We start from the raw sequence: 55156 nt of genomic DNA, 5'->3' as shown, positions 1-55156 counted from the left end.
TCGAAGAGGACTACCGGCTTGCCCTGCTGAAAGCCGAGTACGGCTTTATCAGCGAACTCGCCGAGTCGCTCAACCGCGCCGACTATCTCGAAACCTGGCAAACCTGGAAGGCTTCGCTGGGCCAGGGCCAGGACCCGTAGCGCGCATGAAACCGCCGAAATATTCGCTGCCGGAAATCGAACGGCGCTGGCTGGTGGAACCCTCGCGCCTGCCCGAGCTCACCCGCCTGCCCTGCCGACGCATCGAAGACTGCTACATCGAGCAAAGCCTGCTGCGCCTGCGCCGCATCGAGGCGCCGGATGGCGAGGTGGTCTACAAGCTGTGCAAGAAATACGGCCGCGGCGATACGCTGGCCAATCCGATCACCAACCTCTACCTGTCGCCGGACGAATATCTGGCGCTCCGCGACCTGCCAGGCCTGCGCGTGCACAAGCAACGCTACGCCCTGGAGGGCGGCGCCATCGACATCTACCTTTCATCACCCGCGCTGGCGATCTTCGAGATCGATTTCGACAGCGAACAGGCGGCGGCGGACTACGTTCCTCCACACTTCGCCGGCAGGGAGATCACCCACGACAGCGCGTATTCGGGCGCTGCACTGGCAGCGCGTTTCACATCGGATCCAAGGGACGAAACGCGTGGCCCGTAAAGCTACATCGATCCACTGGCCCGGCACGCCGCTGCCGCGCGCATTCTTCGACCGCCCTTCCATCAGCGTGGCACCGCTGCTGCTCAACAAGATCTTCGCCGCCGCCGATGGCCGCGCCGGCCGCATCGTGGAAGTGGAAGCCTATGCCGGCGCCGTCGATCCCGCTGCGCACACCTATCGCGGCAAGACCCCGCGCAACGCGACCATGTTCGGCCCGCCCGGACATCTGTATGTGTACTTCACCTATGGCATGCACTGGTGCGCCAATTGCGTATGCGGTCCGGAAGGCGCCGGCGGCGCCGTGCTGATCCGCGCGCTGGAACCGCTGCACGGCCTGGCCCGGATGCGTGCGGCGCGTCCGCGTTGCGCACTCGATCGCGACTTGTGCCGCGGCCCGGCGCGCCTCACACAGGCACTGGGCATCGACGGCGAACAGGACGGTGTCGACCTGGTGAGCGCCAAGGACGGCTACACCGTCGTCGACGATGGCGTCGCGCCGCCAGCCGGCATCGTCGGCGGCCCGCGCATCGGCATCAGCGTCGCCAAGGATTTCCCGTGGCGCTGGTACGTGCCCGGCAATCGCTACGTCTCCGGCACGGCAGCGCAGCGCGCCTGAAGACCTTCGCCCGCCGGCGCGCTTCGTTCAAAACGTTCGAAACGCGAGAACTTGCAGAATCACGGCCTGCTCACGCCGCCCCCGCAGTTGCGGCACCTTGCGTGCGTGACATGTCGCTGCAACGAAGATAGCCGCACCGCTTCACAGAATCCGTGGCGATCCGCCGGCTAGATTCCCCGCGCTCAGCCCTACGTCCGCATGGAAGCCGGCACCAGGCATCGCCGCCATCGCTCTCCATGCGCGCCCGGCTCGCAGGCGCGCCGTTCCCGACGACACCGCTCGTCCCGCACGGACGCCATACCCGCGCATGGCTGCACGCCATGCGCCCACTCAAGGAGGGAACTGACGTGCGACGTTCGATCGGAACTTTGATGGGAATCCTGCTGCTCGGCCTGGCCTGCGCCACGGCCCATGCAGCCACCGGCGTAGCCCTGGTGCACGGCACCGGCAAGCAGACCGACGCGGCCAACGACTACTGGCAATCGGCCATGGTCGAAGGCGTGCGCAACGGGCTCACCGACAAGCAGAACCTGCTCGTCGTCAACTGCGACTTCGAACAATACATGTGGGACAACCGCGCCGCCGGCTGCCTGGCGCAGCAGCTCACCGACTTCATCAACGCCCGCAATATCGACCGCCTGATCGTGATCACGCATTCCAACGGCGGCAACGTGATGCGCTGGATCCTGTCCAATCCCACCTACGACGCACGCTATCCGAACATCATCCGCCGCATCGTGCGGGTGAATGCGATCGCACCGTCCAGCGCCGGCACGCCGCTGGCCGATGCGGTGATCAACGGCAACGTATTCGAGTCGGCGCTGGGCTGGCTGCTCGGCTACCAGAACGACGCCGTGCGCATGCAGCAGGTGAGCTGGATGGCCACCTACAACCAGCAGAACCTGCTGGGTACCGCCGGCCGCCCTGCGCTGCCGGTGGCTTTCCGCGCGGTGGTCGGCACCGACGTGACTTCGGCCGTGTGGAACGGCGACAGCTACTGCGGCGGCTATGCGCAGAGCGTGGGCCTGGAGATCACGCAGAACTGGCTGGACAGCTGCTCGGACGGCTTCATCAACTGCAGCAGCTCCTCCGCCGCCGGCAGCGTGTGGTTCCGCGATACGCAGCGAACCAGCGGTGGCGCGGTGCTGAACCACAACCAGAGCCGCCGCGCCTGCTTCGGCCTGGAATCCATCCTCGCCAACGACATCAAGGGATAAGCCGCCATGCGCATTCGACCGATGATGCTGGCGCTGCTCGCCGGCGCCCTGCCCCTGTCCGCCTTCGCCGCCACGCAGAACCTGCTGCCCGCGCAGGCCGGCGACCTGGTGCCCGCCCTGGTGCATGCCCGCATGGCCAGCCCCACCGCCGCGGTATCGAGCCGGCTCGCGCCGGCCGCGCCGCAGGTGCATGAAGAGCGGCAGCCGATCCAGGTGAGCTGGGCACTGAACGCCACCGAATCGCTGCAGGCCACGCCGCAGGCGGTGCGCCGCGAAAGCCGCGAATACTGGCGCGAAGTGAGCGACACCGAACTGCAGCGCGGCGTCGATCTTGCCACCACCGCACCCGGCGCGATCATCCGCCTCAGCCCCGGCCAGGGCGGCACGCGCCTGCAGCCGGCCGACCTGCGCCTGCAGGTGGGCGGCAAACGCTTCGACGGCAATGCGGCCACGCGCCACGTCGCCGACACCGCGCAGTTGCAGGCCGCCGGCATGGAGGCCACCGATGCTTCGATGGCGCTGCAGCTGCGCACGGAACTGGGCGCCGGACGCACCACGCTGCAGGCACCGAAGGCGCACGGGCGCTACGTCGTCTATGTCTACGAACCGCAGAGTCCTCTGGTAGTGGAAGCGCAGGCCGATCGTCCCGAGCTGCTGCTCGGCGGCAACCTGCAGGTGGCGCTGAACTTGCGCGACGGCGCGCAGCAGCGCGCACTGAGCGCCGCCACCGGCGTGCTGCGCTCGCCCGACGGTGAAACCACGCCGTTGAGCTTTCAACGCCGCAGCGACGGCAGCTTCGTCGCCATGGCCACCCCGGCGAAGCAGGCTTCCATGCCCGGCCTGTGGGAAGTGCAGAGCACCCTGACCGGCACCGATGCCAACGGCCGCGAGGTGCGCCGCAACGTCAACACCGCGGTGGCGGTGGCGGTGCCCGATGCGCGCTTCATCGGCAATGCCGAACCGCGGCGCGCCGGCGATGGCGGCGTGGATATCGCACTCGGTGTCGACATCCGCAGTAGCAGCCGTTATGCGGTGTCCGGCGTGCTGTACGCACGCGGCGGCGACGGCCAGCAGATTCCTGTGGCCTATGCGCAGTCGGCTGCGTGGCTGGAAGCAGGTGCCGGCGAGCTGCGCCTGCACTTCGATCCGGCGAGCCTGCACGGCGTGGCACCGCCGTACGAGCTGCGCGACCTGCGCCTGCAGGACCAGCCCGCCATGGGCCTGGTCGAGCGGCGCGCCAGCGCCTTGCGTTTCTCGCTGTAAATGCACAAGGCCGGGAATGGCTCGTCCATTCCCGGCAAAGTTCCATCCACTGCCCTGAAATATCCAAGCAAGATCATGACGCCGGAATAATCCAGTTAAGCGCGCCAAGCTCGTCGGCCATCCTGTGGAAATCGGGGAACTCCTATCCCCGCCAACCGCTATTCCACAGGATTGCCCGTCGTGCTGCCTCCGTCCCCAGCCTGGATATCGACCCTGTCCGGTGGGCTGACCGCGCAGCTCCCTGGCTTTGCCGCGCACGGTGCCGCCGCAAGCTCTGCGGCAATCGTGGCACCCGCATCCGCGGACAAGCTGGGGCTGTTTCTCTGCGTCGCCCTGCTGGCACTGATGGCCAACCTGCTTGTACGCAGCATCAGGCGCTCGCTCGCCCAGGGCCACGCCCCGCGTCGCGTCATCGTGGCCGGCGATATCGCGCATCTGTCGCGCTGGTCGGCACAGCATCCCACGCTGCTGCAGCGCTACCGCCCGGTGGCGGTGATCGGCGTGGACGAATCACGCGGACCCAGCGAGCCATTGCAGGGCATTCCCGTCCTGCATGGCATGGAGATGCTGCAGGACTTGGCCGCATGCCGGCAGTTCGACGAGTTATGGCTCGCCCTGCCCATCCTCGCCACGGATGCAGTGCGCGACTACCTCAAGGCGATGCAGCACTATTTCGTCAATGTGCGCCTGCTGATCGACGCGCGCGACATTCCGGTATTCAACCCCACCGGCATCACGCTGGGCGACTACGCCTTCATCGACCTGGTGGCCTCTCCCCGGCGCCGCGCGATGCACTGGTTGAAACCCGTGTTCGACCGCGCCTTCGCCGCATCGGTACTGGTGCTGCTGTCGCCGCTGCTGCTGGTGCTGGCCGCGGCGGTGAAGGCGACTTCACCGGGGCCGGCCATCTTCAGGCAGCGGCGTCAGGGACTGGATGGCCGCGAATTCACCATCCTGAAGTTCCGCTCCATGGCCGCCCATGCCGAAAGCGGCGGCAGCCTGACGCAGGCCGGCAGGAACGACATGCGCGTCACCGCGCTGGGCCGCTTCCTGCGCAGGACCAGCCTTGACGAGCTGCCCCAGTTCTTCAATGTGCTGCGCGGCGAGATGTCGCTGGTGGGACCGCGGCCGCATGCGCTCGAACACGACCATTTCTATCGCAGCCTGATCGACGGCTACATGTATCGCTACCGCATCCGTCCCGGCATGACCGGCTGGGCGCAAGTGCATGGACTGCGCGGCGAAACCGCCAAGGTGGAAAGCATGGCCCAGCGCATCGCCCTGGATCTTTTCTATATCCAGCATTGGTCGTTCTGGCTCGACCTGAAGATCGTCGCGATGACGATCGCCAAGGGCTTTACCGACAAGAACGCTTATTGAGCGGACGGCCGCCGCGTCCACCACGGAAACCACGCTATGTTTCGCTGCAGATATCTCGTTCGCGCGGCCGCTGTTGCCGCCGTGGCCATGGCCGGCGGCTGCGCCTTCGCGCCGGGCATGCAGGCGGATGCCGGCATGCCGCCCGTCGTCACCATCACGGCCCGGATCGACGAACTGCAGCAGCATGCCGCCGATGCCGGCCCGGCCGAGCAGGTGCTTGCCCTGACCGCCGCACCGGCCAGCACCGGCTACGCGATCGGACCGGGCGATGTCCTCGCCATTAGCGTGCTCCATCATCCCGAACTCGCCTCGCCGGCCATGCGCGGCGACGCTGTGGCGGCCAAGGCGGAAGGCTTCGTGGTCGATGGCCAAGGGCGGCTGTCGTTCCCCTATGCGGACTCCCTGCCCGTCGCCGGAAAAACCGTGGAGCAGGCGCGCGATGCCCTGGCGGCGGCGCTGTCCCGCTTCTTCCACGCACCCCGAGTGAATCTGCGCGTGCTGGAGTACCGAAGCCGGAAGATCTACGTCGCGGGAGCCGTGCGTTCGCCGGGCAAGCAGGCGATCACCGATGTGCCGATGACGCTCGCCCAGGCGCTGTCCGACGCGGGCGGCCTGTCGCCGAGTGGCGATTCCAGCTGGATCTGGCTCTATCGCGACGGCCAGGCTTACCGCCTCGATCTCCCTGCGCTGGGCCGCCACGGCATCGGCTCGGAACGCATCCATCTGCGCGACCAGGACCGCATCCGTATCGACGAACGCATGGATCATCCGGTCTTCGTCGCCGGCGAGGTGGGCGCGCCGCGCCCCCTGCCCTTGCATGGTGGTTCGCTCAGTCTCGGCGAAGCGCTCGCCGAGGCCGGCTCGATCAGCCAGGTGTCGGCCGACTCGCGCAATGTCTATGTGGTGAGGCTGGAGAACGCCGCGTCGACGCCCACGGTATATCGCCTCGACGCCAGGACCCCGGTCGGCCTGGCCCTGGCGGCGCGCTTTCCGCTGCGACCCAACGATCTGGTCTATGTGCAGCCATCCGGCCTGGTGCGCTGGAACCGGGTGATGAACCTGCTGCTGTCCAGCAGCATGGTGCTCTACAACAGCCGGCGCGCGGGGGACGACCGATGATCCGCAGCGTGCTGTTCGTCTGCGTGGGCAATCTGTGCCGCAGCCCCATGGCCGCGTGCATGGCGCGCCACGCCATGCCATGGCTGCATATCGATTCGGCTGGCCTGCGTGCGCCGCCGGCACAGCCGGCGCATCCGCTGGCGATATCCGCCATGGACGACTGGGGCGTCGATCTTTCCGCGCATCGCACCAAGCGTCTGACCCGCGAACTGGCCAGCCGCCACGACCTGATCCTGACCATGGACGAGATGCTGCGCGAGCTCATTCACCAGCAGCATCCGTCGCTGCGCGGGCGCGTACAGCTGATGGAGAGTGCACCGATCGCCGATCCTTATGGCCAACCCCGCACCGCCTTCGATGCATGCCGGCGCCAGCTTGCCGGCGCAGTCGAGGCCTGGACGGCGCGCCTGGCGTCGTTGACCGCGCCGCCGGCGGGAGCGGCGCGATGAGCGCGTCGACGCGCGACACGGCCGGCGCACCCGCCGAGGCGGTCGACCTGATCGCCCTGCTCGACATGCTCTGGCGCGCGCGGGCACTGATCGGCAAGACCGTGCTGGGCGCGTTCGCGCTCGGCCTCGCCTATGCCTTGCTCGCCACGCCCATTTACCGCTCGGAGCTGATGATCCAGATCGACAGCAATGCCGGCAGCGTGAGCAACCAGCTGCTCGGCTCGCTCAGCGATTTTCTCGGCGTGAAATCCTCGGACGACGCGGAGATGCAGATTCTGCGCTCGCGCCGCGTGATCGGAGCGGCGATCGACGACGCCCGCTACGACATCGTCGTCCGGCCCCTGCGCCTGCCGCTGCTCGGCCACCTGTTCGCCGGCCGTGCGGGCGTGGCAGCGCCGCGGCCCGCGCTGGGCGGCTACGTGTGGGGCGAGGCATCGTTGCGGGTTGATCGCTTCGATCTCCCGCGCGCCCTGTATGGACGGACGTTTACCGTCACCGCACTCGCGCAAGGGCGTTACCGTGTCGCCGTACCGGGCATGGCGAAGCAAGCCGCCGGCGTGGCGGGGGCGCCGCTGCGGCTGGACACTCCGCTGGGCGTGGCGATCCTGCAGATCGGCTCGATCGATGCCGCGGAGAATTCGCGTTTCGAGCTGCAGCGCCAGCCGCGCCTGAAGGCCATTGCCGACGTGCAGGAACGCATCGGCGTCATCGCCAAGGCCAAGGACGCCGGCGTGATCACGGTGACCCTGGACGGTGCCGACCCGGCGCGCACGGCGCGCTATCTGAATGCGCTCGGCGACGCCTACGTGCATTTCAACAGCGCGCAGAAGGCCGAGCAGGCGCAGAAATCGCTGGATTTTCTGCAGCAGCAATTGCCTGCGCTCAAGCGCGAACTGGAAACCGCGGAAGATGCCTTGCTGGCCTTCCGCGACCGGCACGAAGTCATCGACCTCGGCGAAAGCGCCAAGTTGAAACTCGGCCAGATGGTGGCGCTGCAGACCCGCCTGAGCCTGCTCGGGCAGGAACGCCGCGCACGATTGCAGGACCTTCAGCCCGGACACGAAGCGATCCAGGCCATCGACAGCCAGGCCGGCGGGTTGACGCAGGAGCTGCAGATGCTGGAAACCCAGGTGAAGACCCTGCCGGATACCGAACAGGCGCTGATGCGCCTGACCCGCGAAGCCAGGGTCAGCGCCGAACTCTATACGGCCATGCTCAACAGCGCGCAGCAGCTGCGCCTGCTCAAGGCCGGGAAAGTCGGCAACGTGCACGTCGTCGATGCCGCCGACGTGGAAGAGAAGCCGGTCAGGCCGCGCCGCGCGCTGGTCGTGCTCGGGTCCCTCGTGCTCGGCCTGATCGCGGGCATCGCGGCAGCGTTCGGCCGCGCGCTATGGCGTGGGCCCGTCACCGATCCGCGCGAACTGGAGCGCCGCAGCGGGAACGCCGTCGTGTCGCTGCTGCCGCTGCGCCGGCAGCCTGGGCGCCATCGCTGGAGCTGGCGCGGACCTTCCACACCGGAACGGCCGCTCGCGCTTACGCATGCGCACGACCCGGTGGTGGAAAGCCTGCGTGGCCTGGCCATCGAGCTGCAGCTCAAATTGCTGGAGGCACGCAACAACGTGGTGATCGTCACCGGCGCCACGGCCGGCATCGGCAAGTCCTTCGTCGCCGCGAATCTCGCCATCGTCCTCGCACAGGCCGGCCGGCGGGTGCTGCTGCTGGATGGCGACCTGCGCCGCGGCGCGCTGGCGGAGGCCTTCGGCCTGCGCACGGCGCCGGGCATGACGCAGCAGCTGCGCGGCGATCTTCTGCTGCCGCCGGGCGTCATCCAGCACAGCGGCATCCAGGGCCTGGACGTGATCGGTGCGGGCGCCAAGGTCAAGGATCCGATCGAACTGCTGCACCGGCCGCGCCTGCCGTCGTGGCTGGCGGCCACCGCGGCCGCGTACGACATCGTGCTGGTCGATACCGCCCCGGTCCTGCCGGTCGCCGATGCCGTCCTGCTGGCCCGGCAGGCCGGCCTGGTCTATGCGGTGGCGCGCTATGGCGTCAGCAGCGAAGCCGAGCTCGCCGAAATGCAGGCGCGCCTCGATCGCGCGGGCGTGCCGCTGGCGGGGATCATCCTCAATGGCATCCAGGCCGACCTGCGCAATGCGGCCTATGGCAGCTATCGCTACAGCTACGAACCGCAAGCGGGCGAGGCGACGGCATGACGTCGGCCGCCATCGATCCGCGCCACGCGCCCGTGCACCGCCGACGCTCCGGCAGCTTCGATACGCCATGAAGCTGCTACGTTTCCTGCGCCGGGAAGGCGCGCAATCCGTCATCGGGGCGACGGACCAGGCGGTCCTCGCCGCCACGCATTTCATTCTCGGCGCGCTGATCGCCCGCCTCGGCGGCAGCGTCGCGCTGGGCAACTTCGCGTTCGCCTATGCGCTGATCGTGATGCTGTGCATCGTGCATTCGGCCTTGATCGGCGAAACCTTCAGCCTCGGCGGCATCGTGCGGCGAGGCCTGCGCCGCTACGGTTCGCTGCCGATCGCGCTGAGCGCGCTGCTGCTCGCCGCCGGCGCGGCTACGCTGCTGGCCCTGGCGGGCTTGTGGCTGCCGCCGCTGCGCACCGCGTGCACGCCAGCGTTTTTCCTGGCGCTGATCGCCAGCAGTTGCTACTGGTCGGTCAAGCCGTATTGCTACCGCCAGTCGCGGCCCTGGCCGGTGCTGCTGTCCACGCTGATCTATGCCGGCGCCACCCTGGCGAGCATGGCAATCGGCTACGCATGGCGCGGTGATGGCTGGCAGCCGATGCAGTCCATCGCGCTGGGCGCGACGCTGGCCTCGTGGCCTTTGTGGTGTTCGCTGCGGCGGCCCGACCGGTATTTCTCCGGCCTGTTCCGCGCCAGCCTGCGCGGCATCGGCCGCTACGCGGTCTGGGCGCTGCCCGCGGCGCTGCTGATCTGGGCCTCGGGCAATGGCTATCTGTTCGTCATGCCGCTGTGGGGCGATGCTGCCCAGAACGGTGGCTTGCGCACGGTGCTCAACCTTGTGGCGCCAGTCAATACCTTGCTCGCCGGCGCCTGCACCGCCTGGCTGCCCATGCTCGCCGCGGCGTATCGCGATGGCGACCATGCCGCGCAGCGGCGGCGCATCCATCTGGCCAGCAGCCTGCTGTTCGGCGTCAGTGCGCTCGGCAGCCTGCTCGTCGCGGGACTCAGCGACAGCCTGATCCGGCTGGTTTACGGCGACAGCTATGCCGGCTTCGCCAAGACCTTGTGCATCGCCGCGCTGTTGCCGCCGCTATGGGTAGCGGTGGCGGTGTATCGCGCCGCGCTGCGCGCCCAGGCCGACCCGCGCCGGCTGTTCCGCGTCTATGCGTGCTCGATGCTGCCGCTGGGCCTGGGCTTGATGTTCGTGCTCGCGCCGCGCGGTGCGGAGGCATCCGCATGGGGCATGGTCGCAACGCAGGCGCTGGTCCTGGCGGGCTTCATCGGCGCCTTCAACCAAAGGCCTTCGATAGCCGCACCCGATCGCGCGCATCGCCCACCGCTCCATGGTCCTGTCGACGTCATCCATGTCACCGGCTGCCTCGGCGGCGTCGAAACCTATCTGCGCCTGCTGGCCGCCCACGGCGATCCACGGCGGACAAGGCTGGCCTTCGTGCTGCCCCGAACCTGCGCGCTCGCAAAGTTCGCCCGCGCGTCAGGCATGCCGGTGACCTTGTTGCCGATGAAGCGCGCCGTCGCCCCCTTGAGCGACCTACGCTGTTTATGGCGTCTGCGCCGCCTCATCCGTGAGCGCAGGCCCGACATCGTCCACCTGCACAGTTCGAAAGCCGGCCTGCTGGGCCGGCTCGCCTGCCTGGGGCTGGACAGTAAAGTCGTCTATACGCCGCACGCCTATTACTACCTCGGACAGCAGGGCTCCCGGCGGCGCCTCTACCTGATGGCCGAACGCGCGCTCGACCGCCTGTCGCGCAGCGGGGTGCTGGCGACATCGCCGTCCGAGTACCAGCGCGCCATCGCTGACATCGGCTGCACGCCGGCGCGCGTGACCTGCGTGCCCAATGCAGTGGACGCCACGACTTTGATGGTCGGGCGCAGGGTATGCACGGATCGCCGCGAGGTGCTTCTGCCCGGCCGCATCAGCGATCAGAAGAACCTGCCGATGTTCCTGCAGGTCGTGCGCGAACTGCGCCGCGACACCAAGGCCAGATGTCATCTGATCGGCGCCGGGCACTATCCCGGCGACCGCGCCAGGCTCGCCGCGATGATGCGCGATGCCGGCCTGCAGCCGTCCGACCTTCAGGTCACCGACTGGCTGCCTTACGAGACGATCCTAGCGCGCATGGCCGAAGCAGCCGTGGTCGTGCTCACCTCGACCTACGAAGGCTTCGGCTATGTGCTGGCCGAAGCCAACTGTCTGGGCATTCCGGTGGTAGGCACCGACGTCGATGGGATCCGCGACGTGATCGAGCATGGCCGCAACGGTTTCCTGGTGGCGCTGGACGACGCGCCGGCCATGGCCGCGCGCATCCGGCAGCTGCTGGAAGCTCCAGATACGTGGCACGACATGTCGCGCCATGCCCTGGACGCCGCCGCCGGACGCTTCGACATCGCACAGGCGATACCACGCTTCGATCGCTTCTACGCAAGGATCGCCCATGGCGCATGACGATCTGAACCGCCTGGTCGGACGCCTGAACCTGCTGCTGTTCTGCTTTCTCGCCGCGGCGACGCTGTCGGCGCTGATTCCCCTGGTGTGGCACGACAAGCTGTACTTCGACGGACTGACCATCATCCGCGAGCGGCCCAGGCTCGAGTGGCTCGGCAACTCCTACGGGGCGGCCGCTTATGTGCTGCATCCGCTGCTGCGCGGCCTGGCTGCGCTGGGCATCCGCCTCGACGACTACGGCCTGCGCTACAGCGACGATCTGCTGCTGACCAACCTGGTCTTCGGCGCCTCGTTCTTCGCCGGCATCGCCACGTTCACCATGCGCTGGCGCCTGCGCGCCACGCCGGCGAACATGACGGTGTTCTTCGCACTGGTCGTACTGCTATCGCCGTTCTTCTTCTGCATTTCCAAGGAACTGATCCCGTTTGCGGTGATGGCGGCCTCCCTCGGCGCCTATCGTGCCGACGTGCTCGGCCTGCGCGGCTGCGCATGGGCGTATGCGGCCGCCATGGCGGTCTGCGGGCTGTACTTCCGCATCTACTACCTCGCGTATGCGGTGATCTTCCTCTACAACTTCGCGCTATGGCGGCGCCAGCGCTGGTGGATCGCCGGCCTGATCGGCATGGGCGGCGCGCTGCTGCTGTGCTATCACCGGCTGCCGCTGGCCCTGCTCGACCAGGGCCGCGCCGGCTATCTCGAAGGCGTGTCGGCCAGCCGCATCGAGTATTACTTCGACGATGGCCAGGCCTGGGGTTTCCTCGGCAATCGCATCGTCACTTTCGGCACGATGCTGCTGCCACTCAATCTGCTGCCTGTCTCGCTCGCATACACACCGTTCGTCGTGCTGCAGGCGTATCTGACGGCATGCCTGTGGCGTGCGTGGCGGCGGCCGCAGTGCGCCGTCCGTTCGCTCGCGGCGAGCGCGGTGCTGGGTTTCACCATGGTGTCGGCACTGTTCGAGCCGGATTTCGGTTCCTACTTCCGGCACAAGGTGGGCATCATGCTGTTCCTTCTGCTGCTCGCGGTCGAATTCGACTGGCGGCGGGAACGGCAGCCATGAAGTATCTGTTCTTCGCGTTGCTGCTGATCGGCGCGATGAACCGCGCGCATGCCTCCGAAACGATGGAGATCGGCGTGCAGACGCATCGCTGGCATCGCGGCCTGGCCCCGCATACCGTCGAGCGCATGATCAGGGAAGCCGGCGCCACTTCCTGGCGCGACGACGTCTATTGGTCGGCCGTGGAGCGGAAGAAAGGCATCTACGACGTACCAGCCGATCTCGATGCCGTCATTCGCGCAGCCGACGATGCACCCGCGCAGGGCCTCTGCCCGTTGATCATCGTCGACTACGGCAATCCGCTGTACGAGACCGGCGGTCTGGTGACCACGCCCGAAGCACGAAAAGGCTTTGCGGCGTATGCACGCTGGCTCGCCGGCCGGCTCAAGGGCAAGGCGTGCTACTACGAGATCTGGAACGAATGGAATATCGGCGCCGGCTCTACCGCGCAACCCCGGAGCGTGGGCAGCGTCGGCGACTATGCGGCGCTGGTCCGCGCCGCGGCGGCCGCCATCCGAGCGGCGGATCCGCGGGCCAAGGTGATCGCCGGCGGCGCGACCGACAACGATACGGCCTGGTTCGAGGCGTTCGGCCGCAGCGGCGTGCTGGACGTCATCGACGGCGTGAGCATCCATCCTTACAACTACGGCCGTCCGCTGTTTGCGCATACGCCGGAAGCCGCCATCGGCTGGGTCCAGGACATCCAGGCCCGCCTCAGCAGACAGCGGGGACGGCCGGTGACCATGTACGTCACGGAAATCGGCTGGCCTGCGCACGACGCCGGCTACGCGCCGGAGCTGGTCGCCGATTATCTGGAACGCTTCATGCGGCTGGCCCGGCGCGATCCGCACATCGGCGGCGTCTGGTGGTACGACCTGGTCAACGATGGCGATTCGGCCAGCGATCCGGAACATCGCTTCGGCCTGTTCGACCGGCAGTATCGGCCCTTGCCAGCGCTGCGCGCGTTGCGCGCCTGCTGCGGCAGGCCGCAGCCGCCGCCAATGCAGCGCGACGAACGCCAGGTCCGTTGAGTGCCGCCCGGAAAAAAGGCGCCGGCATGCGGCGCCTTCGGTCAATCATTTTCAAGCCGGCATCGGATTCGCCGGATCGCAGGCCGGTCTATCGCCCCTGCTGGGCCTGCGCCTGCTGGTTCTGCAGACCCTGCTGCTGATGCTGGCCCTGCTGCTCCGGCTGCGCGGCGCGGTGCTGCTGCCACTGCTGGCTGCTCTGCGCGACCGAGGTATTGACCGCCTGCGCCGTGCCCACCTCGGTGATCTGCTTGGTGGGCGAATGCAGGTCGCCCTGCACGCCGAAGGCCTTGCTCTTGTCCTCGCTCAGCACCACGTGGTTGATCTCGTTGAGGCCGTCGCGGCGCGCCTGCACCGCCACCGCCGCGGCGAGGTTGTTGCTGCTGACGTCGGGCTGGCGGCCGACCTGCGCGTCCAGGCGGTGCACGGCGTCCAGGGTCTGTCGATACAGGCCGTTGTCGGGATGCGAGGCCTGGTCGAGGCGCGTCACGCCGGGTTCCGCGCCGGAAGGCAGAGGAGCGATCGGCTGGTAGGTATGCGTGGTGGCGCTGTGCCGGAACGTGGCATCCACCGACGTGCCGGAACTGCGGTCGACATAAGGCACGGGCGTGGTGTTGCTGCCCAGGTCGATGCCGTTCTGCGCCACGATGTTCGGGCTCAGACGCAGATTCGCCATGTCCACCCGCAGCTCGTGCGCGGGCACGCCCGGCTGCGGCGGATTGTAGTGCCGCTCGAAGCGGATCGCGTCGCTGATGGCGTTGGCGCCGTAATAGTTGGCGTAGCTGGAATTGCCGTTGTGGCCCAGGCCGCCGGCACGGTCGAAGTAATTCTGCCCCATGCCTTCGAGGTTCTTCGCCGACGTCGCCATGTGCAGGTTGGCGTCGACCTCGAGGTTGGGCTTCATCGAATAGGTCGGCGGCACGTGGCTGCGGTCCACGTCGATGAAGTCATTCATACGGAACGGCTGCTGCTTGTAGATGTCCTGCAGCGTGGGCGCCGGGCGATGGTGGTCCGCCGCATCCTTCTGCGCGGCGCTGACGATCGCATTCCAGCCGGAGATCTCCGCGCCCGCCTCGTCGCGCCGGCTGGCGGCAATGAGGTTGCCGATCGGCGCGGTGTAGTCGTGCTGGTGGCCGGGCGACTGCGCCACCGCGGTGAGCTCCTGGCCGAACCTGGCGCTGGCCTGGGCCTTCTCGGCGGCATTGAAGCCGTGCTGCAGCTCGTGGCCCAGCACGAAGGTGGCTTCGCCAGCCTGGTAGCTGCCGTGCGCTGGCGAGGTGAGCATCGTCAGCGGCAGCCGCATTTCCTTGTCCTGCGGGCTGTATTCGCCGCCCGCGTGCGGATTGTTCAGCGGCACGATGCGCTGCAGGTGTCCCGCCGCCACCGCGTCGTTGACCTCCTGGGTCAGCGCGGGCGAACCGTTGAGGGTGTTCTGCAGGTTCTGCAGCTGTTGCGCGGTGACGCCGGGCTGGTGCCCGAACGCATCCACCACCGCCTGGGCTTGTGTAGTCAAAGGCATGACGGTCTCCTTACCGTACCAGCACCATCTTCACGCAGGTCGGGCCGGAGGGCTCGCCGTTGTCGGCGTGTTCCACCTCCGGATACACCTCCACGCGCATGCCCGGACGCTCGAACGCGTCGTAGGTCCAGCGATTGTGTTCGCCGTGCGCGGAATGGCGGGCGAAGCCCATCGATTCGAGCTCCGCGGTGAAGCGGGCGAAATCCGGCTCGCAGATATCCTTGAGCGCCGCCTGGGTACCCGGCAGCGGATCGAAGTTCAGGTCCACGCGCCCTTCGCCGTCCACTTCCTGGCGCATGATGCTGAAGGCCCAGTTGCCCGGCAGGCGCTGGCCGTAGCCGAACTCCTCCGAGTCGACCTTCTTCACCGGCACGCCGAACGCGCCTTGCATGGACTCCGGAGTGATGTCCGCGACGCTCTTGCTGCCGCGGATCAGTTCCAGCGTCCGCTGCAGCGCCTGGCTCGCGCTGAGAGAGTCGGTAGCTGCCGACGTGGTCATCGCATGTTTCTCCTTGACGTGATCGTGTGGCTGGCCGGACGCGGCCAGGAGCGGGCCGGCGCCCAGCATACCGATGGCGGCGAACAGCATGAACCGGCCCGCGGCCGGTGTGCGCGAAGCTGCATGATGCATGCGAGATCCTTGTCCGCTTCGTGTCTTTGGCACATCCAGTCCCTGTGCTGCCCCGTGCTTCGTCGTGGTCGCCCGCGTGGCCGCGGCGCGCCTGTCCCTGACGTTCGATGAATCAGTTTGCCAACCCGAATGTGCGCGTCAGGTTAAGGCGCCGCGCCGGCGAAAACTGCGGACCAGCGCACTGTTGCTTCCCCGCCGCGAGGCCGGGGGAAAGTACTCGCGGCCCTGGTGGCCTTCAAGTAGACCGAATGGCCAGGGGTGCAGGCGCCTGGCGCCCCGCCTACTCCGCCCTTGCCCTGGCCGGCGTCCACTGCGCCAGGAAATCCGCGAGCCGCTCCGGCCGGCCCAGGTAGAAGCCCTGCGCGCCATCGCAGCCATGGCGATAAAGCCATTGGTATTGCGCCGGCCGCTCGATGCCTTCGGCGATCACGCGGATGCCCAGGCTTTTGCCCAGCGCGATGATGGCATCGCAGATCGTCGCCGAGCGCGCGTCGCTGTCGACGCCGCGGATAAAGGCCTGATCGATCTTGAGCATGTCGATCGGCAGGTCGTGCAGATAGGAAAGGCTGGAAAAGCCCGTGCCGAAATCGTCCAGCGCCACCGCCACGCCATCGGCGCGCAGCTGCCGCATCACTTCGATGGCCTTGTCGCGGTGCTCGATCAGGCAGCTCTCGGTAAGCTCGATATGGATGGCGTGGTCGGCCAGCTCGTAGGCCGCGCGCACCGCGCGCAGGTTGGCGACCAGATCGCTGCCGCGCAGCTCCGCGGGCGAGATGTTCACGCCGATCGGCAGGTCGTCGAAACCGGCCTCCTTCAATTGCAGGCTGGCCTTGGCCACCTGGCTGAGCACCCAGCGTCCGAGCGGCACGATCAGGCCGGACTCCTCGCACACCGGAATGAAGGTGGACGGCGGTATCAGCGAACCGTCGGCCTGCGGCCAGCGCATCAGCGCTTCCAGGCCGATCAGGCGCTGGTCGGGAAAGCCGGTGATCGGCTGGAAATACATTTCGAACTCGTGGCGCCGCACCGCACGCCGCAGGCTGGCCGAGAATTGCATGCGCTCCTTCGACTGCTGCGCCAGCGCCGGCTCGAAGTAATGCACCGAACGGTGGCTGCGCACATGCGCATGCGCGGCCAGCGCGGCGCGCGCGAACAGCACGTCGCCCTGGCTGCCGTCCTTGGGGTAGCTGGCGACGCCGAGCACGATCTCCATCTGGTGCTGGGTTTCCTCGAAGTACAGCGGATCCGCGGCGCACTGCACCACCGCCTGCAGCGCGGCCTCGCTCATGCGCTCGCGCGGCGCGACCCAGGCGAATGCTTCGTCGTTCACCGCCGCCAGGAAACCATCGCCGCCCACCCGCTGCACCAGCCGCGCGGTCATCGCGCGCAGCACACCGGCGGCGACGTTGATGCCGAAGGTATCGGCCACCGCATCCATGCCCAGCAATTGAACGTAGGTGACACCGAACGGCTGGCCTTCGGCGGCCAGCTCGTCCAGCTTCGCCAGCAAGGCATGCTGGTTCGGCAGTTTCGTCACCGGATCGTGCGAAGCGCGATACGCCAGCTCGCGTTCGCCCGCCAGCTGCTGGCCGACGTCTTCGGCCAGCACCAGCCGCGCAGGCACGCCGTTGAAGACGATGTCGGCGGCATGGATGCGCACTTCGATCGCCCGGCCCTGCCTGGTTCGATGCGTCCACACTTTCGGCGCGCCGCGCGCGTCACTGGACGCCAGGTACGCCACCAGACCGGGGCTCTCGCCAGGATCGCGCAGATCGAAAATGGTCATCGCGAGAAACTCCTCGCGCGTATAGCCATAAACCTGCACCGCCGCGGCGTTCACCTCGAGAATGCGCAGCGACTCGGCATCGAATACCCAGAACGGCAACGGATTGCGGTCGAACAGCGAATGGAAGCGCTGCTCGCTCTCGGCCTGGCGCCGGTGCGCTTGCGCCTGTTCGGTGACGTCGACCACGGTGCCGGTCATGAACCGTGCGCCGTCCTGGCCGACCACCACCTTGCCGCCCGCGGAGAGGCTGCGCTCGCTGCCGTCGGCGGTACGGATGCGGAATTCGGCGCGCAGGTTGTCCTGGTTCCTCCATGCGGCGCCGGCCTGGGCGATCAGCGGCGCACGATCTTGCGGATGCACCATGGCCAGGAATGCCCGCACGCTCGCCGCCTTGCTCCCGCCGGGCAGGCCGAAGATCTCGCCCTCTTCGTCGGTGCAGGCCAGCCGGCCCTGCTGGAACGTCCAGATCGCCGTGCGGCCCACGCGCTGCGCGGTGTGCAGTTCCTGCGTCTTGGCCTGCAGGTGTTCGATGTAATAGCGCTGCACCTTGCCGGAGCGATAGATCACGCCCAGCAGGCTGGCGAAGGCGAACAGATAGAACAGATAGAAGGCGGTGGCCGCGATTACCTGCCGGCGCCACGGCGCCAGCGCCTTCTGGTAGGTGATGCCGGCGACGACCTTGAATGGATACGGCTCGATGGCCGTGGTGGCCCGCAACGGCAACGGCCCTTGCCAGCCGAACAGATGGCGCACCCACCATGGCGCCACCAATGCGTTGGCATCCGCGGCGGCGGCCCTGGCATCGCCGCCCTGCACGATCGCGCGGCCCTGCGCATCTTCGAGCGCGAAGAAGATGTCGTTCGCATGCGGCACGTTCACCACCGCGCGCTCCAGCGCGGCGACCTGCATGTCCGCCACGATCCGCCGATGCTCGTCGAACGGGGCCGCGACGTACATCACTTCGCCGCCAGCCGTCTTCTCCACGGGGCCGAAGCATGGCGCGCCCACGGTGCGCAGCTCGCCCATGCCACAGGAGGCCCATACGGTGCCGGTCGATACCTCCGGCACCGTGCCCGACGAGGCCGAGGCCGCCGCATCCACCACGTCGATGTGCAGTATCTGCGGCTGCCGCCGCATGATCTCCGCCACCATGCCCTTGAGCAGCACCTCGCTCTGCTCCGGCGCCACGCTGTGCAGCCGGTTCGATTCCTCGGCGATGAAGGTCAGCGAATTGGCGCTGAAGCGCAGCGGCATGCGTACCGCCTGCGACACGTGCGCAGCCACTTCGTGCGTGCGGTGGCTGCTCTCGCCCAGCTGGGCGCGCAGGTCCGAACGCAGGCCGCTCATCAGCACGGCGAACAGCAGCACGGCCGTGAGGCTGCCGAACACGAAGATGCTCAACAGGGATGGCCCTTTCGGCGGACCGCTCGTCGTCGCCATGACCTGCCTGCTTCCTCCCCCTGACGCCGTATGCGCGGATCGGCCCGGTGGCCAGGGACCGCGGCGCGCATCCTGCGCACGCGCAAGCCCCATGGCATGAGGCGACGATAACGCGAGCGCTGCGCTCAGGCCATAGGGCAGCCCCGCCCGGCGTGCTTGTGCAGCATCTTCCGTGACGCGACGCTCACATGGTTGCGCAGCGCGTGGCGCTGGCGTTGCAGGTCCCGTTGGCGGCAGCAGGGTTCGATGGCGCGCGGACGGCAGGGGCCGCCGATGCGCTCGCCAAGCTCGTCCAGCTGCATCGGCATCAGCGCCGCGCCGCCGGATAGAGCCGCAGAAAATCCGCGGCGGCCTGGCCGCCCCGCTGTTCGCATTCCTTCGCCTTGGGCGCCTCGCGCAGGCGCAGCAGCAGGCTGACCATCAGGTCGCCCCAGAGCAGCGCAAGATAGCGGGCGCTCATCTCGCGGGGATCGCCGGCGGCCAGCATGCCGGATGCTTGCGCCTGGGCGATGAGGTCGTGCACCGCGATGCGGATCGAAGCGCGGGCGGTATCGAGTGTTGCCGCCACTTCAGGCGCGCGCTGCGCCTCGGTGATGGCGAGACGGAAGACCGCCATCACGCCAGGCTGCGTCACTTCGCGCAGCACGGTGGCGCCGAGCTTCGCCAGCATGGCGGCCAGCTCTTCGCGATGGAGCGGCGCCGGCAAGCCGGTCGGCAACCGCATGCGCTCCGCGCGGTCGGCGACGCAGGCGGCGAGCATCGCCTGCTTGCTGCCGAACAGCGCATACAGCTCGCGCTTGGAGACCTGGGCGCGCGTGGCGATCTTCAAGGTGCTGGCCTCGGTGTAGCCCAGCTCCATGAAGCTTTCCATGGCGGCGTGCAGGATCCGCTCGCGCGCCGGCGCTGGACCGGCTTCGACGCTGGCTGGCTTCTTCACGTAAAGATCCTTGCATTGGTACCCGCCAGTACCGTAGCATGAGTTTCACCGGTACCACCCGGTACCAAATGGAGCCGCGGCGCCTTCGACGCCCGCGGCGTTTCCGGCATAGACCCAAGCCACCACCCGATGGGGGGCCGACATGTTGCCTGCCGCTATCTTTCTTACGCAGATGATCCTTGGCTACGTTGCCTGGCTGCTCTGCTTCCGCGCTTATCTCTGGCCCTGGCTGCGCTCGATGGAGCGCATCGATGCGCTCCGCGCCATCGCCACCTTGCACAGCTTCCGCTTCTTCGGCCTGGTCTTCATCATGCCCGGCGTCGTCGGTCCGCATCTGCCGGCGAGCTTCGCCGGCTTCGCGGCCTATGCGGATCTGGCCACTGGCGTACTGGCCCTGCTGGCCCTGATGACGGTGCGCATGCGCCCGATGTTCTGGACCTGCGTGGCGGCCTTCAACGCGGTCGGCATGGCCGACCTGCTGCTGGACTACTACCACGCCGTGCAGGCGGGCCTTCCCGCCATGGCGGGCGAGCTGGGCGCCGCGTATGCGATCCCGGTGATCTACGTGCCGCTGCTGATGATCACCCACGTCGCCGCGTTCTATCTGCTGCTGCGCGCACCCGCCCCGCAGGCATCGGTGCGCGCGGCCGCCGCCTGAGGCGCCGCAAGCCGGCCGTCATCGAATCGCCAGGGCGAACGCCTGCGCCGCCCGCAGGTCGGTGAACCGGCGCGTGCATACTGCATCGATCCCGTATCGACGCGCAGGTGCCCCTTGTCCGCTCCCTGGATTGCGCACCCGCTGAGCCTCGCCGGCCAGCGGGTCGAGCTTTGCCCCGTGGAAGAAGTCCATCTCGACGAGCTGTTCGAGCTCGGCCGCGATCGCGAGATCTGGCGGCTCACCTCGGTCGACTATTCGGATCCGCAGATCTTCTATCCCAGCTTCGCCGCCGCCCTGCGCGAGCGCGAACTCGGCAAGACCTATCCCTTCCTGATCCGCCTGCGCGGGGACGGCCGCATCGTCGGCACCACGCGGTTCCTGGAGATCCAGCCGCAGGACCGCAAGCTGGAGATCGGCGTGACCTGGATGGCGAGCGCGTTCTGGGGCAGCGGCATCAATCTCGAATGCAAGCTGCTGTTGCTGGCGCACTGCTTCGAAACCCTCGATGCCAACCGCGTGCAGTTCCGCGCCAAGGCCGACAATGCGCGTTCGCGGCGCGCGCTGGAGAAGATCGGCGCGGTCTTCGAAGGGGTGATGCGCAAGGACAAGATCGAAGCCAGCGGCAAGCCGAGGGACACGGCGTTCTACAGCATCGTGAGCGAGGAATGGCCAGCGCTGAAGCCGCGGCTTGCCGCGCAGCTCGAAGCGGCGGGATAGCGCCGCGCCGATTCAGCAAGATCGGGACCGCACCGCGCTTGCGCCTTGCGGACACTTTGGATCCACCGGCGATCCAAGGCGTCCCGCATGCTTGCGCTTCCATGGCTGGCCTCTTTCGGCTACGTCCTGCTCGGCCTGTACTACGCCGTGAACGGCGCGCTGCATTTCCGCCACTTTGCCGGCCTGTCCGCCACCTTGTCCGCGCGCCGCATTCCCTGCGCAAACGCCACGCTCGCTATCGGCTCGATCTTCCAGCTCATCGCCGGAACGATGCTCGCGCTGCAGTTTCAGTTGCGCCTCGCCGCGCTGGGCCTGGCCGCATTCACCGTGCTGGCCTCGCTGATGATGCTGGACTTCCGGCGCGCCGAAGGCGCGGCGCGCGAAGCGGCGATCCGCGCCTGGCAGGCCAATCTGGCGCTGACAGGCGCGTTGCTGGCGATCGCACGGGCCTGAAGCTCAATCCACCGCGCGCAGGTAGCGCACTGCCGGCTGCGCACGCGAGAGTTGCGGCAGCAGCTTTTCGCGGGCGCCTTCGTAGGCGGCCCAGTCGCCCAGTTCCGGCAGCGCCGGGATGGTGAACACCTCGCCCTGGTCGAAGCCGGCCAATGAGGCATCGACCATCGCCTCCGCCGTCATCACGATGGCCGGCGGCAATTCGCTCACGGGCTTGCCGGAGTCCGCCCAGAATTCCGTCGCCGTCGCACCCGGCAGCACCGCCTGCACGCGAATGCCTTGCGCGGCGAGTTCGTGTTGCAGCGAGCGGGTGAACGCGAGCACGTAGGCCTTGGTGGCGCCGTACACGCCATTGAGCAGCTCCGGCGCAATGGCCACCACCGAAGCGATATTGATCACCGCCCCCTGCCCGCGCTCGACGAAACCCGGCACCGCCGCATAGGTGAGACGCGTAAGCGCGCCGATATTCAGCTCGATCATCTGCGTCATGCGCGCCACGTCCGATTCCAGTAGCGGCGACACCGCCCCCATGCCTGCGTTGTTCACCAGCATCGAGATGCTGCGATCGGTGCGCAGCAGTTGCTCCACGCCGGCGACGCCGGCAGGATCGCCGAGATCGGCGGGAAACACCTGGATCGAGCGGCCGGTTTCGTCGGTGAGGCGGCGGGCCAGTTCGTCCAGGCGCTGCCGGTTGCGCGCCACCAGGATCAGGTCGTGGCCGCGGCGGGCCAGACGGTCGGCGTAGATGGCGCCGATACCGGTGGAGGCACCGGTGATCAGGGCGGTGCCGTATGCGTGGGTGCTCATGTCGATGCTCCGCATGCGCCAGCGGGATGCCGGGCAGATGCGGACTTTGTATGCCTGGCGGCCTTCGACTTAAATGTCGAAGATGCCACCTTTTATGACATGCCCATCGGGCGCCCGCTCAAGGCAGGCTCACGGTCGCCACCAGTCCGCCGCCCTCGCGATTGGCAAGCTTCAGCGCACCGCCGATCGCCAATGCCAACTGCGCGGCAATCGCCAGGCCCAGGCCCGCGCCGCCGGTGTCGCGGTTGCGCGAAGCCTCCAGCCGGTAGAACGGCTGCAGCACCTGTTCGAGTTCATCTTCCGGAATGCCCGGCCCGCGATCGGCCACCGCGATGCACAAGGCGCCGCCCGCATCGCGCCACGACGACACTTCGGCCGAGCCGCCGTACTTGATCGCGTTGTCGACCAGATTACCCAGCACGCGCTGCAGCGCCTGCCGGCGCACCATCGCGGTGCCGCCGGCCACGCTCTCCAGCGTCACCCGCTTGCCGATGTCCTGGTAGTCGAACACCAGGCTTTCCAGGAACGCATCCATATCCAGCCGCACCGGCGTCTCCGCGCCGCCGTGCGCGCTGCGCGCATAGGCCACGCCTTCGCGCACCAGGTGCTCCATCGCCTTCAGGTCGCCCAGCAGCTTGTCGCGCTCCTCGCCGTCGGCCAGCCCTTCGGCGCGCAGGCGCATGCGGGTGATCGGCGTCTGCAGGTCGTGCGAGATCGAGGCGAGGATGTGCAGGCGCTCCTTCAGATGCCGCGCGATGCGCTCCTGCATGGTGTTGAAGGCGACCGCGGCCTGCGCCACTTCGGTGGGGCCTTCCTCATGCAGGCGCGGACCGTCGGCGGTCGGCGTCATCGCCTCCGCCGCCTCGGCCAGCCGGCTGAGCGGCCGCGTCGCCAGCCGCACCGCCAGCCACGCGCACAGCAGCACCGTCGCCAGCTGCAGCACCAGCACCAGCGGCAGCCAGGGCTGCACCGGCTTGAGCGCGGGCGTGACTTCCAGCGTGAGCGGCGTGCCATCGCCCAGGGTGAAGTGCACCTGATAGCGCTCCGGCTCGGTGGAAATCGCCTCGGCATGCACGCGGTACGCGGGGCCGACTTCATTGGCGATGCGCTGCGACAACTCGCGCGAGCGCTGGGAAATCAGTGGAAAACCCGGCTTGCCCGCGTCCAGCAGGTAACGGTAGTTGTCGCGCTCCAGCCGCCCCAGCCAATCGGCGCGCTCCGCCGCCGGCAGCCGATTGAGCACGGCGACCGAGGTGGCCACGTCGTGCTCCACCGTATTGAGCATGACCACGGTGGCGCTTTCGAAGCGCTCGTAGAACGCCAAGGCCAAGGACAACCCGGTCGCCAGCGCCAACCCGACGACGATGATCAGATACAGCCGCGACGCCATGCTGCGCGGCAACCAGCGCGGCGTGCGTGCGGCTTGCGCGCTCATGCGCCCTCGCCCGGCACGGTCACCGGCATGCTGAACACATAGCCTTCGCTGCGCACCGTCTTGATGTAGGCCTGGTCCTTGGCATTGTCGGAAAGCCGCGTGCGCAGGCGGCTGACCAGCAGGTCGATCGAGCGGTCGAACAGCTCCGCGTCGCGCCCCTGGGTGAGGTTGAGCAGCTGGTCGCGCGACAGCACGCGCTGCGGATGGTCGAGGAACACGCGCAGCAGGCGGAACTCGGCGCCGCTCAGCGGCACGATGGTGCCGTGCTCGTCGAGCAGGTGGCGCGCGGTGGTGTCCAGCCGCCAGCGGCCGAACGCCAGCTCGCTGGCCGCCTCGGTCACGCGCAGGTTGGGCGGCAGCATGCGCGTGCGGCGGATCACCGCCTTGATCCGCGCCAGCAGTTCGCGCGGCGCGAACGGCTTGGTCACGTAGTCGTCCGCGCCCATCTCCAGGCCGACGACGCGGTCGGTCTCGTCGTCGCGCGCGGTGAGCAGCACCACCGGCAGCGCGCGGTGCTTGCCGCCGCGCAGCGTGCGGCACAGCACCAGGCCGTCGTCGCCCGGCATCATGATGTCCAGCACCACCAGGTCGAAGGCCGAGCTGTCGAGCTGGGCGAACATGTCGCGCCCGTCCACCGCCGCGCTGGCGCGCAGGCCGTTCTTGCGCAGGTAGTCCACCACGCCGTTGCGGATCTCGCGGTCGTCGTCCACGACCAGGATGTTGTCGATGTGGTCCATACCTTGCCCCGTTGCGGCGCGCCCGTTCAGGCCTTGCCGAGCAGCGTGCGCACGCGCTGCTCGATCTGCTGGTAGTTTCCCTCGCCGAAGTGGCTGTAGACCAGCTTTCCGTTGCGGTCGATCAGATACAGCGCCGGCCAGTAGCGGTTGCCATAGGCATTCCACAGCTTGTAGTCGTTGTCGGCCACCACCGGCCAGTCGATCTTGTACTGCGCGATGGCGGCCTTGAGCGCGGCTGGGTCGCGCTCCTCGTCGTATTCCGGCGTGTGCACGCCGATCACCACCAGGCCGTCGCCGGCATAGCGGTCGTGCAACTCGCGCGTGTGCGGCAGCACGTGGATGCAGTTGATGCATTCGCGCGCCCAGAACTCCACCAGCACCACCTTGCCCTGCAGTCCGGCCAGCGTGAGCGGCGCGGAGTTGAACCAGGGGCCGGCGCCGGCCAGTTCCGGCGCGGGGCGCGCCTCGCGCTCCGGCGCCAGGGCAGCGGGAGTGGTGCCGGGCCAGACGGCCACGCAGGCGGCGGCCAGGAACAACGCGGCGGCGGTGATTTTCAGATAACGCATGGGGGATGTCCTCGTGATGGCGATGCAGCGCATGCGCTGCCCAGGTGCGTATTTGAGCGCCGCGCCTTATCCCCTCCATGTCCGCCGAAGCGGCTTTTTGTATCCGAATGTACAAGCCGCGCGGGCCCGCACCGGCGTCCGCGCCGCGGCTTTTGTATCGAAACGTATCGGCCCGCGCCCGCTACACATTGCGTTGCCTTTGGGCACCCGCGGCGACACAAGCGGGATACGCCGCCGCGGTTTCCTGTGTCCACCGGCCGCCGCCATTCCGGCGCGATGGCCAACCACCAGGAAACCATCCCATGAGCAGCAACGTTCTCTACACCGGCAAGACCACCACCACCGGCGGCCGCAACGGCCAGTCGCGCAGCGACGACGGCCGCCTCGACATCCAGCTGACCCCGCCGGGTGCGCCGGGTGCCGGCACCAATCCCGAGCAGCTGTTCGGCGCCGGCTGGTCCGCCTGCTTTATCGGCGCGATGGGCTTCGCCGCGCAGTCGATCGGCGTGCGCCTGCCGGCCGGCACCGAAGTGCAGGCCGACGTGGACCTCGGTAGTACGCCCGAGCGCGGCTACTTCCTGCAGGCGCGGCTCAACGTGAGCCTGCCGGGCCTCGATCGCGACACCGCCCAGGCCATCGTCGACGGCGCCCACCAGACCTGCCCGTACTCCAAGGCGACGCGCGGAAACATCGACGTCGCGATCAACCTGATCTGAGCTCTCACACCTACACCATCCCAAGGAGAACACCGATGCACCGCACGCACGCCAAGCTCGCCGCCACCCTCGCCCTGGGTCTCGCCTGTTTCGCCGCCTCGGCCCATGCCGACGAAGCGCAGAGGAAGCCCATGGAAAAATGTTACGGCGTGTCTCTCGCCGGCAAGAACGACTGCGCCGCCGGCGCCGGCACTACCTGCGCCGGCACGTCCAAGACCGACTACCAGGGCAATGCCTGGGTGCTGGTCGACAAGGGCACCTGCACCACCATCAAGACGCCCAAGGGCTACGGCACGCTGGAGCCCCGGCAATGAACACGGTGGCGACGACCACGTCGCGCTGGAACCGCGCGCTGCCGGAGGCCGCGCTGCTGCTGATCGGGCGGCTGGCCATCGCCGCGGTGTTCTTCCAGTCCGGGCGCACCAAGGTCGAAGGTTTTCTCACCATCAAGCAGTCGACCTACGACCTGTTCGTCGCCGAGTACGCCCTGCCGGTGATTCCGCCGGACTGGGCGGCCCGGCTCGCCACCGGCGCGGAGCATCTGTTCCCCGTGCTGCTGGTGGCCGGCCTGTTCACCCGCTGGTCGGCGCTGGCACTGCTGGGCATGACCGCGGTGATCGAGATCTTCGTCTACCCGCTGGCGTGGCCCACCCATCTGACCTGGGCCGCCCTGCTGCTCCCGCTGATCGTCTACGGCGGCGGCGACTGGTCGCTCGACCGCCTGCTGCGCGGCCAACGCTGAAATTCTTTTTGCCAACCCACTCCAACCGCTTAGTCAACCAGGAATCCATTCCATGCGTACCCTGCTAGGTATTGCCATCGCCATGGCCGTCGCCACCGGCGCAGCCACCGCCGCCGAGGCGCCCACGCCCGCCATCAAGAACGTCGTGATCGTGCCCGGCGCATTCGTCGACGGCTCCGGCTGGCGCGTCGTCCACGACATCCTTATCCACAAGGGCTACAAGGTGGTCGTTGCGCAGCCGCGCATCGACACGCTCGCCAACGACACCGAACAGGTGCGCGAACTGATCCGCCAGCAGGACGGCCCGGTGGTGCTGGTCGGCCACAGCTACGGCGGCGCGGTGATCACCCAGGCCGGCAACCGCGACAAGGTGAAGGCGCTGGTCTATGTCGCCGGCGTGCAGCCCGACGTGGGCGAGAGCCTGTCGCAGGTGGTGGGCTCGATGCCCTCGCCCAGCAACGACGTGATGCCGACCCGCGACGGCCACCTGTATTTCGATCCGCGGAAATTCGGCGACGACTTCGCCGGCGACCTCGGCAAGAACCGCACGGACTTCATGGCCGTCTCGCAGGTGCCCGCCAGCACCGCCGCCTTCGGCGCCACCATGCAGGTCGCCGCCTGGCACAGCAAGCCGAGCTGGGCCGTGGTCACCACCGACGACCGCGCGCTGAGCCCCGACCTGCAGCGCTGGATGTACCAGCGCGCCGGTTCCAAGGTCACCGAAATCAAGGCCAGCCACGCCGTGTACATCTCGCAGCCCGAGGCCGTAGCCAGGGTGATCGAGGACGCCGCCAACGGCGTGCGTTGAGTTTCTTCTCTCTTATTCCATTCCATCCATTCAAGGAGTCATCTCATGAGCATCATCGCTACCAAGTCCCGTTCCGGCCTCGCTGCTGCAGCCGCACTCATCGCCATTGCCGCGGCTTCCGTCATCTCGCCGGTCAAGGCGGCCGACCAGGGTTCGCAGCAGCGCGAACCGGTGCGCTGCTATGGCGTCAACAGCTGCAAGGGCGAGAGCCTGTGCGCTACCTCGAAGCACGATTGCAAAGGGCTTAATGACTGCAAGGGCCAGGGCGTTGTGGTGAAGACGAAGGCGGAGTGCCTGGCGGCGGGCGGGACGTTGACTGAGCCAAAGTAAATAGGCTCCAAGTCGGAGCCTCCCTTCTCCCCTCCGGGGAGAAGGTGCCGGCAGGCGGATGAGGGGCCGGGGCTCGCCACGAGATTTCAACGGAGCGGAGAAAAGCTTTTGAGCCCTCCTCCAGATTCGACGTCGCGCTCCGCCCGGCCCCTCACCCCAACCCTCTCGGGAGAGGGGGCTGGTCGAGGCGAGCAATCAACCTCCTTTTTCAAGCGAACGCAGGAGCAACACCATGTCCCACGCCATCCCCACCTTCGACGGCTACGGCCTCGGCCTGCGCCGCGAGCACTACCGCGACTTTCTCGGCACCGACGTGCCGGTCGACTTCGTCGAAGTGATCTCCGAGAACTTCATGGTCGATGGCGGCCAGCCACTGGACATCCTGCGCCGCGTGCGCGAACGCCACCCGGTGATCCTGCATGGCGTGTCCATGTCGATCGGGTCCGCGGATGGCTTGCGCGTCGATTACCTGAAGCGCCTGCGCAAGCTGGCGGATACGATCGAGCCCTTGTTCGTTTCCGATCACCTGAGCTGGTCGCGCTTCGCCCATTTCAATTCGCACGACCTGCTGCCCCTGCCCTACACCGAGGAAACGCTGGCGGTGGTCTGCCGTAACATCGACATGGCGCAGGAAGCGCTGGGCCGCGCGATGCTGTTCGAAAACCCGTCCAGCTATGTCAGCTTCGCGGCGTCCACCATGGCCGAATGGGAATTCATTGCCGAGATGAGCCGCCGCACCGGCTGCGGCCTGCTGCTGGACGTCAACAATATCCATGTCAGTGCGCAGAACCACGGTTGGGATGCGCAGGCCTATCTGCACGGCATACCCGCCGACCGCGTGCGCCAGATCCACCTGGCTGGACACACCCAGGGCCAGGATCTGCTGATCGACACCCACGACCAGCCGGTCAACGACGAAGTGTGGTCGCTGTATGCTGCCGCCACCGCGATGTTCGGCCCGGTCGCCACCATGATCGAACGCGACGACGCCATTCCGCCGTTGCCGGAGCTGCTCGCGGAACTGGCTATTGCCCGCAATCTGCGCGATGGCCATGCGGCGGTGAAGGAGGCTGCGTGATGCTGGCCGAAATACAGCGGGATTTCAGCGACTGGCTGGTGCAGGCGGGAGACGACGACGGTTTGCGTCGTGACCTGGTCGCTACGCGCGGCCTGGCTGCCTACCAGAACAACTACCGCACGCAACTGATCAACGTGTTGCGCGCCAGCTATCCGCAGCTGAAGCTGGCCATGGGCGACGAGGCCTTCCTGCAGCTGGCCATCCATTACATCGACCGGCAACCGCCTTCCTCGTGGACCCTCGACGCCTATGGCGCCGATCTCCCCGACAGCCTGCAGGCGCTGTATCCGCACAATCCCGACCTGCAGGAGCTGGCGTGGATCGAATGGACGCTGTCGGAGGTTTTCGTCGCGGCCGATGCGACGGCGCTCTCGCCCACCGATCTCGATGGCGTCGATTGGGAGACGGCTAAGCTGCGCCTGAGCCCCGGGCTGCGCCACCGCGCAGCCACCACCAACGCGATGGCGATCTGGTCGGCGCTGCAGGACGAAACGCCGGTACCGGAGGCTGAAATGCTCGAAGCACCAGCGGGCCTCGTCGCCTGGCGCCAGGGCTTCATATCACGCCTGCGCCAGGTCGATGCGATCGAACATGCGGCTCTGCTTTCCCTGCAGGAAGACGGGCATTTCGGCGCGCTGTGCGATGCGCTGGCCGAACGCCTCGGCGAAGAGCCAGGCATTGCGCGTGCGGGCCAGCTGCTGGCGGAATGGATCGGCTCGGGCATCGTGGTTGGCGTAAGCCACTGAACGCCACGGCCGCGCGGCACTGCCCGCGCGGCCTCCCGGCTTACTTCTTCGCCGCTTCGCGCTGCCGTCGATATTCCAGCGCCGGCAAGCCGCCCCAGCCCCAGTTCTCCGTCTCCACTTCGTCGATCACCACGAAGGTGGAATCCAAGGGCTTGTCCAAGACATCCAGCATCAGCTGGCTGACGCCCTTGATCAGGGCGGCCTTCTCTTCGGCGGTGGCCGCATTGCGGCCGGGCGCGGTGCCCTCGCGGGTAATTTGAATATTGATATAAGGCATGACGCTTTCCTCGCGGTGATGAAAGGGCCGGCCACGGCCGGCCCATCCGTTTCAGTGACCGGCGCTCTGGCCGCCGTCGACGTGCAGGATCTCGCCGGTGATGAAGCCCGCCGAATCAAGGTACAGCACGGCATCGGCGATATCGGCTACTTCGCCCATCCTGCCCACCGGATGCAACGCTGCGAGAAAGCCGTGCGTCTCCGGTGCGTGCATCGGCGTCTTGATCACGCCGGGCGATACCGCATTCACGCGCACGCCACGCTTGGCATATTCGATGGCCAGCGACTTGGTGGCGGCATTCAGGCCGCCCTTGGTCAGCGCGGCCAACGCCGCCGGTACGCCGTCGATCGCGTGATCGGTAAGACTGGTGGTGACGCTCACCACATGGCCGCTGCCCTGCTTCTCCATCTCCGCGATAGCCAGCTGCGTGATATGGAAGAAACCGGTGAGGTTGACCGCGATGTTGGCGGCGTAATCCTCTGCTGTAAATGCGGTAAACGGCTTGGCGGTGAAAATGCCGGCGTTATTGACCAGGGTGTCGATGCGGCCGAAGCGCCCCAGCGCTTCTGCCACGATGCGTTCGGCGACGGCACGCTCGGCGATGTCGCCGGCTACGGCGATCACGTCCGGATCGCTGGACGGCTGGATCGAGCGCGAATTGGCAAGCACGCGGTAGTTGCGGTCGCGAAAAGCCTTGACGAGGCTTGCGCCGATGCCTTGCGATGCGCCGGTGACGATGGCGACTTTCTGTTGGCTGTTCATGGGGTGCGTCTCTTGGGGAAAGGAGGTTCGGCTTATCGCCGATCGGGCTGCCTGCCCGACGCCTCCAATCTAGGCGCACACCTGAAACCAGCGAATCCCCGTCACCCGGCAGACATTCTTCCGCGCCGCGGTGGAATCGGCGCATCCGGCGCCATCTCCACTTCCTTGGCGAGGCTGGCGAAACGCGCGCGCAGGCGCGGCAGCGCGAAGTCGGCGAAGGCGCGCACTTTCGGCACGGCCAGGCGGCCGTACGGCGAAACCAGATGCACCGGTATCGGCGCCGGCTCCGCATCCGCCAGCACGATGCGCAGCGCTCCCGCCCTGATCTGCGGCGCCACGTGATAGGAAAGCAGGCGCGTCACGCCATGGCCTTCGACCGCCGAATCGATCGCGGCGCGCACGTTGTTCACCACCAGGCGCGGCGTAAACGCCACGGCGCGCGGCACCGACGAACCCTCCTGCGGCGGGAAGCTCCACGACTCCGGCCCCATATGCGTCATCGCGATCAGCTGATGCTTGCCGAGGTCCGCCGGTTCCACGATGCGCGGATGCTTCGCCAGATAACGCGGCGACGCCACCACCACCCGCCGCACCTCGCCGATGCGATGCGCGACCAGCGTGGAATCCGGCAGATGCGTGATGCGCAGCGCCAGGTCCATGCCTTCCTCGACCAGGTTGACCGGCCGCTCCAGCAGATGCAGCCGCACGCTGACCGTGGGGAATTCGTCCATGTACGCATCGACGATAGGCCGGAGGATTTCCACGCCGGCGAATACGGTGGCCGAAATGGTCAGCGTGCCGCGCGGCACCGAACGCTCGCCTGCGGCGTTGCGGTCGGCTTCTTCGAGATCGGCCAGCACCTTGCGACAGGCCATGGCGTAGCGCTCGCCCGCCTCGCTCAGTTTCAGCGAACGCGTGGTGCGATGAAGCAGCGGCACGCCGACGTGCGCTTCGAGAAACGCAATGGCGCGGCTCACCGCCGCCGCCGAACGCCCCGTCTTGCGACTGGCCCCGGCGAGGCTGCCTTCGTCGAGCGCGGCGACGAAGACTTTCATGGCGTCGATGCGGTCCATGGAGATTGCCTCGCTACGTAGCGGCCTGCGCCGGAATGACGAGTTGCCGGACTCACCGCTCAGCGGAAAGTTTGAGCAACAGAACGCTGATGTCCCGCTTCAGATCCACATCGTCCACCGAAGCGGCATGCGTATTGGCCTGTGAAGCGCAGCCCCACGCAGCCTCGGCCTGGCCACAGCCGACGTAGCGCCGGGCCAGCTCCAGCAGAATCGACGCCCGATAAGCGTCGGCCTGTTCGGCCTGCCCCAGCGCATGCAGATAAAGCGGCACGGCGGCGAGGTCGTCGTGCGTGAAGTCGGCCAGTGTTTCCCATGGAAACGGATGGCGCACGCCTTGGGCTTCCTGTTCCTCGCAATAAGCGAGCAAGGCGTTATAGCTGCGCCAATAGATAGCCGCCTGCCCGGCTTCGCTCGCCTCGAACATCGACCAGGCCAGCGAGGAGACGGTTTCGTACATCAGTGACGGGATGTCCATCCTGGCTCCCCGGACTCACCGGCACCCGGCCGGCGCCTGGCGTATGAGCTGCGGAAAGGCCCGATGCCTCGAACCGTCCACCACCGTCACTTCGGCGCGAATGCCCATGGGGACTCCTTTCTCAAGCTGCGTTTCCGTATACGTGGCGCGATTAGAACATGGGCTGTACATGCGATTGTGACCATGCCTTCACGCGTCTCCGGCCTCAGGGTTTCCGCTTCGCCGGCCGTCCGTCGAAACCGGTCAGGCAGCAGATCAGCTTGCGCTCCGTCACCACGAAGATGGCGTCGTCGCCCTTCTCCTGCTGCCCGACGAAGAACAGCAGGCTGCGGTCCTTGCTGCCGGCCTTCTTCAGGTCCCTGGCTTCGTTGCTGGCGGTTTCCACTTCGCGCAGCAGGGCATTGCGCTGGCGCTGGGTCCAGTCGCCCCACAGCACTTTTACCTGGTACGGGCGGCCGGGCTTGCCGTCGTGCCATTCCTTTACGTCCATCTCGATCAGCGCGTGGGCGTCGGTGACTTCGGGTGCGCGCCAACCGATGGGGCCGTGAAAAAGATGGGGGATCGGATAGCGGATCAGATGCTCCTGCCTGGTGCGCAGGCGCCAGATCACTTCGTCGTAGGTAGTGCCGTACAGATCGAGAAAGTGCAGCTCGCGATGGCGGTCGTTGGGGAAGTTGAGATAGGCGCGGCAGATATCGCGAAAGCTCGTGGTGACGCGCGGTCGCTGGCGTGCGCCCTGCTCCGGCGGTGCGGCGGGTGCACGGCGTGCCTTGCCTTCGCCTTCGACGGCGCCCGCGCCTGGCGCGCCTTCGGCCGGCGCCGTTTCCACCGGCAGGCGAAAACCCGCGGGCATATAGCCGGGAAAACTGCCGTCGTCCTCGCTCAGCGATTCCGTGCGGGCACGCTTGAGCAGGTCCGCCTCGCCATTGCTGGGACACCACGGCGGGCATTTCGGCTTGGCGGCGAAATGGGCGCGGCGCAGGTTTTCCGGGCGATACGAAGTGGGATAGACCTTGGAGCCGCAGTCGGGGCAGACGAAACCATCCGGGTCGACCGGCTCCATCGACCACAGGTCCTCGGCATCGACGTCCTGGCCGGTATGGATGTTGGTGGCGCGAAACATGGTCCTTCACCCTGGCTGGTCCTGGCGCAAGCCTAGTGCATATCGCTGCGTCGGCAATGCCCGCTCGTTTACCATGGGCCGGACCGGCGAAGGCGAAAGGAGCTCGCATGAATGCTATCCCCACCCACTCTGGCCAGACGCTCACCCTGGTGGCGCAGGATGGTTATCGGCTTGGCGCCGTGTTCTATCGCGCCCATGGCAACGAGACGGCACGCATCGTGGTGGGCAGCGCCACCGGCGTGCCGCAGGGTTTTTATCGCCGCTTCGCCGAATTCGCCAATGCGCGCGGCTATTCCGTCCTCACCATGGATTACCGCGGCGTCGGTGCTTCGCGCCCGGCCAGGCTGAAAGGCTTCGAGATGAGCTTTCTCGACTGGGCCACGCTGGACCTTGCCGCGGCGGTGGATCACTTCGCCGCCGATGCGACGCCGCTGTATCTCGTCGGCCACTCCTTCGGCGGCCACGCGCTGGGCCTGCTGCCCAATCACGAGCGCCTTGCCGGCGCTTATCTGTTCGGCGTCGGCGCCGGCTGGCACGGCTGGATGCCGCAGCCGGAGCGCACGCGCATCTGGCTGGCGTGGAACGTACTGCTGCCGGTACTGACCCGGCTGATGGGCTATATGCCCTGGAAATCGCTGGGCGCGGGCGAAGACCTGCCGATCGGCGTGTATCGCGACTGGCGCCGCTGGTGCGGCTTTCCGCATTACTTCTTCGACGATCCGGCGATGGCGCATATCGCCGACGTCTATGCCCGCGTGCGCACGCCGATCGTCGCCGCCAATGCGCTGGACGATCTGTGGGCGCTGCCGCGCTCGCGCGATGCCTTCGTCGGCGGTTATCGCCAGGCGCCGCTGGAACGGCGCGACGTCGATGCGAAGAAGGAAGGCTTCGGGTCGCTGGGCCATATGGGCTATTTCCGCCAGCACGCGCAGCCGCTGTGGGAGGAAGCGCTGGCCTGGTTCGGCACGCGCGCGGCCCGTACGGCGCAGCCCTCGGCATAACCCGGACCGCGGCTGACCGCAGGAACTTGCCTCACCTCCGGCAGGCGCCCGGCGCGGCACACTGGCGCAAAAGGAAGGCCAGGAGCCGTCATGCCACGTGGATCCATTGCGCTGTCGCTCGCCATCGCTGCATTGTTCACCGCCACCGCCACCGCGCAGATGCGCGGAACCATGACGCCACCGCGCGCCATCACCCTGTGCCAACCCAAGGCACCGGGCGCGGGAGAGCAGAATGCATCCGCCAAACAAGTCCTCGCTGCCGCGGAAAAACATCTGGACGACCAGCCCCACGCGCTCGCCCATGTGCACACCGAAGGCACGCTTCCCCATCAGGGCATTCGCGACCAGAGCATCGAAGCCGAACGCGACTGGCCGCTGATGCGGCAGGCGGCGCTGGCCTGGCGCTTGAGCGCCGATGCGCGCTATCTGCATCAGGTCGACGCCTATCTCGCGGCCTGGTCGAACACGTATCAGCCGGATTTCAATCCGATCGACGAAACCAATCTCGACGGCCTGATCGACGCCTACGTGCTGACTTCCGCCGCCCTGCCCGCATCGACGCGCGACGCCACCCGCGCCCTGCTGCGCAAGCTGGGCGATGGCTATATCGCACGCATCCACGCGTTTCCCACGGAATACAAGCCCGGCACCGCGACCAACAACTGGCAAAGCCACCGCATCAAGCTGGTGACGCTCGCCGCCGCCGCGCTCGGCGACCAGGCCATGCTGAAAACCGCGCACGCACTGTTCGAGCGCCAGGTCGCTGACAACATCAAGCCGGACGGCGAAGTGATCGATTTTGCCGAACGCGATGCCTTGCATTACGTGGTGTACGACCTGCAACCGCTGGTTGCCGCAGCACTCGCCGCCAAGCCCTTCGGCGACGACTGGCTGCGCTACGCCACGCCGCAGGGCGCCTCGCTGGCGAAGGCGCTGGACTGGCTGCGCCCTTATGCCGAGGGCAGCAGGACGCACGAGGAGTTCGTGCACACCCGGGTGAAGTTCGACCGCGACCGCGAGCAGGCCGGCGAGAAGGGCTACAGCGGCCCGTGGGACCCGAAGACCGCGGCCCCGCTGTATTGGCTGGCCGCGCAACTGGACGACGGCTATCTGCCGGTGGCGCAGCGGCTGTCCCCCGCCCCACCCGACTGGATCGGCGCCTGCTCCTACGGCCAATGACCCCGGGTCAATGACCTGCGCCAATGACCCGGGGGCCCGCGTCGCCGGCCGCGCACTCTGCTACCTTCCGGCGGGTTTCCACCACACCGCCAAGGTCCGCCATGTCCCGACCCGTTCCGCGCCTGCTCGGCCTTTCCCTGCTCTGCGCCCTGGCCCTGCCGGCCCTGGCCGACACGCCTCCGGCGACCAAGTCGGCGACGCCGAAGGAGCTGCTGCAGCAGTCCAAGCCCGCCGAATGGCGCAAGCCCGACCCGAACAACCTGCTGGAGATGCGCCTGCCGCAGGGCAAGGTACTGATCGAGCTGGCGCCGGATTTCACGCCGCTGCATGCCGACAACATCCGCACCCTGGTGCACGAACATTATTTCGACGGCCTGGCGATCATCCGCGTGCAGGACAACTTCGTCACGCAGTGGGGCGATCCGGAAGACGACGACAAGGGCGACAAGAGCAAGCTGCGTTCGCTGGGCAAGGCCAAGAAGACCGTGCCTTCCGAATACACCCGCCCGATCGACGCCAAGCTGCCATGGACCGCGCTGCCGGACGGCGACGTGTATGCACCGGAAGTGGGCTTCAGCGAAGGCTTCCCCGCCGCGCGCGACAAGGCCAGCGGACAGGAATGGCTGACGCATTGCTACGGCGCGGTAGGCGTGGCGCGCGACGTCGGTCCCGACACCGGCAGCGGCAGCTCGCTGTACGCGATCATCGGCCAGGCCCCGCGCGGATTGGACCGCAACCTCGCCGTGGCGGGCCGCGTGATCCAGGGCATGGAGTTTCTCTCGGCCTTCCCGCGCGGCACCGGTCCGCTGGGTTTCTACGAGAAGCCGGAGCAGCGCACCACCATCGAGTCGGTGAAGCTCGCTGCCGACATGCCGGCGAAGGAGCGTCCGAATATCGAAGTGCTGCGCACCGACAGCGCCACCTTCGCCGCGCTGATCGAAGCCAAGCGCAACCGCCGCGACGATTTCTATCGCAACCCGGCGGGCAAGATCGACCTGTGCAGCATCAATATCCCGGTGCGCGAAGCGAAGCCCTGAGCACTGCCTCAGCACCTGGCGTAGGTTGGGGTGAGCCGCAGGCGAACCCCAACATCGTCGCCCCGTTGGGGTTCGCCTGCGGCTCACCCCAACCTACGCCAGGCGCGCGCGTGCAGGATCAGCCCGCTGCGCGCAGCGTGAACGGGTTCTGAGCGCAGGACCCCGCACATACACAATTTTTTCGCGCATGCGGTTATCTGTCGCGATGGAAGTGGCGCGGGAGGAAGGCATGAAGCGAAGCCGCAAGCTGTGGATCTGGTCGTTAGCCGCGCTGCCGGTGGCCTTGCTGGCGCTGGCGGTGCTGATCGTCGCCACCTACGACTGGAACCGCCTCAAGCCCACCATCAACGACAAGGTGAGCCAGGCGGTGGGCCGGCCCTTCGTCATCCAGGGCGACCTCAGCGTGGCATGGCGCCGCGAGCCGGGCGAAGGCGGCCTGGGCGGCTGGATTCCGTGGCCGGAACTGATCGCACGCGATATCCGCATCGCCAATCCCGAGTGGGCGAAGCAGCCGCAGTTCGCGCAATTGGACGCAGTGCGCGTGCGCGTGTCGCCGTTGCCGCTGCTGGCGCATCGCATCGTCATTCCCAGCGTGCAGCTGGAACACCCGGTGGTCGATCTCGAACGGGAGGCGCCGGACCAGGCCAACTGGGACTTCGCCTTCGGCAAGAGCGATGAACCTTCGTCGTGGAAGATGGATCTGCGCGCGATCGGCTTCGACCGCGGGCAGATCGGCTACGACGATGCGGTGAGCAAGGTGAAACTGCAGGTGGACGTGCAACCGCTGCAGCAGGCGATTCCGTTCGACCAGATCATGCAGCAGCAGTCCGACGATGCGCGCGACCAGGCCGCGCGCACGGCCGGCGGCGCGGCGCGCAAGGCGCTGGCGGCAAGCAAGGAGAAGGACGAGGACAAAGTCGACGCCAAGGCTTCGCGCACGGCCTATCTGTTCGCCTGGCAGGCCACCGGCAGCTACCAGGGCGCGCCGCTCAAGGGCAATGGCAAGACCGGCGGCGTGATCGCGCTGCAGGACACCGACCGTCCGTTCCCGCTGCAGGCCGACGTGCATATCGGCGACAGCCATATCGCCCTGGTCGGCACCTTGACCGACCCGCTGCACCTGGGCGCGCTCGATGTGAAGCTGTGGTTCTCCGGCACCAGCATGGCCAAGCTCTACGCCATCACCGGCGTTACGCTGCCGGATACGCCGCCCTATGCCACCGAAGGCCATCTCGTCGCGCAGCTCGCGCGCGGCGGCAGCCATTTCAGCTATCGCAACTTCCGCGGCCGCGTCGGCGGCAGCGACCTCGCCGGCAATCTGGATTTCGTCACCGGCGGTGCGCGGCCCAAGCTCAGCGGCACGCTGCGCTCGCAGCTGCTGCAGTTCTCCGATCTGGCCCCGCTGATCGGTGCCGACTCCAATGCCGAGAAGCAGCGCCGCGGCGACGCCACGCCGCAACCGGCGGACAAGGCGCTGCCGGTGGAACCGTTCCGCACCGAGCGCTGGAAAGCCATGGATGCCGACGTGCACTTCACCGGCGCGCGCATCGTGCGCGGCGCGGACCTGCCGATCGATTCGCTGCAGACCCACGTGGTGCTGGACAACGGCGTGCTGCTGCTGGACCCGCTGGATTTCGGCGTGGCCGGCGGCCGCGTCGGCAGCACCGTCCGCCTGGACGGGAGCCAGGCGCCGATGCGCGGCGCGATCGACCTGCGCCTGCGCGGACTGAAACTGAAGCAGCTGTTCCCCACCTTCCAGGCGATGAATGCCAGCTTCGGCGAGATCAACGGCGACGCCAGCCTCAAGGCGCAGGGCAATTCGGTGGCCGCCCTGCTCGGCAGCGCGGACGGTGAACTGAAGCTGCTGATGAACGACGGCGCGATCAGCAAGAACCTGCTCGAAACCGCCGGCCTCAACGTCGGCAATATCGTCATCGGCAAGCTGTTCGGCGACAAGGTAGTGAAGATCAACTGCGCCGCCACAGACTTCGCCGCCGACAACGGCGTGTTCAATACGCGGCTGTTCGTGTTCGACACCGAGGACGCGCTGATCAATGTCGACGGCAAGGTCAACTTCGCCACCGAGCAGCTGGACCTGGACGTGAAGCCGCACAGCAAGGGCCTGCGCGTATTCACCCTGCGCTCGCCGCTGTACGTGCGCGGCACCTTGAAGAACCCCGACGTGGGCGTGCACACCGGCCCGCTGCTGCTGCGCGGCGGCGGCGCCGTGGCGCTGGGCGTGCTCGCCGCGCCGGCCGCGGCCCTGCTGCCGCTGGTGGTGGCCAGCCAGGGCGGCCAGCCGAATACCTGCCAGCGGGTGCTGCAGCAGATGCGTTCGGGCAAGACGCCTTCGAACCAGCCACATCAATAACTTATGGGTTAAACGATATATCGTCCCGGGACGGCGGGACACTTGCACTCGATATTCTTTCGATATATCGTCAGCGCCAACTTACGATATATCGGAACTCATCATGCGCAGCCCCCGCCACTTCTTCCACGCCCTTCGCCAGTACCACCACCTGCATCACCACTACATGCGCGAACGCTTCCATCCCTTCCAGGCCGACGACATGGACTGGGAAGGCGGCGAGCGCCACGAACGCTACGAGCACCACTTCGGCCGCGGCCACCACTTCGGCGACCGCATGGGCGGCGACTTCTTCGCCGAATGGGCCGGCCTGCGCGGCGGCGGCCGCCGCGGCGGCGGTGGCCGCATGTTCGGCCACGGCGACCTGAAGCTGCTGCTGCTGGCGCTGATCGAGCAGCAGCCGCGCCACGGCTACGAACTGATCCGCCTGATCGAAGAGATGTTCCACGGCCACTATTCGCCCAGCCCCGGCGCGATCTACCCCACCCTGACCATGCTCGAGGAACTGGGCCATGCCCAGGTCGAGAACGAACAGGGCGGCCGCAAGCTGTATGCGATTACCGATGCCGGCCGCGCCTTCCTCGACGAGAACCGCTCGGCGGTGCAGGCGGTGATGAGCCGCACCGAGGAAAGCGCGCGCATGGCGGCGCGCATGTCGCTGCCGATGTCGATCCGCAATGCGATGCACGCGCTCAAGCATGCGCTGCTGATGCGCGGCGCCTCCGACTGGAGCAAGGCGGAGACGCAGCGTGTCGCCTCGATCCTGGAAAAGGCCGCCGCCGATATCGCCGCGGGTTCGCGCCGCGAGTGATCCGCGCCATGGCATGTAGCCGGGCCGCGCGCTGCCGCGGCCCGGCTTGAAATACCCGTCGCCGCGGCCCACATCCGCATCGCGACTTTCCCTCCGGCGCCACGCCCCTCGGCCAGCCACCCGGTTTCCGCCCCGCCATGCGCGGTGGCGTTCCCCTTTCGTTCCGAGGTTTTCATGAGCAGACACGAATCCCGCAGGGTGATGCATGAAGTGCGCATGCGCCGGCTCGCAGTACGGCGCGTGGAGCGGCTGACGCCGCACATGCAGCGCATCGTGCTGGGCGGCGCCGAGCTGGAAGGCTTTTTCAGCGGCGCGCCGGACGATCACGTCAAATTGTTCTTCCCCAACGATGCCGGCGAACTGGTGTTCCCCAAGCGCGGGCCGAACGGCCTCGAGTATCCGCCCGGCGCCGATCCTTCGCCGATGCGCGATTACACGCCGCGCCACCACGACACCGTGCATGGCGAGCTGACCGTGGATTTCGTGCTGCATGGCGACGGCCCCGCCTCCACCTGGGCGGATGCGGCCAAGGTCGGCGATGTCATCGGTGCGGGCGGCCCGCGCGGTTCCTTCGTGGTGGCCGACGATTTCGACCATTACGTGCTGGTGGCGGACGAGACCGGCCTGCCGGCGATCGGCCGCTGGCTGGAGGAAATGCCGGCGTCGGCGTCGGCCACCGTGCTGGTGGAAGTGCCCGATGGGTCCGATCGCCAGGTGCTGTTTACCGATGCGCAATGCGACGTGAGATGGTTCGAGCGCGACGGCGTGGATGCCGCGGCCAGCACGCTGCTGGAGGACGCGCTGCGCGGCGTGTCGCCAAAGGGCGATGCGTTCTATTGGATCGCGGCCGAATCGCGGCGCGCGCGCAACATGCGCTTGATGCTTGCGGAGCGTGGCGTGCCGAAGGAATGGGTGCGTGCGACCGGCTACTGGAAAGCCGACGGTACGGACGACGAGGACGAATGACCCGCCACCGGCGTAGGTTGGGGTGAGCCATGGGCGAACCCCAACATCGTCAACTTCAAGCGTTGCGTATTGTTGGGGTTCGCCCATGGCTCACCCCAACCTGCTTCACCGCCAACGTCATCGAGTGAGCGGCGGCGCCATTTCGCCCTGCAGATGGTCGATGAAGGCGCGCACCTTGGCCGGCGCCTTGCGCCCCGGATACACCGCGTGCACGCCGCCTTCCGGCAGGCGGTACTGCGCCAGCAGCGCGACCAGGCGCCCGGCGCGGATGTCCTCTTCCACCAGGTAATCCGGCAGCACCGCGATGCCCGTGCCCGCCAGCACCAGGCCGCGCACCGCGGCGGCGCTGTTGGCCTGCGCGGCCTGCCGCAGGCGGAGGGTGCGGCGCGCACCGCCCGGGCCGGTGAACTGCCAGCGCAGCGGCACCGGCAGCGCGGACATTGCGATCGCTCCATGCGCGGCCAGATCGTCCAGCCGCCGCGGCGTGCCATGTTCGGCCAGATACGCCGGAGCGCCCACCAGCAGCTGGCGGAAGCTGCCCAGCCGCGTGGCGCGCAAGGTGGAATCGCGCAGCCAGCCGCCGCGGATGGCCAGGTCGAAGCGTTCGGCAATGACGTCGGTGATGTGGTCGCTCAGCACCAGGTCCACCTGCACCGCCGGATAGCGCCGCATGAAGCTGGCCAGCCGCGGCACCACCACCGCGATGCCATAGTCGAGCGAGGCGGTAAGCCGCAAGGTGCCGCGCGGTGCGTCGCGGCTTTCGCCGGCGCGTTCGATCGCCGCTTCCGCATCGGCCAGGATGCGCACGCAGTCGGCGTGGAAAATGGCGCCCGCCTCGGTCAGCGACATGCGCCGCGTGCTGCGCACCAGCAGGGTCACGCCCAGTTCCTGCTCCAGCCGCGCCAGGTGCTGGCTGACCATCGCCTTGGTCATGCCCAGTTCCTCCGCGGCGCGGGTGAAGGAACCGGCGCGCACCAGCGCCGCGAATACCGCCAGCCGGTTGAGATTGACCTCGTGCGCCATGCGCGCCTCCGCTCACTGTCAAGCCAGACTTTACAGTGAATTACCCGTTGATACGTATATCCGTATCAATGATCGGCGCATGCTTCGCCCCGTTCCCATCGCGAGACACTCCCATGCGCAAGCTACGCACTGCCCTGCTGTTGTCCCTCGCCCTGGCCGGCGCGGCCCAGGCCAAGGATGCCGCCCAGCCCCTGAAGCTGGACGTCTACAACCCCGGCGACAAAGGCATCTTTCCGGTCGCTTCAGTGCTGGTCCAAGGCGAGCGCGATGCCGTGCTGGTCGACGCGCAGTTCGCCAAGGGCGATGCGCAGAAGCTGGTGGAGAAGATCAAGGCCTCGGGCCGGCACCTGACCACCATCTACATCAGCCGTGGCGATCCGGATTACTACTTCGGCCTGGACGTGCTGCACGCCGCCTTCCCCGACGCGAAGATCGTCGCCAGCAAACCCACCGTGGAGCATATCCAGGCCTCGTCGAAGGCGAAGCTCGCGTACTGGGGGCCGATCCTCAAGCAGGATGCGCCCGCCGCGCTGGTGGTGCCGGACGTGCTCGAAGGCAACCGCCTGACGCTCGAAGGGCGCGCGCTGGACGTCGTCGGCCTCGACGGCCCGACGCCGGAGCGCAGCTTCGTCTGGATTCCCTCGCTGAAGGCGGTGGTCGGCGGCGTGGTAGTGTTCGGCAACCTGCATGTATGGATGGCCGATACGCAGACGCCGGCATCCCATGCGCAGTGGCTCGCCACGCTCGACCGCATCGAACAGCTCAAGCCGGCAAAGGTAATCCCGGGCCACTACCAGGAAGGCACGCCGTTCGACCTGAGCCAGGTGCGCTACACCCGCGGCTACATCCAGGCCTATGACGCCGAAGCCGCCAAGGCCAAGGACGCCGCCGCGCTCGTCGCCGCGATGGAAAAGCGCTACCCCAAGGCCGGCGAGAAAGCATCGCTGGAACTGAGCGCGAAAGTCAGCAAGGGCGAGATGCAGTGGCCGTAAGCCGCAGCATGTCGTCCGCAACCTCCCCCTTTCTTTATCGACTGTCCCTCACCGGAGCTCGCTTATGAAAATCGCACTGTTCGGCGCCACCGGCCATATCGGCCAGGGCATCCTCGACGAAGCGCTCGCGCGCGGTTACGAGGTGGTCGCGGTCGTCCGCGATGCTGCGCGCCTGCCGCAGAAGAATGCCAAGCTCACCGTGGTCACCGGCGACGCAGCCAGGCCGGAAAGCTGGAGCGACGCCGTGCGCGGCGCCGATGCCGCGGTGGCCAGCCTGTCGGCACGCCGCGATGGCGATCCGGAGCTGGTGCCCGCCAACGCCCGCGTGCTGATCGGAAACCTGCCCAAGGCCGGCGTGCAGCGCCTGTTCTGGGTGGGTGGCGCGGGCACGCTGGAAGTGGCGCCGGGCAAGCGGGTGATCGACGACGCGCATTTCCCGGCGGCGTGGAAGCCGGAAGCGGAGGCGCAGGGGAAGGCGCTGGAAGTGTTTCGCGCCAGCCAGGGCATTACGTGGACGTACCTGAGCCCCGCTGCGTTGATCGAACCGGGCGAGCGCACCGGCAAGTATCGCGTCGGTGGCGAGCAACTGCTGGTGGATGCCCAGGGCAACAGCCGGATTTCGATCGCCGATTACGCGGCCGGGTTGCTGGATCGCGTGGAGAAGCGGGATGCGGAGAACAAGCGCATCACGCTCGCCTACTGATCGACTCGCCTTCACTCGGGCGTAGGTTGGGGTGAGCGGCCAGCGAACCCCAGCGTGGCGATACGTTGGGGTTCGCCTTCGGCTCACCCCAACCTACGCGATGTTCAATGATCGTCGTCATGCTCGTCGTCGTGATGATGATGCCCACCACCATGCCCATCGTCCCCCGCCGATCCCGCCATCGCCTCGAACGCCGCCTCGTCCTGCTTCGGCAGCACCTGCAGGAACGCCACCATATCCCAGATCGCCGCATCGTCATGGCTGCGGCCCCAGGCCGGCATCGCGCTCATCTTCACGCCATGCTTGATCGTCCAGAACGCCTCCGCCGGATCGTGCACGGCATGCCTCGCCAGGTCCGGCGGCTGCGGATACAGGCCCTTGCGCAACTCGGTATCGCGCATGCCGGGCGTCAGATGGCAGGAGCTGCACATCTCGGCGTAATGCATCGCGCCGCGGCGGATGCGCGCCGGATCGTCCAGCGCGGGCACGGCGATACCGGCGGCCTGCTTCTCGATCGAACGATCGCGCAGCAGCTCCACCGCACGTTCGGTCATGGCCCAATGCGGCTGGTCGGCGCCGATCGGATAGACGCCGGAATACACGAAGGCCACCGCGGCAACCGTCGCCAATACAAGAAACAACAGCAAAGCTTTCATCGCAGGATCCTCCTCAGAACCAGAGCCGCACGCCGGCCAGCCAGGTCGTCTCGCGACGCGGCAGGCCGGTGGGCAGGCCATTGGGTTGGCCAAAACGCCGCGTGTGGTTCACGCCGATATACGGCGCGAAGCGGCGGCTGAATTCGTAGCGCAGGCGCAGGCCCGCTTCGGCTTCGGACAGGCCGGCGCGGATGCCGCGTTGCGGGTCGTCCTTGCCGTAGAAGTTCACTTCCAGCTCCGGCGCCAGGATCAGCCGCTGGGTGAAGCGCAGGTCGTAGCTGCTCTGCAGGCGCAAGGCGGTGCGTCCCCGCGTACCGGCGTAGAACGTCGCCTGCGTGTCGAACCAGTACGGCGCCAGGCCTTGCACGCCCGCGGCCACCCATTGGCGGTCCGGGCCATGGCCGAAGTCGTGGCGCACGCCGAGCTGCCAGTCCCAGAACGTGCTGAACGCGTGGCCCCACAGCACTTCGGCGCGCGCATCCTGGGTGCCTTCCGCGCTGCGCTCGCCTTCGGTGCGCAACCACACGCGGTTGGTGTCGCTGCCCCACCAGCCTTCGGCCTCCCATGCGGTGGCGTAGTCGCCGCCGACGCCGCGCGCGCGTTCGAGGCGATCGAACAGCCACATGCCGCGCCTGGCGAGGTCGTCCATCTGCATCATGTCCACCATGTGCTCCGGCGGCATCGGCGCGGGCTGGTGTTGCGGAGGCGGCGGCGGAACGTGGCCGTTCGGCGGCAACGCGGCAGGCATCGGCATGGTGTGGCCGGCATGCTCATCTTGCGGATCCATCTGCATGCCCGGCATGTCGTCCATCGCCTGCGGCTGCGCGGGAGCCTTGGCCGGCGCCGGTGGATGATGATGTTCGTGCCCTTGCATGGCGTCCTGCGCGGCCGCGGCAAACGGCAACAGCAAGAGCAGCGCGGCAAGTGCATGGCGCTTCGTCCTCATGCCACCACCACCTCGCGGAACATGCCCGCCTCCATGTGGTAGAGCAGATGGCAGTGGTAAGCCCAGCGGCCCAGCGCATCCGCGTTGACGCGGTAGCTGAGCTGCTGCGCCGGCTGCACCACCACGGTGTGCTTGCGCACCTGGAAATCGCCATGCTCGTTTTCCAGCTCGCTCCACATGCCGTGCAGGTGGATCGGGTGGGTCATCATGGTGTCGTTGACCAGGGTGATGCGCACGCGCTCGCCATGCTTCAGGCGCAGCGGTTCGGCGTTGGAGAAACGCGTGCCGTCGAACGACCACAGGTAGCGTTCCATATTGCCGGTCAGGCGCAGGGTGAGTTCGCGGTCCACCTCGGGCGAGATCGGCGCATCCACCGCATGCAGGTCGGCATAGCTGAGCGCGCGGCGGCCGGTATTGCGCAGGCCCACGCCGGGGTCGTCGAGATTGCGGCGCGGCTGCGGCACACGCATGTCCACTTCCACGCCGGTCTTCAGCGCGGGCATGGCCGCCATGCCGTGGCTGCCGTGGCCCATGCCGCCCATATCGCCCATGTCGTGGCCCATGCCCACGTGACCCATGGAACCCATCATGTCGCCCATGCTCAGCAGCGGGCGCGGATCCAGCGGCGGCACCTCCGCCGCCATGCCCGCGCGCGGCGCCAGCGTGGCGCGGGCGTAGCCGCTGCGGTCCATGCTCTGCGCGAAGATGGTCCAGGCGCGGTCGGCGGACGGCTCCACGATCACGTCGTAGGTCTCGGCCGTGCCGATACGGAATTCGTCCACCGTCACCGGCTCCACCGGCTGGCCGTCGGCGGCGACCACAGTCATCTTCAAACCAGGAATGCGCACGTCGAAGAAGGTCATCGACGAACCGTTGATAAAGCGCAGCCGCACCTTCTCGCCCGCCGCGAACAGGCCGGTCCAGTTGCCGGCCGGCGCGCGGCCATTGACCAGATAGGTGTAGGCCATGGCGGAAACGTCGGCGAGGTCGGTGGGGTCCATGCGCATCTGCTGCCACATGCGCCGTTCCGCCAGCGCGCCGCTCAAACCCTGCCGGCGCACGTCGCCGGCGAAATCGCCCACCGTGCGCTTGCCCAGGTTGTAGTAGTCGCTCTGCTTCTTGAGGTTGGCGTAGATGCGCTCGGGGTCGGTGTCGGTCCACTCGCTCAGCAGGATGGTGTAGTCGCGCTGCGCGGCAGGGCGTTCGCCGTCGCGCGGCTCGATCACGATCGGGCCGTACAGGCCGACCTGTTCCTGGAAGCGCGAATGGCTGTGATACCAGTAGGTGCCGGCCTGGTTCACGCTAAAGCGGTAGAGGTATTCGCCGCCCGGCGGAATGCCGTCGAAGCTGATGCCGGGCACGCCGTCCATGTCCGCCGGCAGCACGATGCCATGCCAGTGGATGGAACTGGTCACCGGCAGGCGGTTGCGCACGCGCAGGGTGATGGTGTCGCCCTGGCGCCAGCGCAGCAGCGGTGCGGGCAACTGTCCGTTGACCACGGTGGCGATGCGCCGCCGCCCGGTGAAATCGACCGGCAGCTCGCCGATCTCCAGTTCGAAATGCGTGCCGCTGAGTTCGGCGCGCGGCGCTTGGGCGATCTGCGCCAGCGCATCGCCGCGCCACAGGCCGAGGCCGGCGGCCACGCCGCCCAGGGCCAGGCCTTGTACGAAACGCCGTCGCGGCAGCTGGAGGCCGCGCGGATCTTGCTTGTTCATGCTGAAACTCCGTCATGCTCGTGCCTGCCGCGCAGGCATGGATAAAGAGCGGCCGGCGTAGCGGCCGCGCCACGCACGACAGTCAGGCCGACGGAGGTCTCAAGGGAGGTTTGGCGGGCCGTTGCGGCGCGGCTTCGCTGCCGCGCGGCGCACCTAAGCGCTCGGGCGAAGGATGCGCGGCGGCGACGATGGCGACGCCATCCAGCCTGGCCGGCGCATGCGCGCAGGTGCAATCCGGCGCCGCGTGGCCATGCGTATGCGGCGCCTGCGGCTGCGCGTCGTGCATGCCATGCATGCCGGCATGGCCGTCCATCTGCATCGCCTTGGCCGGCGCCGGCCGCATGTCGTCGCAGCAGCCGCCCGCGGCCCAGGCCATGCCCGCCAGCAGCAGCCACGCGCACAGCGCCAGCGCGAACAGGGCGCGGGAACGGCGTAGCGATTGCAGGAGGCGATGGAACATGAGCCGGAGGATGCCAGCGGGCACCAGGGGGAACAACTCTGGAGTTGGCTTCAAGCGGCTTCACCGCATGGCGTAGGTTGGGGTGAGCCCCAGGCGAACCCCAACGTTGCCGCCATGTTGGGGTTCGCCTGGGGCTCACCCCAACCTACAATGGCGGAATGAACTATCGCCACGCCTACCACGCCGGCAATTTCGCCGATGTCCTCAAGCACACCGTGCTGTTCGCCCTGATCGAGGCGATGAAGGCCAAGCCCACGCCGTTCTGCCTGATCGACACGCACGCGGGCAGCGGCTGCTATGCGCTCGACAGCGCCGAAGCGGGCAAGACCGGCGAATACAAGGACGGCATCGCCCGCCTGCTGTTCCCCGACCTGCACCAGAGCACTCCTTCCGGCCCGCTGCCGCCGCTGCTGCGCCACTGGCTCGACTCGGTGCTGGCGCTGCCCGGCAACAAGGACGGGCTGCGCCTGTATCCGGGTTCGCCGCTGCAGGCCGCCAATGCCCTGCGCGAGATCGACAGCGCGCAGCTGTGCGAACTGCAGCCGGACGAAGCCACGCGCCTGCGCGAACTGTTCCATCACGACCGCCGCGTGCACGTGCACGAGCGCAACGGCTACGAAGCCTTGAAAGGCCTGCTGCCGCCGAAGGAAAAGCGCGGCCTGGTACTGATCGATCCGCCGTACGAGGCGCAGGAAGCCGAGTACCGCACCATCGAGCAGGCGCTGAAAGCCGCGCTGCTGCGCTGGCCGACCGGCGTGTATGCGGTGTGGTATCCGATCAAGCTGCGCAGCCAGGTGCAGCCGTTCCTGCGCTGGGTGCAGCACAGCGGCGTGCGCCGCGCGCTGCGCGCGGAACTGCTGCTGCGTCCGGACGACTCGCCGCTGCGCCTCAACGGCTCGGGCATGGTCATCCTCAATGCGCCGTGGAAGTTCGACGAGGTGCTGCGCGAACCGCTGCGCGCGATGAGCCGGCTGCTGTCGCAGGAGCGCCCGGCCAACTGGAAGCTGGACTGGCTGATCCAGGAAGCCGACTGAGCCGCTATCGCCCCCGGCCGCCCCGCGGCTAAGCTTGGCGCCGCGTCCGCGCACGCGCGCGGACACTCGACCTGGCGCGCCCTCGCGCCGACACTCGACCCGCGCCGTCCCACCGTCCCACCTCACGCAGGAGACCGACCATGCGCATGCCGAACGCCTATCTCGTCCTTCGCCTGGCGGCCGCCGCCGCCCTGCTCGGCCTGAGCGCCTGCGCGCCCGCGCCGATCTACAAGTCCACCGGCACCCTCGCCGCCGCGCCGTTCAACGTGGCCGAGGCGCCGGAGCGCTACAGCAATGCGCCAGTGATCTGGGGCGGCCGCGTGGTGGCGGTGCGCAACCTGCCGGACCGCAGCGAGATCGAAGTGCTGGCCTATCCGCTCGATGGCTCGCAGCGCCCGAAGGCCAACGACAGCGGCCTGGGCCGCTTTATCGCCACCATGCCCGGTTATGTGGAACCGATGGACTACCCGGCCGGCGCGCTGATGACCATCGACGGCCAGATCAGCGGCAGCCGCGCCGGCAAGGTCGGCGAGGCGCCTTACGTGTTCCCGCTGGTGAAGGTGAACCAGTCGCACGTGTGGACCGCCAGCGAGCTGAGCAGCGGCAAGAACAACGTGCATTTCGGCGTGGGCGTGGGCGTCGGCATCCGCTGACGCGCGCTTTATTCACTGCATGGGCGTCGGCATCCGCTGACGCGCGCTTCATTCATTACTTAGGTTTCAGGGAAGAGTCCGATGTCGGGTCATGCGAATTCGTTGAAGGCGGTACTGCTGGCGCTGGGCGCCAACTTCGCCATCTTTCTCAGCAAGCTCGCCGCCGCGGTGCTGACCGGCTCCGGCGCGATGCTGGCCGAGGCGATCCATTCGCTGGCCGACTGCGGCAACCAGGGCCTGCTCCTGCTGGGCATGCGCCAGGCCAAGCGCCCGCCCAGCGAGGACTATCCGCTGGGCTGGGGCCGCGCGCTGTATTTCTGGTCCTTCCTGGTGGCCATCCTGCTGTTCAGCGTGGGCGGCATGTTTTCCATCTACGAGGGCGTGCACAAGCTCGGTTCGCCCGAGCCGCTGCAGCGTCCGTGGCTGGCGGTGGGCGTGCTGGTGTTCGGCATCGTGATGGAAGGCATCTCGATGCGCGGCTGCATGCAGGAAGTGAACAAGGCGCGCGACGGCATGGGCCTGTGGCAGTGGTTCCGCGAGACCCGTTCGAGCGAGCTGCTGGTGATCTTCGGCGAAGACCTGGCCGCCCTGCTCGGCCTGGCGCTGGCGCTGCTGGCGATCCTCGCCACCATCCTCACCGGCAACCTGCTGTTCGATGCGGTCGGCACCATCGCCATCGGCGTGCTGCTGGTGGTGGTCGCCATCGCCGTGGCGGTGGAAGTGAAAGCCCTGCTGATCGGCCAAGGCGTGGAGCCGCGCCGCCGCCAGGAGCTGCTGGCGTTCCTGGCCGAGCGGCCGGAAGTGGCCGAGGTGCTGAACCTGATCACCCTGCAGCTGGGCCCGGACGTGATGGTCTCGGTGAAGGCGCGCATGGCGCCGGCGGCGGACAATCTCGCGCTGATCCACAACATCAATGCGGTGGAGCGCGCCATGAAGGCGCGCTTCCCGGACGTGGCGTGGAGCTTCTTCGAGCCGGACGTGGCGGACTGAGCGCAACGCCCTACTTGCGCTGCAGCAGATCCCACTTGTTGCCGTAGAGGTCCTGGAACACCACCACGGTGCCGTAGGCCTCTTCGCGCGGTTCCTCGCAGAAGGTGCAGCCGGCGGCTTTCATGCGTTCGTAGTCGCGCCAGAAATCGTCGGTATTGAGCAGCAGGAACACGCGGCCGCCGGCCTGGTGGCCGATCGAGGCGCGCTGTTCCTCGTTGGAGGCGCGCGCCAGCAGCAGGCGCGTTTCGGTGGAGCCGCGCGGCGCCAGCACCACCCAGCGTTTTTCCTCGTCCAGGCGGGTGTCTTCGACCAGCTCGAAGTTCATCACGCGGGTGTACCAGGCGATGGCCTGGTCGTAATCGGCCACGAGCAGCGCCAGGGCGCCGAGATGCTGTTTCATCGTTATTCCCATCGATTCAGGCCGGCGGCAGGGGCGCCAGCTCTTTCTGCAGTTTCTTGGTGAGCTTGGCGCGCACCAGGGTGTAGGAGTCGCGCACCATCGCTTCCAGCTCGCCGGTGGCGAAGCGCTCCGGCTCCACCACGGCAACCCAGTGCGCGCGGGCCAGGTAGGGCGAGGGGACGATGCCCGGCTGGTCGGTCAGCTCCAGGAAGCGGTCGTCGGCCACCTTCAGCGCCAGGCGGTGGCCATGGGCCGCCTGCTCGGCGCGGGTGATGGCGAACATCTTGCCGCCCACGCTGAAGACCAGGTCCTCGCCCCACTTGATGTCGCGGGTCACCCCCGGCCAGGCCCCGCACAGGGCTTCCAGCTGAACCACCGTCATGCCCTTGCCGGCCTTGCCCATGCCCTGCTCCCTGTCGGCGCCATCTGGCCGATCGTCCGCGCATTGTGGCGATTCGGCCGGAGGCCGTCTCCCCTGAGGCGTGCCGGGCCGCAACATGAACGGACTCAAGCGCGACGTAAAGCCACGCCTGTAAACCAGTTTTGTTCATGTTGCGATGCACACAATACGGTAAAGTACGGAACATGGCTGCGAACTTCCTTACCGATATGTCCCCCGCCCGTCGTCCCCTGCCCCCGCCCAGCAACGAGCGCTTCGCCCGCCCCCGGCTGGCCGAGGTCCGCACCTCGCCCAAGGGTGAGCTGGTCCGCACCCGCGACGGCCGCGAGCTGCGCCTGCGCGCGATCGAGCCGGGCGACGTGGCCGCGCTGCAGCGCTGCTTCGACCGGCTGTCGCCGGAGGACATCCGCCGCCGCTTCCTGCACGCCATGTCCGAGCTGCCGGCGCCGATGGCGCAACGGTTGAGCCGGGTGGACCCGGCCGTCGAAAGCGCCTACGTGCTGATGGACGAGACCGTGCAGCCGGCGGAAATGCGCGGCGTGGGCCGCATCTATGTGGACGAGGCGGCCAACAGCGCGGAATTCTCGGTGCTGGTGGAGCGCGACTGGGCCCGCGTCGGCCTGGGCGCCCTGCTGATGCAGCGCCTGGTCGACGACTGCCGCCAGCGCGGCCTGGCCGAGCTCTGGGGCTACGTGCTGCTGGAGAACCGCCCGATGCTGCAGCTGTGCAAGGAACTGGGCTTCGTGCGCCGCCTGAGCCCGGAAGAACCCGGCACCACGCAGATCTCCCTGCGGCTCTGAGCCGCGGCACCGCGGTGGCGCATACACCGCGGCAAACTCCCATATGACTTCCGACCGCCCCGGCTCGCCGGGGCGGTCGCGTTACACTTGCCCGCTTTCACCGGCGCGGCCGTCCTGGCCGAACCCACGGAACGCCAGCGCGACATGCCCAGTCCCATTCTGCTCCCCGCCCTTCCCACCACGCCCAAGCACCGCCGCTACTGGACGCCGCCGCACGGCTCCTCGCGCGCCCTGCTGGTGGCCGAAGCCGCCCGCGCGCACGCCGGCCTGCTGGTGGCGGTGACGCGCGACACGCAGCGCGCGCACGCGCTGGAGGACGAACTGAAGCTGTTCGCCGGCGACCTGCCGGTGCTGCATTTCCCGGACTGGGAAACCCTGCCCTACGACATCTTCAGCCCGCATCCGGAGATCGTCTCCCAGCGCATCGCCACCCTCTACAGCCTGCCGTCGACCAGGCGCGGCGTGCTGGTGGTGCCGGTGGCCACGCTGATGCAGCGCATCGCGCCGCACAGCCACGTGACCGGCTCCGGCCTGGTGCTGAAGAAGGGCCAGAAGCTGGATCTCTCCGCCGAGCAGCGCCGGCTGGAAGCGGCCGGCTACCGCAACGTGCCGCAGGTGGCCGAGCCCGGCGACTTCGCCGTGCGCGGCGCGCTGATCGACATCTTCCCGATGGGCGCGGGCGAGCCGTACCGCATCGAGCTGTTCGACGACGAAGTGGAATCGATCCGCAGCTTCGATCCGGAAACCCAGCGCTCGCAGCAGCCGGTGGAAAAAGTGGAGCTGCTGCCGGCACGCGAATTCCCGCTCACCGAACAGGCCGCCAAGGATTTCCGCGGCAAGCTGCGCGAGCGCTTCCCGATCGACGTGCGCCGCTGCCCGCTGTACCAGGACATGAAGGAAGGCGTGACGCCCGGCGGCATCGAGTACTACCTGCCGCTGTTCTTCGGGCAGACCGCCACCTTGTTCGACTACCTCGGCGAGGGCGCCGTCTTCCTGCTGGGCGAAGAGGCGCTGGAATCGGCCGAACAGTTCTGGCAGCAGACCGGCGAGCGCTACGACCAGCGTGCGCACGACATCGAACGCCCGGTGCTGCCGCCGGCCGAGCTCTACCTGCCGCCGGAACAACTGCGCGAACAGCTCAACCGCCGACTGCGCGTGGAAGTGGTGCCCAGCGGCCACGAACACGCCGCCGACATCGGCACCCAGCCGGCTCCGGAGCTGCCGCTCAACCGCAAGGGCGAAGAACCCGGCACCTCGCTGCGCCATTTCCTGGGCAGCTATCCGGGCCGCGTGCTGATCGCCGCCGATTCGGCCGGCCGCCGCGAAGCGCTGATCGAAACCCTTGCCGCGGCGGGGCTGAAGCCCGACAGCATCGACGGCTGGCCGCGCTTCCTGGCGGCGGACGGCGGCGGGCCTAAATTCGCCATCGCCATCGCGGGCCTGGAGCAAGGCTTCGCGCTTAAATCGCCGGCGATCACCGTACTCACCGAGCGCGAGCTGTACGGCGAGCGCGTGCGCACCGAGCGCAAGCGCCGCCGCGGCGCGGCGCGCGATCCGGACGCGATCATCCGCGACCTCACCGAGCTGACCATCGGCGCGCCCATCGTGCACGTCGACCACGGCGTGGGCCGCTACCAGGGCCTGGTGTCGATGGAGCTGGGCGGCACCGAGGGCGAGTTCCTCACTATCGAATACGCCAAGGGCGACAAGCTCTACGTGCCGGTGGCGCAGCTGGGCCTGGTCAGCCGCTACACCGGCACCGCGCCGGAACTGGCGCCGCTGCATTCGCTGGGCGGCGACGCCTGGGAACGCGCGCGCCGCAAGGCGGCGGAGAAGGTGCGCGACGTGGCCGCCGAGCTGCTGGCCATCTATGCGCAGCGCGAGGCGCGTGGCGGCGAATCGCTGCCGATCGACCGCCAGCTGGTGGAAGAATTCGGCGCCAGCTTCCCGTTCGAGGAAACCCCGGACCAGGCGCAGGCGATCGACGCCGTGCTCGGCGACCTCGCCGCGCCGCGCGCGATGGACCGCGTGATCTGCGGCGACGTCGGCTTCGGCAAGACGGAAGTCGCGCTGCGCGCCGCGTTCGCCGCCGCCACCGCCGGCAAGCAGGTGGCGGTGCTGGTGCCCACCACCTTGTTGGCGCAGCAGCACTTCCGCAACTTCGCCGACCGCTTCGCCGACTGGCCGGTGCGCGTGGACGTGCTGTCGCGCTTCAAGTCCACCAAGGAAGTGAACGACGCGCTGAAGCGCCTGGCCGAAGGCCAGATCGACGTGATCATCGGCACGCACAAGCTGCTGCAGCCGGATATCCGCTTCAAGAATCTGGGCCTGGTGATCGTCGACGAGGAGCAGCGCTTCGGCGTGCGCCAGAAGGAGCAGCTGAAGAAGCTGCGCGCCGAAGTCGACCTGCTGACCATGACCGCCACGCCGATCCCGCGCACCTTGAACATGGCGATGAGCGGCCTGCGCGATCTGTCCCTGATCGCCACGCCGCCGGCGCACCGCATGGCGGTGCGCACCTTCGTCAGCGCGTGGGATCCGGCCACGGTGCGCGAGGCGTTCCAGCGCGAGCTGGCGCGTGGCGGCCAGGTGTACTTCCTGCACAACGAGGTGGACAGCATCGAGCGCACCGCGCGCGAGCTGCAGGAGCTGATTCCGGAAGCGCGCATCGGCATCGCCCACGGCCAGATGGCCGAGCGCGAACTGGAACAGGTGATGGCGGACTTCCATCGCCAGCGCTTCAACGTGCTGGTGTGCACCACCATCATCGAGACCGGCATCGACATCCCCACCGCCAACACCATCATCATCGACCGCGCCGACCGCTTCGGCCTGGCCCAGCTGCACCAGCTGCGCGGCCGCGTGGGGCGTTCGCACCACCGCGCGTACGCCTATCTGGTCGTGCCGGACCGCAAGGCGATGACGGCGGACGCGGAGAAGCGCCTGGAAGCGCTGGCTTCGCTCGAAGAACTGGGCGCGGGCTTTACGCTGGCGACGCACGACCTGGAAATCCGCGGGGCGGGCGAGCTGCTCGGCGACGAGCAGTCGGGGCAGATCCAGGAGATCGGCTTCGGGCTGTACACGGAATTGCTGGAGCGCGCGGTGCGTGCGCTGAAGTCGGGCAAGGTGCCGGACTTCGACCTCAGCTCCGAGCACGAGACCGAGGTGGAACTGCATCTGCCGGCCTTGATCCCCGACGACTACCTGCCCGACGTGCACACCCGCCTGACGCTCTACAAGCGCATCGCCAGCGCGCGCCACGACGAGGCGCTGCGCGACCTGCAGGTGGAAATGATCGACCGCTTCGGCCTGCTGCCGGAGCAGGCCAAGACGCTGTTCGCCATCGCCGGCCTGAAGCTGATGGCGACGCCGCTGGGCATCCGCAAGCTGGACTTCGGACCGAACGGCGGTCGCATTACTTTCCGCGAGAAGCCCGAGGTGGATCCGCTGGCGATCATCCGCCTGATCCAGGGCCAGCCGCGCGTGTACAAGCTGGATGGCCAGGACAAGCTGAAGGTGCTGCTGGAGTTGCCCGGGGCGGCGGAGCGCATCCGCACGGCGCAGGAGATTCTGGTGCAGTTGGGGGCGCGGAGGCCCGCTTGATGCTCGTCATTCCGGCGTAGGGCGGGATCTTTTTTGCGGGATCGCATGGTTTTTGCGTGGCCGCGACTTGGCCGCTTATGCAGCGGGCATTCCGTGCGCCTGCCGGCGCCCGGGTCACTTTCTCTTTGCTGGCCCAAAGAGAAAGTAACCAAAG

General features: G+C 67.8%; 56 protein-coding genes (1 of these 56 cut by a window edge). 35 read left to right on the top strand and 21 right to left on the bottom strand.

The window, feature by feature from the left end:
- From FHW84_RS07225 to FHW84_RS07170, 12 genes are all read left to right on the top strand, one after another.
- A protein-coding gene (locus FHW84_RS07225) for a PadR family transcriptional regulator (protein ID WP_208399694.1) crosses the window boundary here: on the top strand, window positions 1–140 show its 3' end. It extends 469 nt beyond the left edge of the window; the window shows 140 of its 609 coding nt (coding positions 470–609); its start codon lies off the left edge, out of view; its stop codon occupies window positions 138–140.
- Between the two features lie 5 nt (window positions 141–145).
- The gene (locus FHW84_RS23210) at window positions 146–649 is read left to right on the top strand and encodes a hypothetical protein (RefSeq protein WP_167253940.1); all 504 of its coding nucleotides are present in this window, start codon (window positions 146–148) and stop codon (window positions 647–649) included.
- Window positions 639–1265 carry a DNA-3-methyladenine glycosylase gene (locus FHW84_RS23205; RefSeq protein ID WP_167253938.1) on the top strand — a complete coding sequence of 209 codons (627 nt, stop codon included), beginning with the start codon at window positions 639–641 and terminating at the stop codon, window positions 1263–1265. The genes FHW84_RS23210 and FHW84_RS23205 overlap by 11 nt, the downstream gene beginning before the upstream one ends.
- Window positions 1266–1636: 371 nt before the next feature.
- Entirely contained in the window at window positions 1637–2482 is an 846-nt protein-coding gene (locus tag FHW84_RS07210; RefSeq protein ID WP_208399692.1) for a hypothetical protein, read from the top strand.
- A 6-nt stretch (window positions 2483–2488) separates the two neighbouring features.
- Window positions 2489–3745 (top strand): DUF4785 domain-containing protein, encoded by a 1257-nt coding sequence (locus tag FHW84_RS07205; protein WP_243867972.1) that lies wholly within the window; start codon window positions 2489–2491, stop codon window positions 3743–3745.
- Between the two features lie 285 nt (window positions 3746–4030).
- On the top strand, window positions 4031–5125 hold the full coding sequence (locus FHW84_RS07200; RefSeq protein ID WP_208399691.1) for an exopolysaccharide biosynthesis polyprenyl glycosylphosphotransferase: 1095 nt from the start codon (window positions 4031–4033) through the stop codon (window positions 5123–5125).
- Window positions 5126–5212: 87 nt separating this feature from the next.
- Entirely contained in the window at window positions 5213–6244 is a 1032-nt protein-coding gene (locus tag FHW84_RS07195) for a polysaccharide biosynthesis/export family protein (RefSeq protein WP_243868016.1), read from the top strand.
- Entirely contained in the window at window positions 6241–6693 is a 453-nt protein-coding gene (locus tag FHW84_RS07190) for a low molecular weight phosphotyrosine protein phosphatase (RefSeq protein WP_167253932.1), read from the top strand. The genes FHW84_RS07195 and FHW84_RS07190 overlap by 4 nt, the downstream gene beginning before the upstream one ends.
- Window positions 6690–8906, top strand: a complete 2217-nt coding sequence (locus FHW84_RS07185) for a GNVR domain-containing protein (protein WP_167253930.1) — start codon at window positions 6690–6692, stop codon at window positions 8904–8906. The genes FHW84_RS07190 and FHW84_RS07185 overlap by 4 nt, the downstream gene beginning before the upstream one ends.
- Window positions 8907–8973: 67 nt before the next feature.
- Window positions 8974–11361: a glycosyltransferase gene (locus FHW84_RS07180; RefSeq protein ID WP_167253928.1), complete on the top strand. Its 2388-nt coding sequence runs from the start codon at window positions 8974–8976 to the stop codon at window positions 11359–11361.
- Complete coding sequence (locus tag FHW84_RS07175) at window positions 11351–12421, top strand: hypothetical protein (RefSeq protein WP_167253926.1); 1071 nt, start codon at window positions 11351–11353, stop codon at window positions 12419–12421. The genes FHW84_RS07180 and FHW84_RS07175 overlap by 11 nt, the downstream gene beginning before the upstream one ends.
- Window positions 12418–13449, top strand: a complete 1032-nt coding sequence (locus FHW84_RS07170) for a cellulase family glycosylhydrolase (RefSeq protein ID WP_167253924.1) — start codon at window positions 12418–12420, stop codon at window positions 13447–13449. Before FHW84_RS07175 ends, FHW84_RS07170 begins: the two co-directional genes overlap by 4 nt.
- An 88-nt stretch (window positions 13450–13537) precedes the next feature.
- Here FHW84_RS07170 and FHW84_RS07165 read toward each other — a convergent pair whose 3' ends face one another.
- From FHW84_RS07165 to FHW84_RS07145, 5 genes are all read right to left on the bottom strand, one after another.
- The gene (locus FHW84_RS07165; RefSeq protein WP_167253922.1) at window positions 13538–14965 is read right to left on the bottom strand and encodes an XVIPCD domain-containing protein; all 1428 of its coding nucleotides are present in this window, start codon (window positions 14963–14965) and stop codon (window positions 13538–13540) included.
- Between the two features lie 10 nt (window positions 14966–14975).
- Complete coding sequence (locus FHW84_RS07160; RefSeq protein WP_167253920.1) at window positions 14976–15596, bottom strand: hypothetical protein; 621 nt, start codon at window positions 15594–15596, stop codon at window positions 14976–14978.
- A gap of 280 nt (window positions 15597–15876) precedes the next feature.
- Complete coding sequence (locus FHW84_RS07155; RefSeq protein ID WP_167253918.1) at window positions 15877–18822, bottom strand: GGDEF domain-containing phosphodiesterase; 2946 nt, start codon at window positions 18820–18822, stop codon at window positions 15877–15879.
- A gap of 125 nt (window positions 18823–18947) precedes the next feature.
- The gene (locus FHW84_RS07150) at window positions 18948–19130 is read right to left on the bottom strand and encodes a hypothetical protein (RefSeq protein ID WP_167253916.1); all 183 of its coding nucleotides are present in this window, start codon (window positions 19128–19130) and stop codon (window positions 18948–18950) included.
- Window positions 19130–19759: a TetR/AcrR family transcriptional regulator gene (locus tag FHW84_RS07145; RefSeq protein WP_208399690.1), complete on the bottom strand. Its 630-nt coding sequence runs from the start codon at window positions 19757–19759 to the stop codon at window positions 19130–19132. The genes FHW84_RS07150 and FHW84_RS07145 overlap by 1 nt, the downstream gene beginning before the upstream one ends.
- A 142-nt stretch (window positions 19760–19901) precedes the next feature.
- Between FHW84_RS07145 and FHW84_RS07140 the strand changes: the two genes are divergently transcribed.
- From FHW84_RS07140 to FHW84_RS07130, 3 genes are all read left to right on the top strand, one after another.
- Complete coding sequence (locus FHW84_RS07140; protein ID WP_167253907.1) at window positions 19902–20417, top strand: hypothetical protein; 516 nt, start codon at window positions 19902–19904, stop codon at window positions 20415–20417.
- A gap of 114 nt (window positions 20418–20531) precedes the next feature.
- Window positions 20532–21134: a GNAT family protein gene (locus FHW84_RS07135; RefSeq protein WP_167253905.1), complete on the top strand. Its 603-nt coding sequence runs from the start codon at window positions 20532–20534 to the stop codon at window positions 21132–21134.
- Between the two features lie 87 nt (window positions 21135–21221).
- Window positions 21222–21587, top strand: a complete 366-nt coding sequence (locus FHW84_RS07130; RefSeq protein WP_167253903.1) for a DoxX family membrane protein — start codon at window positions 21222–21224, stop codon at window positions 21585–21587.
- A 3-nt stretch (window positions 21588–21590) separates the two neighbouring features.
- Here the strand turns inward: FHW84_RS07130 and FHW84_RS07125 are convergent, their stop codons facing one another.
- The 4 genes from FHW84_RS07125 to FHW84_RS07110 all read right to left on the bottom strand — a co-directional run bounded on the left by FHW84_RS07125 (window position 21591) and on the right by FHW84_RS07110 (window position 25132).
- A complete protein-coding gene (locus tag FHW84_RS07125) occupies window positions 21591–22394 on the bottom strand; it encodes an SDR family oxidoreductase (RefSeq protein ID WP_167253901.1) in 804 nt (267 codons plus the stop codon).
- A gap of 118 nt (window positions 22395–22512) precedes the next feature.
- Window positions 22513–23829: a HAMP domain-containing sensor histidine kinase gene (locus FHW84_RS07120; protein ID WP_167253899.1), complete on the bottom strand. Its 1317-nt coding sequence runs from the start codon at window positions 23827–23829 to the stop codon at window positions 22513–22515.
- Complete coding sequence (locus tag FHW84_RS07115; RefSeq protein ID WP_167253897.1) at window positions 23826–24566, bottom strand: response regulator transcription factor; 741 nt, start codon at window positions 24564–24566, stop codon at window positions 23826–23828. The genes FHW84_RS07120 and FHW84_RS07115 overlap by 4 nt, the downstream gene beginning before the upstream one ends.
- Window positions 24567–24592: 26 nt before the next feature.
- Complete coding sequence (locus FHW84_RS07110; protein WP_167253896.1) at window positions 24593–25132, bottom strand: thioredoxin family protein; 540 nt, start codon at window positions 25130–25132, stop codon at window positions 24593–24595.
- A gap of 302 nt (window positions 25133–25434) precedes the next feature.
- On the opposite strand from FHW84_RS07110, the gene FHW84_RS07105 reads away from it, so the two are divergent.
- The 7 genes from FHW84_RS07105 (at window position 25435) to FHW84_RS07075 (ending at window position 29552) form a co-directional block, all read left to right on the top strand.
- Window positions 25435–25848 (top strand): organic hydroperoxide resistance protein, encoded by a 414-nt coding sequence (locus FHW84_RS07105; RefSeq protein WP_167253894.1) that lies wholly within the window; start codon window positions 25435–25437, stop codon window positions 25846–25848.
- A 35-nt stretch (window positions 25849–25883) separates the two neighbouring features.
- On the top strand, window positions 25884–26162 hold the full coding sequence (locus FHW84_RS07100; protein WP_167253892.1) for a DUF2282 domain-containing protein: 279 nt from the start codon (window positions 25884–25886) through the stop codon (window positions 26160–26162).
- The gene (locus tag FHW84_RS07095; RefSeq protein WP_167253890.1) at window positions 26159–26590 is read left to right on the top strand and encodes a DoxX family protein; all 432 of its coding nucleotides are present in this window, start codon (window positions 26159–26161) and stop codon (window positions 26588–26590) included. The genes FHW84_RS07100 and FHW84_RS07095 overlap by 4 nt, the downstream gene beginning before the upstream one ends.
- A gap of 52 nt (window positions 26591–26642) precedes the next feature.
- Entirely contained in the window at window positions 26643–27398 is a 756-nt protein-coding gene (locus tag FHW84_RS07090) for an alpha/beta hydrolase (RefSeq protein ID WP_167253888.1), read from the top strand.
- A 45-nt stretch (window positions 27399–27443) separates the two neighbouring features.
- Window positions 27444–27728, top strand: coding sequence for a hypothetical protein (locus FHW84_RS07085; protein ID WP_167253886.1), 285 nt, complete (start codon window positions 27444–27446; stop codon window positions 27726–27728).
- A 232-nt stretch (window positions 27729–27960) separates the two neighbouring features.
- Window positions 27961–28806 carry a DUF692 domain-containing protein gene (locus FHW84_RS07080; protein WP_167253884.1) on the top strand — a complete coding sequence of 282 codons (846 nt, stop codon included), beginning with the start codon at window positions 27961–27963 and terminating at the stop codon, window positions 28804–28806.
- Window positions 28806–29552, top strand: coding sequence for a DNA-binding domain-containing protein (locus FHW84_RS07075; protein ID WP_208399689.1), 747 nt, complete (start codon window positions 28806–28808; stop codon window positions 29550–29552). Before FHW84_RS07080 ends, FHW84_RS07075 begins: the two co-directional genes overlap by 1 nt.
- A gap of 40 nt (window positions 29553–29592) precedes the next feature.
- On the opposite strand, the gene FHW84_RS07070 is transcribed toward FHW84_RS07075, so the two are convergent.
- From FHW84_RS07070 to FHW84_RS07050, 5 genes are all read right to left on the bottom strand, one after another.
- The gene (locus tag FHW84_RS07070) at window positions 29593–29829 is read right to left on the bottom strand and encodes a 4-oxalocrotonate tautomerase family protein (protein ID WP_167253880.1); all 237 of its coding nucleotides are present in this window, start codon (window positions 29827–29829) and stop codon (window positions 29593–29595) included.
- A 51-nt stretch (window positions 29830–29880) separates the two neighbouring features.
- The gene (locus FHW84_RS07065; protein ID WP_167253878.1) at window positions 29881–30591 is read right to left on the bottom strand and encodes an SDR family oxidoreductase; all 711 of its coding nucleotides are present in this window, start codon (window positions 30589–30591) and stop codon (window positions 29881–29883) included.
- 101 nt (window positions 30592–30692) lie between these two features.
- Window positions 30693–31664 carry a LysR family transcriptional regulator gene (locus FHW84_RS07060; protein WP_167253876.1) on the bottom strand — a complete coding sequence of 324 codons (972 nt, stop codon included), beginning with the start codon at window positions 31662–31664 and terminating at the stop codon, window positions 30693–30695.
- Window positions 31665–31716: 52 nt separating this feature from the next.
- On the bottom strand, window positions 31717–32139 hold the full coding sequence (locus tag FHW84_RS07055; RefSeq protein ID WP_167253874.1) for a hypothetical protein: 423 nt from the start codon (window positions 32137–32139) through the stop codon (window positions 31717–31719).
- Window positions 32140–32344: 205 nt separating this feature from the next.
- On the bottom strand, window positions 32345–33262 hold the full coding sequence (locus FHW84_RS07050; protein ID WP_167253872.1) for a hypothetical protein: 918 nt from the start codon (window positions 33260–33262) through the stop codon (window positions 32345–32347).
- A gap of 107 nt (window positions 33263–33369) precedes the next feature.
- On the opposite strand from FHW84_RS07050, the gene FHW84_RS07045 reads away from it, so the two are divergent.
- The 6 genes from FHW84_RS07045 to FHW84_RS07020 all read left to right on the top strand — a co-directional run bounded on the left by FHW84_RS07045 (window position 33370) and on the right by FHW84_RS07020 (window position 40627).
- Entirely contained in the window at window positions 33370–34263 is an 894-nt protein-coding gene (locus FHW84_RS07045; RefSeq protein WP_167253870.1) for an alpha/beta fold hydrolase, read from the top strand.
- 90 nt (window positions 34264–34353) lie between these two features.
- Window positions 34354–35442: an alginate lyase family protein gene (locus FHW84_RS07040; protein WP_167253868.1), complete on the top strand. Its 1089-nt coding sequence runs from the start codon at window positions 34354–34356 to the stop codon at window positions 35440–35442.
- A gap of 101 nt (window positions 35443–35543) precedes the next feature.
- Window positions 35544–36479, top strand: coding sequence for a peptidylprolyl isomerase (locus tag FHW84_RS07035; RefSeq protein ID WP_167253866.1), 936 nt, complete (start codon window positions 35544–35546; stop codon window positions 36477–36479).
- Between the two features lie 229 nt (window positions 36480–36708).
- Window positions 36709–38850: an AsmA family protein gene (locus FHW84_RS07030; RefSeq protein ID WP_167253864.1), complete on the top strand. Its 2142-nt coding sequence runs from the start codon at window positions 36709–36711 to the stop codon at window positions 38848–38850.
- Between the two features lie 103 nt (window positions 38851–38953).
- Entirely contained in the window at window positions 38954–39661 is a 708-nt protein-coding gene (locus tag FHW84_RS07025) for a PadR family transcriptional regulator (RefSeq protein ID WP_243867970.1), read from the top strand.
- 174 nt (window positions 39662–39835) lie between these two features.
- Window positions 39836–40627 carry a siderophore-interacting protein gene (locus FHW84_RS07020; protein WP_167253862.1) on the top strand — a complete coding sequence of 264 codons (792 nt, stop codon included), beginning with the start codon at window positions 39836–39838 and terminating at the stop codon, window positions 40625–40627.
- A 117-nt stretch (window positions 40628–40744) separates the two neighbouring features.
- On the opposite strand, the gene FHW84_RS07015 is transcribed toward FHW84_RS07020, so the two are convergent.
- The gene (locus FHW84_RS07015) at window positions 40745–41650 is read right to left on the bottom strand and encodes a LysR family transcriptional regulator (RefSeq protein WP_167253860.1); all 906 of its coding nucleotides are present in this window, start codon (window positions 41648–41650) and stop codon (window positions 40745–40747) included.
- A 113-nt stretch (window positions 41651–41763) separates the two neighbouring features.
- Here FHW84_RS07015 and FHW84_RS07010 point away from each other — a divergent pair, with 113 nt between their 5' ends.
- Together FHW84_RS07010 and FHW84_RS07005 are read left to right on the top strand one after the other, a co-directional pair.
- A complete protein-coding gene (locus FHW84_RS07010; RefSeq protein WP_167253858.1) occupies window positions 41764–42642 on the top strand; it encodes an MBL fold metallo-hydrolase in 879 nt (292 codons plus the stop codon).
- A gap of 64 nt (window positions 42643–42706) precedes the next feature.
- On the top strand, window positions 42707–43345 hold the full coding sequence (locus FHW84_RS07005) for an NAD(P)-dependent oxidoreductase (RefSeq protein WP_167253856.1): 639 nt from the start codon (window positions 42707–42709) through the stop codon (window positions 43343–43345).
- A gap of 104 nt (window positions 43346–43449) precedes the next feature.
- Here FHW84_RS07005 and FHW84_RS07000 read toward each other — a convergent pair whose 3' ends face one another.
- The 4 genes from FHW84_RS07000 to FHW84_RS06985 all read right to left on the bottom strand — a co-directional run bounded on the left by FHW84_RS07000 (window position 43450) and on the right by FHW84_RS06985 (window position 47122).
- Window positions 43450–44001 (bottom strand): cytochrome c, encoded by a 552-nt coding sequence (locus tag FHW84_RS07000; RefSeq protein WP_167253854.1) that lies wholly within the window; start codon window positions 43999–44001, stop codon window positions 43450–43452.
- Window positions 44002–44014: 13 nt separating this feature from the next.
- Entirely contained in the window at window positions 44015–44947 is a 933-nt protein-coding gene (locus tag FHW84_RS06995; RefSeq protein ID WP_167253852.1) for a copper resistance protein B, read from the bottom strand.
- Window positions 44944–46662, bottom strand: coding sequence for a copper resistance system multicopper oxidase (locus FHW84_RS06990; RefSeq protein ID WP_167253850.1), 1719 nt, complete (start codon window positions 46660–46662; stop codon window positions 44944–44946). Before FHW84_RS06990 ends, FHW84_RS06995 begins: the two co-directional genes overlap by 4 nt.
- 82 nt (window positions 46663–46744) lie before the next feature.
- Complete coding sequence (locus tag FHW84_RS06985) at window positions 46745–47122, bottom strand: hypothetical protein (protein WP_167253848.1); 378 nt, start codon at window positions 47120–47122, stop codon at window positions 46745–46747.
- Between the two features lie 158 nt (window positions 47123–47280).
- Here FHW84_RS06985 and rlmJ point away from each other — a divergent pair, with 158 nt between their 5' ends.
- The 3 genes from rlmJ (at window position 47281) to FHW84_RS06970 (ending at window position 49799) form a co-directional block, all read left to right on the top strand.
- Window positions 47281–48156: a 23S rRNA (adenine(2030)-N(6))-methyltransferase RlmJ gene (gene rlmJ / locus FHW84_RS06980; RefSeq protein WP_167253846.1), complete on the top strand. Its 876-nt coding sequence runs from the start codon at window positions 47281–47283 to the stop codon at window positions 48154–48156.
- Window positions 48157–48296: 140 nt separating this feature from the next.
- Window positions 48297–48809, top strand: a complete 513-nt coding sequence (locus FHW84_RS06975) for a Slp family lipoprotein (RefSeq protein WP_167253844.1) — start codon at window positions 48297–48299, stop codon at window positions 48807–48809.
- Between the two features lie 81 nt (window positions 48810–48890).
- The gene (locus FHW84_RS06970) at window positions 48891–49799 is read left to right on the top strand and encodes a cation diffusion facilitator family transporter (protein WP_167253842.1); all 909 of its coding nucleotides are present in this window, start codon (window positions 48891–48893) and stop codon (window positions 49797–49799) included.
- A 10-nt stretch (window positions 49800–49809) separates the two neighbouring features.
- Here the strand turns inward: FHW84_RS06970 and FHW84_RS06965 are convergent, their stop codons facing one another.
- Together FHW84_RS06965 and FHW84_RS06960 are read right to left on the bottom strand one after the other, a co-directional pair.
- Window positions 49810–50199: a VOC family protein gene (locus FHW84_RS06965; protein ID WP_167253840.1), complete on the bottom strand. Its 390-nt coding sequence runs from the start codon at window positions 50197–50199 to the stop codon at window positions 49810–49812.
- Window positions 50200–50215: 16 nt separating this feature from the next.
- Window positions 50216–50602 carry an MmcQ/YjbR family DNA-binding protein gene (locus FHW84_RS06960; RefSeq protein ID WP_167253838.1) on the bottom strand — a complete coding sequence of 129 codons (387 nt, stop codon included), beginning with the start codon at window positions 50600–50602 and terminating at the stop codon, window positions 50216–50218.
- A 182-nt stretch (window positions 50603–50784) separates the two neighbouring features.
- Between FHW84_RS06960 and FHW84_RS06955 the strand changes: the two genes are divergently transcribed.
- Complete coding sequence (locus FHW84_RS06955) at window positions 50785–51399, top strand: GNAT family N-acetyltransferase (RefSeq protein ID WP_167253836.1); 615 nt, start codon at window positions 50785–50787, stop codon at window positions 51397–51399.
- A gap of 144 nt (window positions 51400–51543) precedes the next feature.
- Window positions 51544–55002, top strand: a complete 3459-nt coding sequence (gene mfd / locus FHW84_RS06950) for a transcription-repair coupling factor (protein WP_167253834.1) — start codon at window positions 51544–51546, stop codon at window positions 55000–55002.
- Window positions 55003–55156: the final 154 nt, after the last annotated feature.

It is taken from the genome of Dyella sp. SG562, from assembly GCF_011759495.1.
GTDB lineage: Bacteria > Pseudomonadota > Gammaproteobacteria > Xanthomonadales > Rhodanobacteraceae > Dyella_D > Dyella_D marensis.
The sequence above is the reverse complement of the archived record's forward strand: the minus strand, read 5'-3'. Positions and strand labels throughout refer to the sequence as shown.

Bases quoted from the DNA above. Each gene is read 5' to 3' on its own strand.
- mfd (WP_167253834.1), top strand. From the start codon at position 51,544: ATGCCCAGTCCCATTCTGCTCCCCGCCCTTCCCACCACGCCCAAGCAC.
- FHW84_RS07005 (WP_167253856.1), top strand. From the start codon at position 42,707: ATGAAAATCGCACTGTTCGGCGCCACCGGCCATATCGGCCAGGGCATC.
- FHW84_RS07080 (WP_167253884.1), top strand. From the start codon at position 27,961: ATGTCCCACGCCATCCCCACCTTCGACGGCTACGGCCTCGGCCTGCGC.
- FHW84_RS07085 (WP_167253886.1), top strand. From the start codon at position 27,444: ATGAGCATCATCGCTACCAAGTCCCGTTCCGGCCTCGCTGCTGCAGCC.
- FHW84_RS06985 (WP_167253848.1), bottom strand. From the start codon at position 47,122: ATGTTCCATCGCCTCCTGCAATCGCTACGCCGTTCCCGCGCCCTGTTC.
- FHW84_RS07030 (WP_167253864.1), top strand. From the start codon at position 36,709: ATGAAGCGAAGCCGCAAGCTGTGGATCTGGTCGTTAGCCGCGCTGCCG.
- FHW84_RS07090 (WP_167253888.1), top strand. From the start codon at position 26,643: ATGCGTACCCTGCTAGGTATTGCCATCGCCATGGCCGTCGCCACCGGC.
- FHW84_RS07075 (WP_208399689.1), top strand. From the start codon at position 28,806: ATGCTGGCCGAAATACAGCGGGATTTCAGCGACTGGCTGGTGCAGGCG.
- FHW84_RS06960 (WP_167253838.1), bottom strand. From the start codon at position 50,602: ATGGGCAAGGCCGGCAAGGGCATGACGGTGGTTCAGCTGGAAGCCCTG.
- FHW84_RS07000 (WP_167253854.1), bottom strand. From the start codon at position 44,001: ATGAAAGCTTTGCTGTTGTTTCTTGTATTGGCGACGGTTGCCGCGGTG.
- FHW84_RS07120 (WP_167253899.1), bottom strand. From the start codon at position 23,829: ATGAGCGCGCAAGCCGCACGCACGCCGCGCTGGTTGCCGCGCAGCATG.
- FHW84_RS06995 (WP_167253852.1), bottom strand. From the start codon at position 44,947: ATGAGGACGAAGCGCCATGCACTTGCCGCGCTGCTCTTGCTGTTGCCG.
- FHW84_RS07105 (WP_167253894.1), top strand. From the start codon at position 25,435: ATGAGCAGCAACGTTCTCTACACCGGCAAGACCACCACCACCGGCGGC.
- FHW84_RS23210 (WP_167253940.1), top strand. From the start codon at position 146: ATGAAACCGCCGAAATATTCGCTGCCGGAAATCGAACGGCGCTGGCTG.
- FHW84_RS07025 (WP_243867970.1), top strand. From the start codon at position 38,954: ATGCGCAGCCCCCGCCACTTCTTCCACGCCCTTCGCCAGTACCACCAC.
- FHW84_RS07185 (WP_167253930.1), top strand. From the start codon at position 6,690: ATGAGCGCGTCGACGCGCGACACGGCCGGCGCACCCGCCGAGGCGGTC.
- FHW84_RS07175 (WP_167253926.1), top strand. From the start codon at position 11,351: ATGGCGCATGACGATCTGAACCGCCTGGTCGGACGCCTGAACCTGCTG.
- FHW84_RS06965 (WP_167253840.1), bottom strand. From the start codon at position 50,199: ATGAAACAGCATCTCGGCGCCCTGGCGCTGCTCGTGGCCGATTACGAC.
- FHW84_RS06955 (WP_167253836.1), top strand. From the start codon at position 50,785: ATGGCTGCGAACTTCCTTACCGATATGTCCCCCGCCCGTCGTCCCCTG.
- FHW84_RS07065 (WP_167253878.1), bottom strand. From the start codon at position 30,591: ATGAACAGCCAACAGAAAGTCGCCATCGTCACCGGCGCATCGCAAGGC.
- FHW84_RS07210 (WP_208399692.1), top strand. From the start codon at position 1,637: ATGGGAATCCTGCTGCTCGGCCTGGCCTGCGCCACGGCCCATGCAGCC.
- FHW84_RS07170 (WP_167253924.1), top strand. From the start codon at position 12,418: ATGAAGTATCTGTTCTTCGCGTTGCTGCTGATCGGCGCGATGAACCGC.
- FHW84_RS07060 (WP_167253876.1), bottom strand. From the start codon at position 31,664: ATGGACCGCATCGACGCCATGAAAGTCTTCGTCGCCGCGCTCGACGAA.
- FHW84_RS07180 (WP_167253928.1), top strand. From the start codon at position 8,974: ATGAAGCTGCTACGTTTCCTGCGCCGGGAAGGCGCGCAATCCGTCATC.
- FHW84_RS07020 (WP_167253862.1), top strand. From the start codon at position 39,836: ATGAGCAGACACGAATCCCGCAGGGTGATGCATGAAGTGCGCATGCGC.
- FHW84_RS07190 (WP_167253932.1), top strand. From the start codon at position 6,241: ATGATCCGCAGCGTGCTGTTCGTCTGCGTGGGCAATCTGTGCCGCAGC.
- FHW84_RS07010 (WP_167253858.1), top strand. From the start codon at position 41,764: ATGCGCAAGCTACGCACTGCCCTGCTGTTGTCCCTCGCCCTGGCCGGC.
- FHW84_RS07070 (WP_167253880.1), bottom strand. From the start codon at position 29,829: ATGCCTTATATCAATATTCAAATTACCCGCGAGGGCACCGCGCCCGGC.
- FHW84_RS07035 (WP_167253866.1), top strand. From the start codon at position 35,544: ATGTCCCGACCCGTTCCGCGCCTGCTCGGCCTTTCCCTGCTCTGCGCC.
- FHW84_RS07160 (WP_167253920.1), bottom strand. From the start codon at position 15,596: ATGCATCATGCAGCTTCGCGCACACCGGCCGCGGGCCGGTTCATGCTG.
- FHW84_RS07040 (WP_167253868.1), top strand. From the start codon at position 34,354: ATGCCACGTGGATCCATTGCGCTGTCGCTCGCCATCGCTGCATTGTTC.
- FHW84_RS07115 (WP_167253897.1), bottom strand. From the start codon at position 24,566: ATGGACCACATCGACAACATCCTGGTCGTGGACGACGACCGCGAGATC.
- FHW84_RS07155 (WP_167253918.1), bottom strand. From the start codon at position 18,822: ATGGCGACGACGAGCGGTCCGCCGAAAGGGCCATCCCTGTTGAGCATC.
- FHW84_RS06970 (WP_167253842.1), top strand. From the start codon at position 48,891: ATGTCGGGTCATGCGAATTCGTTGAAGGCGGTACTGCTGGCGCTGGGC.
- FHW84_RS07100 (WP_167253892.1), top strand. From the start codon at position 25,884: ATGCACCGCACGCACGCCAAGCTCGCCGCCACCCTCGCCCTGGGTCTC.
- FHW84_RS07130 (WP_167253903.1), top strand. From the start codon at position 21,222: ATGCTTGCGCTTCCATGGCTGGCCTCTTTCGGCTACGTCCTGCTCGGC.
- FHW84_RS07165 (WP_167253922.1), bottom strand. From the start codon at position 14,965: ATGCCTTTGACTACACAAGCCCAGGCGGTGGTGGATGCGTTCGGGCAC.
- rlmJ (WP_167253846.1), top strand. From the start codon at position 47,281: ATGAACTATCGCCACGCCTACCACGCCGGCAATTTCGCCGATGTCCTC.
- FHW84_RS07150 (WP_167253916.1), bottom strand. From the start codon at position 19,130: ATGCCGATGCAGCTGGACGAGCTTGGCGAGCGCATCGGCGGCCCCTGC.
- FHW84_RS07205 (WP_243867972.1), top strand. From the start codon at position 2,489: ATGCGCATTCGACCGATGATGCTGGCGCTGCTCGCCGGCGCCCTGCCC.
- FHW84_RS07095 (WP_167253890.1), top strand. From the start codon at position 26,159: ATGAACACGGTGGCGACGACCACGTCGCGCTGGAACCGCGCGCTGCCG.
- FHW84_RS07125 (WP_167253901.1), bottom strand. From the start codon at position 22,394: ATGAGCACCCACGCATACGGCACCGCCCTGATCACCGGTGCCTCCACC.
- FHW84_RS06990 (WP_167253850.1), bottom strand. From the start codon at position 46,662: ATGAACAAGCAAGATCCGCGCGGCCTCCAGCTGCCGCGACGGCGTTTC.
- FHW84_RS07055 (WP_167253874.1), bottom strand. From the start codon at position 32,139: ATGGACATCCCGTCACTGATGTACGAAACCGTCTCCTCGCTGGCCTGG.
- FHW84_RS07140 (WP_167253907.1), top strand. From the start codon at position 19,902: ATGTTGCCTGCCGCTATCTTTCTTACGCAGATGATCCTTGGCTACGTT.
- FHW84_RS07050 (WP_167253872.1), bottom strand. From the start codon at position 33,262: ATGTTTCGCGCCACCAACATCCATACCGGCCAGGACGTCGATGCCGAG.
- FHW84_RS06975 (WP_167253844.1), top strand. From the start codon at position 48,297: ATGCGCATGCCGAACGCCTATCTCGTCCTTCGCCTGGCGGCCGCCGCC.
- FHW84_RS07195 (WP_243868016.1), top strand. From the start codon at position 5,213: ATGGCCGGCGGCTGCGCCTTCGCGCCGGGCATGCAGGCGGATGCCGGC.
- FHW84_RS07045 (WP_167253870.1), top strand. From the start codon at position 33,370: ATGAATGCTATCCCCACCCACTCTGGCCAGACGCTCACCCTGGTGGCG.
- FHW84_RS07110 (WP_167253896.1), bottom strand. From the start codon at position 25,132: ATGCGTTATCTGAAAATCACCGCCGCCGCGTTGTTCCTGGCCGCCGCC.
- FHW84_RS07015 (WP_167253860.1), bottom strand. From the start codon at position 41,650: ATGGCGCACGAGGTCAATCTCAACCGGCTGGCGGTATTCGCGGCGCTG.